At 71.5% G+C, this 44,077-nt stretch carries 43 protein-coding genes; 33 read left to right on the forward strand and 10 right to left on the reverse strand.

All coding sequences use genetic code 11. From position 1 onward, the window contains the following. Positions 1-113 precede the first annotated feature (113 nt). From PV341_RS13540 to PV341_RS13555, 4 genes are all read left to right on the forward strand, one after another. Positions 114-569, forward strand: coding sequence for an Lrp/AsnC family transcriptional regulator (locus PV341_RS13540; protein ID WP_499513321.1), 456 nt, complete (start codon positions 114-116; stop codon positions 567-569). Between the two features lie 47 nt (positions 570-616). Then, positions 617-1,780 carry an aminofutalosine synthase MqnE gene (gene mqnE / locus PV341_RS13545; RefSeq protein WP_499516908.1) on the forward strand — a complete coding sequence of 388 codons (1,164 nt, stop codon included), beginning with the start codon at positions 617-619 and terminating at the stop codon, positions 1,778-1,780. Positions 1,781-1,939: 159 nt separating this feature from the next. After that, positions 1,940-2,458, forward strand: a complete 519-nt coding sequence (locus PV341_RS13550; protein WP_500329487.1) for a GNAT family N-acetyltransferase — start codon at positions 1,940-1,942, stop codon at positions 2,456-2,458. 76 nt (positions 2,459-2,534) lie between these two features. Continuing rightward, complete coding sequence (locus tag PV341_RS13555) at positions 2,535-2,867, forward strand: DUF4229 domain-containing protein (protein WP_499513323.1); 333 nt, start codon at positions 2,535-2,537, stop codon at positions 2,865-2,867. A 155-nt stretch (positions 2,868-3,022) separates the two neighbouring features. Here the strand turns inward: PV341_RS13555 and PV341_RS13560 are convergent, their stop codons facing one another. Together PV341_RS13560 and PV341_RS13565 are read right to left on the reverse strand one after the other, a co-directional pair. Next, the gene (locus tag PV341_RS13560; protein WP_500357898.1) at positions 3,023-3,874 is read right to left on the reverse strand and encodes a MaoC/PaaZ C-terminal domain-containing protein; all 852 of its coding nucleotides are present in this window, start codon (positions 3,872-3,874) and stop codon (positions 3,023-3,025) included. A 549-nt stretch (positions 3,875-4,423) separates the two neighbouring features. After that, complete coding sequence (locus PV341_RS13565) at positions 4,424-4,627, reverse strand: cold-shock protein (RefSeq protein ID WP_354796699.1); 204 nt, start codon at positions 4,625-4,627, stop codon at positions 4,424-4,426. Positions 4,628-4,933: 306 nt separating this feature from the next. Between PV341_RS13565 and PV341_RS13570 the strand changes: the two genes are divergently transcribed. From PV341_RS13570 to PV341_RS13610, 9 genes are all read left to right on the forward strand, one after another. Next, complete coding sequence (locus PV341_RS13570) at positions 4,934-5,806, forward strand: menaquinone biosynthetic enzyme MqnA/MqnD family protein (protein WP_500329490.1); 873 nt, start codon at positions 4,934-4,936, stop codon at positions 5,804-5,806. Positions 5,807-5,949: 143 nt separating this feature from the next. After that, on the forward strand, positions 5,950-7,626 hold the full coding sequence (locus tag PV341_RS13575) for a serine/threonine-protein kinase (RefSeq protein ID WP_500357900.1): 1,677 nt from the start codon (positions 5,950-5,952) through the stop codon (positions 7,624-7,626). Between the two features lie 53 nt (positions 7,627-7,679). Continuing rightward, positions 7,680-8,879 (forward strand): cyclic dehypoxanthinyl futalosine synthase, encoded by a 1,200-nt coding sequence (gene mqnC, locus PV341_RS13580; RefSeq protein WP_500329493.1) that lies wholly within the window; start codon positions 7,680-7,682, stop codon positions 8,877-8,879. Positions 8,880-8,887: 8 nt separating this feature from the next. Further along, positions 8,888-9,292, forward strand: coding sequence for an imidazolonepropionase-like domain-containing protein (locus PV341_RS13585; RefSeq protein WP_500329495.1), 405 nt, complete (start codon positions 8,888-8,890; stop codon positions 9,290-9,292). An 82-nt stretch (positions 9,293-9,374) separates the two neighbouring features. Further along, the gene (locus tag PV341_RS13590) at positions 9,375-10,064 is read left to right on the forward strand and encodes a class I SAM-dependent methyltransferase (protein WP_499513330.1); all 690 of its coding nucleotides are present in this window, start codon (positions 9,375-9,377) and stop codon (positions 10,062-10,064) included. A gap of 134 nt (positions 10,065-10,198) precedes the next feature. Beyond that, the gene (locus tag PV341_RS13595) at positions 10,199-11,488 is read left to right on the forward strand and encodes a geranylgeranyl reductase family protein (RefSeq protein ID WP_499513331.1); all 1,290 of its coding nucleotides are present in this window, start codon (positions 10,199-10,201) and stop codon (positions 11,486-11,488) included. 129 nt (positions 11,489-11,617) lie between these two features. Then, entirely contained in the window at positions 11,618-12,082 is a 465-nt protein-coding gene (locus PV341_RS13600) for a helix-turn-helix domain-containing protein (RefSeq protein ID WP_500357902.1), read from the forward strand. Then, positions 12,075-12,434, forward strand: coding sequence for a DUF4180 domain-containing protein (locus PV341_RS13605; protein WP_500329499.1), 360 nt, complete (start codon positions 12,075-12,077; stop codon positions 12,432-12,434). The genes PV341_RS13600 and PV341_RS13605 overlap by 8 nt, the downstream gene beginning before the upstream one ends. Before the next feature lie 303 nt (positions 12,435-12,737). After that, entirely contained in the window at positions 12,738-13,136 is a 399-nt protein-coding gene (locus PV341_RS13610) for a hypothetical protein (protein WP_500357904.1), read from the forward strand. A gap of 319 nt (positions 13,137-13,455) precedes the next feature. Here the strand turns inward: PV341_RS13610 and PV341_RS13615 are convergent, their stop codons facing one another. Beyond that, positions 13,456-14,238, reverse strand: coding sequence for a C40 family peptidase (locus tag PV341_RS13615; RefSeq protein ID WP_500329501.1), 783 nt, complete (start codon positions 14,236-14,238; stop codon positions 13,456-13,458). A 555-nt stretch (positions 14,239-14,793) separates the two neighbouring features. On the opposite strand from PV341_RS13615, the gene PV341_RS13620 reads away from it, so the two are divergent. From PV341_RS13620 to PV341_RS13705, 18 genes are all read left to right on the forward strand, one after another. After that, entirely contained in the window at positions 14,794-15,153 is a 360-nt protein-coding gene (locus PV341_RS13620; RefSeq protein WP_089226370.1) for an NADH-quinone oxidoreductase subunit A, read from the forward strand. A gap of 15 nt (positions 15,154-15,168) precedes the next feature. After that, on the forward strand, positions 15,169-15,723 hold the full coding sequence (locus PV341_RS13625) for a NuoB/complex I 20 kDa subunit family protein (protein WP_018558792.1): 555 nt from the start codon (positions 15,169-15,171) through the stop codon (positions 15,721-15,723). After that, on the forward strand, positions 15,720-16,457 hold the full coding sequence (locus PV341_RS13630; RefSeq protein WP_500329503.1) for an NADH-quinone oxidoreductase subunit C: 738 nt from the start codon (positions 15,720-15,722) through the stop codon (positions 16,455-16,457). The genes PV341_RS13625 and PV341_RS13630 overlap by 4 nt, the downstream gene beginning before the upstream one ends. Further along, positions 16,454-17,788, forward strand: coding sequence for an NADH-quinone oxidoreductase subunit D (locus PV341_RS13635; protein WP_500329505.1), 1,335 nt, complete (start codon positions 16,454-16,456; stop codon positions 17,786-17,788). Before PV341_RS13630 ends, PV341_RS13635 begins: the two co-directional genes overlap by 4 nt. Before the next feature lie 26 nt (positions 17,789-17,814). Beyond that, a complete protein-coding gene (gene nuoE / locus PV341_RS13640; protein WP_500329541.1) occupies positions 17,815-18,642 on the forward strand; it encodes an NADH-quinone oxidoreductase subunit NuoE in 828 nt (275 codons plus the stop codon). Positions 18,643-18,644: 2 nt separating this feature from the next. After that, the gene (gene nuoF, locus PV341_RS13645) at positions 18,645-19,976 is read left to right on the forward strand and encodes an NADH-quinone oxidoreductase subunit NuoF (RefSeq protein ID WP_500329543.1); all 1,332 of its coding nucleotides are present in this window, start codon (positions 18,645-18,647) and stop codon (positions 19,974-19,976) included. Further along, positions 19,973-22,474, forward strand: coding sequence for an NADH-quinone oxidoreductase subunit G (locus PV341_RS13650; RefSeq protein ID WP_500329506.1), 2,502 nt, complete (start codon positions 19,973-19,975; stop codon positions 22,472-22,474). The genes nuoF and PV341_RS13650 overlap by 4 nt, the downstream gene beginning before the upstream one ends. 35 nt (positions 22,475-22,509) lie before the next feature. Beyond that, entirely contained in the window at positions 22,510-23,808 is a 1,299-nt protein-coding gene (gene nuoH / locus PV341_RS13655) for an NADH-quinone oxidoreductase subunit NuoH (RefSeq protein ID WP_500329544.1), read from the forward strand. After that, on the forward strand, positions 23,801-24,457 hold the full coding sequence (gene nuoI, locus PV341_RS13660; RefSeq protein ID WP_500329508.1) for an NADH-quinone oxidoreductase subunit NuoI: 657 nt from the start codon (positions 23,801-23,803) through the stop codon (positions 24,455-24,457). The genes nuoH and nuoI overlap by 8 nt, the downstream gene beginning before the upstream one ends. Beyond that, positions 24,454-25,260, forward strand: coding sequence for an NADH-quinone oxidoreductase subunit J (locus tag PV341_RS13665; protein ID WP_500357905.1), 807 nt, complete (start codon positions 24,454-24,456; stop codon positions 25,258-25,260). Before nuoI ends, PV341_RS13665 begins: the two co-directional genes overlap by 4 nt. Further along, positions 25,257-25,556 (forward strand): NADH-quinone/ubiquinone oxidoreductase subunit 4L family protein, encoded by a 300-nt coding sequence (gene nuoK, locus PV341_RS13670; RefSeq protein ID WP_499513341.1) that lies wholly within the window; start codon positions 25,257-25,259, stop codon positions 25,554-25,556. Before PV341_RS13665 ends, nuoK begins: the two co-directional genes overlap by 4 nt. Positions 25,557-25,568: 12 nt before the next feature. Next, the gene (nuoL, locus tag PV341_RS13675; protein WP_500329510.1) at positions 25,569-27,467 is read left to right on the forward strand and encodes an NADH-quinone oxidoreductase subunit L; all 1,899 of its coding nucleotides are present in this window, start codon (positions 25,569-25,571) and stop codon (positions 27,465-27,467) included. Further along, entirely contained in the window at positions 27,467-29,062 is a 1,596-nt protein-coding gene (locus tag PV341_RS13680) for an NADH-quinone oxidoreductase subunit M (protein WP_500329512.1), read from the forward strand. Before nuoL ends, PV341_RS13680 begins: the two co-directional genes overlap by 1 nt. Next, entirely contained in the window at positions 29,059-30,711 is a 1,653-nt protein-coding gene (nuoN, locus tag PV341_RS13685; RefSeq protein WP_500329514.1) for an NADH-quinone oxidoreductase subunit NuoN, read from the forward strand. The genes PV341_RS13680 and nuoN overlap by 4 nt, the downstream gene beginning before the upstream one ends. A gap of 389 nt (positions 30,712-31,100) precedes the next feature. Next, positions 31,101-32,087, forward strand: a complete 987-nt coding sequence (locus PV341_RS13690) for a polyprenyl synthetase family protein (RefSeq protein ID WP_500329545.1) — start codon at positions 31,101-31,103, stop codon at positions 32,085-32,087. 264 nt (positions 32,088-32,351) lie between these two features. Then, positions 32,352-33,647, forward strand: a complete 1,296-nt coding sequence (locus PV341_RS13695; RefSeq protein WP_500357907.1) for a LolA family protein — start codon at positions 32,352-32,354, stop codon at positions 33,645-33,647. Positions 33,648-33,687: 40 nt separating this feature from the next. After that, complete coding sequence (locus PV341_RS13700; RefSeq protein WP_499513346.1) at positions 33,688-34,653, forward strand: ABC transporter ATP-binding protein; 966 nt, start codon at positions 33,688-33,690, stop codon at positions 34,651-34,653. After that, complete coding sequence (locus PV341_RS13705; protein WP_500329517.1) at positions 34,640-35,512, forward strand: ABC transporter permease; 873 nt, start codon at positions 34,640-34,642, stop codon at positions 35,510-35,512. Before PV341_RS13700 ends, PV341_RS13705 begins: the two co-directional genes overlap by 14 nt. Before the next feature lie 10 nt (positions 35,513-35,522). On the opposite strand, the gene PV341_RS13710 is transcribed toward PV341_RS13705, so the two are convergent. Both PV341_RS13710 and PV341_RS13715 read right to left on the reverse strand, forming a co-directional pair. Then, the gene (locus tag PV341_RS13710; RefSeq protein WP_500329519.1) at positions 35,523-36,080 is read right to left on the reverse strand and encodes a flavodoxin family protein; all 558 of its coding nucleotides are present in this window, start codon (positions 36,078-36,080) and stop codon (positions 35,523-35,525) included. A 105-nt stretch (positions 36,081-36,185) separates the two neighbouring features. Continuing rightward, positions 36,186-36,635 carry a VOC family protein gene (locus tag PV341_RS13715; RefSeq protein ID WP_500357909.1) on the reverse strand — a complete coding sequence of 150 codons (450 nt, stop codon included), beginning with the start codon at positions 36,633-36,635 and terminating at the stop codon, positions 36,186-36,188. A gap of 65 nt (positions 36,636-36,700) precedes the next feature. On the opposite strand from PV341_RS13715, the gene PV341_RS13720 reads away from it, so the two are divergent. After that, positions 36,701-37,315 carry a CGNR zinc finger domain-containing protein gene (locus PV341_RS13720; RefSeq protein ID WP_500329522.1) on the forward strand — a complete coding sequence of 205 codons (615 nt, stop codon included), beginning with the start codon at positions 36,701-36,703 and terminating at the stop codon, positions 37,313-37,315. Between the two features lie 61 nt (positions 37,316-37,376). Here the strand turns inward: PV341_RS13720 and rarD are convergent, their stop codons facing one another. After that, the gene (gene rarD, locus PV341_RS13725; protein WP_500329524.1) at positions 37,377-38,372 is read right to left on the reverse strand and encodes an EamA family transporter RarD; all 996 of its coding nucleotides are present in this window, start codon (positions 38,370-38,372) and stop codon (positions 37,377-37,379) included. A 146-nt stretch (positions 38,373-38,518) separates the two neighbouring features. Next, positions 38,519-39,376, reverse strand: a complete 858-nt coding sequence (locus PV341_RS13730) for an SDR family oxidoreductase (protein WP_500329526.1) — start codon at positions 39,374-39,376, stop codon at positions 38,519-38,521. Positions 39,377-39,481: 105 nt separating this feature from the next. On the opposite strand from PV341_RS13730, the gene PV341_RS13735 reads away from it, so the two are divergent. Continuing rightward, positions 39,482-39,877 carry a winged helix-turn-helix transcriptional regulator gene (locus tag PV341_RS13735; protein ID WP_499513353.1) on the forward strand — a complete coding sequence of 132 codons (396 nt, stop codon included), beginning with the start codon at positions 39,482-39,484 and terminating at the stop codon, positions 39,875-39,877. Between the two features lie 64 nt (positions 39,878-39,941). Here the strand turns inward: PV341_RS13735 and PV341_RS13740 are convergent, their stop codons facing one another. From PV341_RS13740 to PV341_RS13750, 3 genes are all read right to left on the reverse strand, one after another. Next, on the reverse strand, positions 39,942-41,027 hold the full coding sequence (locus PV341_RS13740; protein ID WP_500329528.1) for a 2-oxoacid:ferredoxin oxidoreductase subunit beta: 1,086 nt from the start codon (positions 41,025-41,027) through the stop codon (positions 39,942-39,944). Beyond that, positions 41,020-42,945, reverse strand: coding sequence for a 2-oxoacid:acceptor oxidoreductase subunit alpha (locus tag PV341_RS13745; protein ID WP_500357911.1), 1,926 nt, complete (start codon positions 42,943-42,945; stop codon positions 41,020-41,022). Before PV341_RS13745 ends, PV341_RS13740 begins: the two co-directional genes overlap by 8 nt. 258 nt (positions 42,946-43,203) lie before the next feature. Beyond that, positions 43,204-43,863 carry a response regulator gene (locus PV341_RS13750; RefSeq protein ID WP_500329546.1) on the reverse strand — a complete coding sequence of 220 codons (660 nt, stop codon included), beginning with the start codon at positions 43,861-43,863 and terminating at the stop codon, positions 43,204-43,206. Between the last annotated feature and the right edge of the window lie 214 nt (positions 43,864-44,077).

Raw genomic sequence — 44,077 nt, forward strand, 5'->3', positions numbered from 1 at the left:
GGGCCGGGGTCGACGGGGCTGCTGCGGATTGATGCGCAGGGCACATCCCCGTTCATGCCTTAGATTCTTGTCCTGACAGCGCAGTCGCGGCACGAATGAAGGGGTCCAGTCTGATGGACGCGGTGGACAGGCAGCTCATCCAGGCCCTCCGTGAGAACGGCCGGGCCTCGTACGCCGAGCTGGGCCGGCTGGTGGGCCTGTCCGGACCGAGCGTCACCGACCGGATCAACCGGCTGGAGCAGGCCGGTGTCATCACCGGCTACCGCGCCACGATCCGCCCCGCGGCACTGGGCCTCGGGGTCACCGCGCTGGTGGGCCTGCAGCTCAGCGACGCCGCCGACCACGAGGACGTGGCAACCCGGCTGCGCGACCTGGACGAGATCGAGGACTGCTGGTTCATCGCCGGCGACGACTCGTACATGCTCAAGGTGCGCGTCCCCGACGTGGACGGCCTGGAGCACACCATCCGCCGGCTGTCCGGCACCAAGGGCGTCGCCCGGACCCGCACCACCATCGTGCTCTCCACGAAGTGGGAGAACCGGGTCGGGGAACTTCCCGAGAGCATCTAGGCGTAAGGTCGGACGGTCGACTACGGATGGTGAAGGCGAGGCGGGCGATGGACGCGGGGCTCAAGCGCGAGCTGGAGGAGAAGGTCTACGCGGGTGAGCGGCTGACCCGCGAGGACGGCATCGCCCTCTACGAGTCCGACGATCTGGCCTGGCTGGGCGGCCTCGCCCACCACGTGCGGACGCGGAAGAACGGTGACGTCGTCCACTTCAACGTCAACCGTCACCTCAACATGACCAACGTCTGCACCGCCTCCTGCGCGTACTGCTCCTTCCAGCGCAAGCCGGGGGAGAAGGACGCCTACACGATGCGCATCGAGGAGGCCGTCCGGCTGGCGAAGGAGATGGAGGGCGAGAACCTCACCGAGCTCCACATCGTCAACGGCCTCCACCCGACGCTGCCGTGGCGCTACTACCCGCGCTCGCTGAAGGCGCTCAAGGAGGCGCTGCCGGACGTCTCCCTGAAGGCCTTCACCGCCACCGAGATCCACCACTTCGAGACGATCTCCGGGATGAGCGCGAGCGAGATCCTGGACGAGCTCATCGAGGCGGGCCTGGAGTCGCTGACCGGCGGCGGCGCCGAGATCTTCGACTGGGAGGTGCGGCAGCACATCGTCGACCACCGCACCCACTGGGAGGACTGGTCGCGCATCCACCGGCTGGCGCACGAGAAGGGCCTCAAGACCCCGTGCACCATGCTGTACGGGCACATCGAGGAGCCCCGGCACCGGGTGGACCACGTGCTGCGGCTGCGCGAGCTGCAGGACGAGACCGGCGGCTTCCAGGTCTTCATCCCGCTGCGCTACCAGCACGACTTCGTGGACCTGAAGGACGGCAAGGTCCGCAACACCCTCCAGGCGCGCACCACGATGGCCAGCGGCGCCGAGGCGCTGAAGACCTTCGCGGTCTCCCGGCTGCTGTTCGACAACGTGCCGCACGTGAAGGTGTTCTGGGTCATGCACGGTGTGCAGACCGCCCAGCTCGCGCTGCAGCACGGCGCGGACGACATGGACGGCTCGGTCGTCGAGTACAAGATCACGCACGACGCCGACAACTACGGCACGCCCAACAAGCTCACCCGTGACGACCTGCTGGAGCTCATCCAGGACGCCGGCTTCCGTCCGGTGGAGCGCAACACCCGCTACGAGATCATCCGTGAGTACCCGGGTCCCGACGCGGCGCGCCGCGAGTCGCCGCAGCCGATGCGCCTGTGAGCCCAGGCGTGCGCCGTCGCGCGACGGCGCACGCCCAGCGCACATTTCCCGGCCCCCGGAACGCACGCGGGGGCTTCGAGGGCTCCCCTTCACCCCGATGTCGTCCGGCGGCCGGACGCCCGTCGATCGGTGTCAGCCCCGATGCCTAGGGTGTGCGCCATGGCACTGCGCTTCACCCTCGACCCCGAACTCACCCCCGAACTGCGGGAACAGCTCGTCTCCCTGTGGACCGACGTCTCCAACGCGGGCGGCGCCGTCGGCTTCGTCGCGCCCGTGTCCCGGGCCGACGTGGCCCTCGAGGCGGAACGGCACTACGCGGCACTGTCCGGGGGCAGGGCGCGCATGATCGCCGGTTTCGACGGCGACCGGCTGGCCGCCTCGGCCTTCCTCACCTTCAACACCCACCGCCTGATGAGGCACTGGGCCTGGCTGTACACCGTGATGGTCGACCCGTCCCTGCAGGGCCGCGGGAACGGCGCGGAGTTGCTGCAGGCGGCGGAGCGGTCCGCCCGCGACCTCGGACTGGAGGGGCTGAAGCTCACCTGCCGCGGCGGCATGGGTCTGGAGCGCTTCTACGCCTCGGCCGGCTACAAGGAGGTCGGGCGTGTCCCCGCGGCGATACGTGTCGCCGTAGGTGACGACCGTGACGACATCACGATGTGGCTCCCGCTGACCTGACCCTTCCGGGCCCGTGCTTCACTGATACGGGTACGTCCGGTACCTCCCGCAGGCCGGAACGAGGGAAACGAAGGAAGTGGCTACGACCGTGAGCTGGAAGCCGAGCCCCATGCTGCGCTACTCCCTGATGCGTCTCGGCCTGTTCGCGGCCTGCTTCCTGGCCATCTGGGGCCTGGTCTACGTCCACGTGTTGCCCGCCGGGCTCGGCGACTCCAACCTGCTGTGGGTGATGCTGCTCGCGCTGGTGATCAGCGCGCCGCTCAGCTTCGTCGTGCTGCGCGGGGTGCGCGAGGAGGCCTCCGTGCAGGTCGCCGCGCGCGTGGAGCGCACGAAGGCCAACCTCGCCGCCAGCGCCTCCCAGGAGGACGAGGCGGACGACGCCTCACGCGCGGCGGCGCAGCGCGGCTGACACACCCGGGGGCCGGGACGCACACCGCCGGCCACCGAGCCGCTGGGCCGTCCCCTATTGTCAGGCGCGCACCACCGGCGAGCCCTTCGCGGCCGAGGTGGACGCCCCGCGCGAAGCTGCCGCCCCGCTCACCCGCGCCCGCGCTCGCCCGGACCCTAGGGTCCGACGGTCCCGGTGAGATGGATCCGGTCCCCGGAGCGGACGGCGAAGGTCCTTCCCTTGCCCGGACGGGAGGGGTCCGGGGCCGAAGCCGCGTAGGTGACGGTGGCGGGCAGCAGGACGGGGGCCTTGAACTCGGCCCGCAGGGTGACCGTTTCGGCGTCCTCGGGCACGGCCTCGGCGGCGCAGCGCGCGACCGTCCACATCCCGTGGGCGATGGCGCGGGGGAAGCCGAGCGGCCGCGCGGTCAGCGGATGGACGTGGATCGGGTTCCAGTCGCCCGACACGGCGGCGTGCCGGCGCCCGAGGCCGGCAGGGAGGTGCCACTGCGCCACGGCCGGCAGTTCCGCCCCCTCGGCGGCCGTGGTGCCGCCGCCCGGGGCCCCGCCTCCCGTACCGCCCGCGCGGGTCCGTGCGAGGTAGCCGCTGCGGTCGCGCCAGACGACCTCCCCGCCGACGGACGCCCCGGTGACGAGCACGACCTCCACGCCCCGCCGGTGGGCGCGCAACTCCTCGGCGTGCACGGTGATGTCGGGGCGGTCGCCGGGCAGCAGCGGGCGCCGCTGGACGATCTCGATCCACGTGTGCACGAGGCCGAGCAACGGCAGCGGGAAGCTCCGCCGGGCCATCAGCCGGGCGGCGAGCGGGAAGCCGAGGACGTGCGGGTAGGTCAGCGGGAGCCGTTCCGCAGGGGGGAAGCCGCACACCTCGGCGTACGCGGCGAGCCGCCGGGGGTCCACCCGGACGCCCGGCGCGGTCACGTGACCGGCGGGCAGCGGCGCGTCGGCGGCCGGGTGCTTGCCGAGGCCGGTCAGTACGCCTCGGGCGAGGGTGAGGAGCAGGGGCATCGTGGGTTCCCGCGCGGGTCGGTGGGCGGTCGGTCGGCGGTCGGGGGCGGACGGACGGCGGGTCAGGCGCCCGGCGGACGACCGGTGCCCGTGCCCGCGGAACGCGACCGGTGATCGGCCCTCGGCCTTCCCCTGACGCGGAGGTGGATTTACCTGCACGTAAGGTTACCGGAAGTAACAGCCATGACGGCCCCGACTGGGGCACCGAGAGCGGATGCGCCGCAGGGCCGGAGCCCGCCCGGGCGCCCTGGTCTCCGACGTCGAACTGCCGGCCGGCCTCCAGCCGGCCGTGGACGCTACGCATTCCACCGTTCACCGCGCCGAGTTCCTGCGCCGTTACGCCGTGCTCCGCGCCGAATTCACGGAGCGGTCGGACCGTCCCACCGCGTCCATGGAACTGCGCCGTGCGGTCGTCGTCCCCGAATTCGCACAGGAGATCGAGGTGCTTTACGCCGCGTCCCGACCGGGACCCCGCATAGGCAGGAGCCCCGCACGACGGTGCGGGGCTCCTTGGGTACTGCTCGTTGGGTACTACGTGTCAGTCCGCGATCAGGCGGGGGAGACGTTCTCGGCCTGCGGGCCCTTCGGACCCTGCGTGACGTCGAAGGTCACCGCCTGGTTCTCCTCCAGCGAACGGAAGCCGGAGGCGTTGATCGCCGAGTAGTGGACGAAGACATCGGGGCCGCCGCCGTCCTGGGCGATGAAGCCGAAGCCCTTCTCGGCGTTGAACCACTTGACGGTTCCGGTAGCCATAAGCCCTCCTTGGGCCAAAGGGTTGCCCTGCTCCAGAACCTGCCCTGCGCACTGCAAGAAGTCTGAAAACTACAAAAGCCCGCGGTCACATGCTCCGCAGGCTCTGTACTGCAAGGGAAACCAAACTGCAACTTGCGACGACAGTAGCACGGAGCATCTGCGGCGGGGAAGAGCGACAAGATCGGTTTTCAGCCGTGCCGCGGGACGCGCGAACGCGGCGTGGACGCGCTGCCGGAATCCGATGGCCCGGCGCGGGAGGACGGTACCCGCCGCAAGATCCCGGGGGCGGGGGTCTAGCCTCCTGATGTGGACAAATCTGCGCCTCATCCCTCCGCCGGTGGTGTGCGCCGGGCCCGGCCCCGCGTCGGGCACATCCAGTTCCTGAACTGCGTGCCCCTTTACTGGGGGCTCGCCCGAACGGGTGCCCTGCTCGACCTGGAGCTGACCAAGGACACGCCCGAGAAGCTCAGCGCCCAGCTCGTCTCCGGCGACCTGGACGTCGGCCCGATCACCCTCATGGAGTACCTCCGGAACGCCGACGAGCTGATCGCGCTCCCGGACATCGCCGTCGGCTGCGACGGGCCGGTGATGTCCTGCGTGATCGTGAGCCAGGTGCCGCTGGGCGCGCTGGACGGCTCCCGGGTCGCCCTCGGCTCCACCAGCCGCACCTCGGTCCGCCTGGCCCAGTTGCTGCTCGCCGAGCAGTACGGGGTCGAACCCGAGTACTACACGTGCCCGCCCGACCTCTCGCTGATGATGCAGGAGGCCGAGGCGGCCGTCCTGATCGGGGACGCGGCGCTGCGCGCCTCGCTGCACGACGCGCCGCGGCTCGGCCTGGAGGTCCACGACCTCGGGCTGATGTGGAAGGAGTGGACCGGACTGCCCTTCGTCTTCGCCGTCTGGGCCGCCCGCCGCGACTACCTGGAGGCGCTCCCCGCCGTGGTGCACGAGGTGCACCAGGCCTTCCTGGCCTCCCGCGACCTGAGCATGGAGGAGGTGGAGAAGGTCGCCGAACAGGCCGCCCGCTGGGAGGCCTTCGACGCCGGCACCCTCCAGCGCTACTTCACCACCCTGGATTTCTCGCTCGGCCCCGAGCAGCTCACCGGCATCGCCGAGTTCGCCCGCCGGGTGGGCTTCCCGGCGCAGGCGCGGGTCGAACTGCTGCGCCCCGGGGGCTGATCCGCACGGCCGGCGGCAGCCCGCCGCCGGCCCGGGCCCGGCGCCCGCGGGCGCACTACGATCGGCGACGGCCCCGGCTGGGGTGACCACGACTGCCACGGGTACAACTCCACTGACCTTCCGCACCGGCGAGAGGCGCGCAGATGCAGCCCCTGCAAGCGAACGACCCCCCGGCGATCGGCCCGTACCGCCTCCTCGGCCGGCTGGGGGCCGGCGGGATGGGCAGGGTCTACCTGGGGCGCAGCCCCGGCGGCCGGACGGTGGCCGTGAAGGTGGTGCGCTCGGAGCTCGCGGACGACCTGGAGTTCCGCACCCGGTTCCAGCGCGAGGTCGACGCGGCGCGCCGGGTCGGCGGTGCGTGGAGCGCGCCGGTGCTCGACGCCGACACCGACTCGCCGGTGCCGTGGGTGGCCACCCGCTACGTCGCCGGTCCCGCCCTGTCCGAGGCGGTCGCCACCTTCGGGCCGCTGGCGCCGCAGGGCGTACGGGCGCTGGGCGCCGGACTCGCCGAGGCGCTGGAGGCCGTGCACGAACGGGGGCTGGTGCACCGCGACATCAAACCGTCCAACGTGCTGCTCTCGCTCGACGGTCCCGTGCTGATCGACTTCGGCATCGCCCGCGCCATGGACGCCACGGCCGCGCTGACCAGCAAGGGGGTCGTCGTCGGCTCGCCCGGCTACATGGCCCCCGAGCAGGTCACCGGCAGACCCACCGGCCCCGCAGCCGACATCTTCGCCCTCGGCGCGGTGCTGGCCTTCGCCGCGACCGGCCGCGGCCCCTTCACCGGGGACAGCGCGGCCGTCCTGCTCTACAAGGTCGCCCACGAGGAGCCCGAACTCGACGGCGTGCCCGATGAGTTGCGCCGGATCGCGGAGTCCTGCCTCGCCAAGGACCCCTCGGTGCGCCCGACGCCCCGCCGGCTCGCCGAACTGCTGACGGCCGGCGGCGACGCCGCCTCGCTGGTGCGGGCCGGCTGGCTGCCGTCCCCGCTGACGGAGCGCCTGGGGCGGCAGGCCGTCGAGCTGCTCGACCTCGAACCGACCCCGCCCCCGGGTACGAACGGCCCGGTCGGCGGCGCCCCTGCCGCGGCCGCCGGGGGACCGGGCGGCGGTTACGGCTCGTACGGTTCGCACCCCTCGTACGGGTCGTTCGGGCCGCCGCCCTCGCTGACCGAGCCCCAGGACGCGCCGCCGTTCGCCGCCACGCCCCCGCCCGCCGCCGGCCCGGGCCGGCGGCGCGGCCGCGCCGCCGCGCTGGCCGCGACGGCGATCCTGCTGGCCGCGGCCGCCGTGACCCTGGCACTCGTGCTGCCGGGGCTCGGCGACGACGCGGACCAGGCCAAGGGCGGTGAGCGCACCCCCTCGCGGAGCGCGGGCTCCGGGTCCCCGACGGCGTCCCCGGCCACGTCCTCGGCCACGTCCCCGTCCTCGCCCCCGTCCTCGGAACCGCGGCTGGACGCACTCCCCAAGGCCTTCGTCGGCACGTGGAAGGGCGACACCGTCACCGCCCACGGCGTGCCGGGGACGATGGAGATCACCCTCCGCGAGGGCAAGGTCGGCGCGGTCGTCGGGCGCGACAAGAGCGTGCTGGACCTGCTCGGCCAGTCCTACGACTGCAGCGGCGACTGGAAGCTCGCCGAGGCCACGCGCAAGAGCGTCGTGCTCGACACCAGCGGCGGCACCAACCCGCATCCCGGGGTCTGCTCGGACGGCTCGGCGGACGAGCGGTTCACGCTCAACGCGGACGGCTCGCTGCACTACCGCTCGGGCGACTCCCTGGCCGGTCAGCCGGAAGGGGACCTCAGGAAGCAGGGCGGCTGACCCCCTGGCGTAGGCTGGGCGAGTCCGTCACGACCCTCGGAAGGGATGCCCCGGTGAGCGAGAACGCCGACCTGCAGTCCGTCCTCGACCGTGCGGCCGACGGCGGCCGCATCACGCCCGAGGAGGCGCTCGACCTCTACCGTTCCGCGCCCCTGCACGCCCTCGGCGCCGCCGCCGACGCCGTACGCCGCCGCCGCTACGCCGGCACCGAGCACATCGCGACGTACATCATCGAGCGCAACATCAACTACACCAACGTCTGCGTGACGGCGTGCAAGTTCTGCGCCTTCTACGCCCCGCCCAAGGACACCGCCAAGGGCTGGACGCGCGACCTCGACGACATCCTGCGCCGCTGCGCGGAGACCGTCGAACTCGGCGGCACCCAGATCATGTTCCAGGGCGGCCACCACCCCGACTACGGCGTCGAGTACTACGAGAAGCACTTCAGCGCCATCAAGCAGGCCTTCCCGCAGCTGGTCATCCACTCCCTCGGCGCCTCCGAGGTCGAGCACATGGCCCGCATCTCCAAGGTGCCGGTGGAGGAGGCCATCACCCGCATCCACGCCGCGGGCCTGGACTCCTTCGCGGGCGCCGGCGCCGAACTGCTGCCGGCCCGGCCGCGCAAGGCGATCGCCCCGCTGAAGGAGAGCGGCGAGCGCTGGCTGGAGATCATGGAGGCCGCGCACAACCTCGGCGTCGAGTCGACCTCCACGATGCTCATGGGCACCGGCGAGACCAACGCCGAGCGCATCGAGCACCTGCGCATGATCCGTGACGTCCAGGACCGTACGGGCGGCTTCCGCGCCTTCATCCCGTACACCTACCAGCCGGAGAACAACCACCTGAAGGGCCGCACGCAGGCCACGCTCTTCGAGTACCTGCGGATGATCGCCATCGCGCGGATCTTCCTGGACAACGTCGCCCACATCCAGGGCTCCTGGCTCACCACCGGCAAGGAGGTCGGCCAGCTGTCGCTGCACTACGGAGCCGACGACCTCGGCTCGGTGATGCTGGAGGAGAACGTGGTCTCCTCGGCCGGCGCCAAGCACCGCTCCAACCGCATGGAGCTGATCCACCTGATCCGCGCCGCCGGCCGGGTCCCCGCCCAGCGTGCCACCACCTACGAGCACCTCGTCGTCCACGACGACCCCGCGAACGACCCGGTCGACGACCACGTGGTCTCCCACCTGTCGTCGACCGCCATCGAGGGCGGCACGGCGCACCCGGAGCTGAAGCTGCTCAGCACCTCCTGACGCCGCCGATGCTGACGATCCATTCCGGGACCGACGGCACGGCCCTGCTGGTGGACGGCGGCCTCGTCGCTGCCGTCGGCCCGCTCGACGCGCTACGGGCGGCCCACCCGGGCGCCCGTGTCCGGAGCTGGCCGGGAGCGCTGCGTCCGGGCCTGACCCACGAGGGCGGGCTCCCGCAGGCGCCCACCCCGCGCGAACGCGTGCACGCACTGCTGCTGCGCGGGGTCACCGCCGTCGCCACCGCCCCGGCCGACCCCGCGCTGCGCTCCGCCCTGGACCGCAGCGGGCTGCTGCCGGCCCGCCAGGCCCCGCCCCTGGAACCGGGCGTCCGGGCGGACTTCGCCGTCTTCGACGGGCGGGGCGCCTGCCTCGCCACCGTCGTCGGCGGCCGGCTCCTGCACCGCAGGGCCTGACCGGCCCGCGCGCCCGGCCTCCCGTGGCGGTAGCCAGGGCCCCTGCGCGGGACCCGGGGCCACCGGGTGAACAATGGGGGGCGTGACCCGAGCCTCCCTGGACAAGCAGCCGCACGAAGTCGCCGCGATGTTCGACGACGTCGCGGCCAACTACGACCTGACCAACGACGTGCTGTCGCTCGGCCAGGACCGCCGCTGGCGCAAGGTCGTCGCACAGGCCCTCGCCGTCCGTCCCGGCGAGCGCGTGCTGGACCTGGGCGCCGGCACGGGCACCTCCTCCCTGCCCTTCGCCGAGGCGGGCGCCCACGTGGTGCCCTGCGACTTCTCCCTGGGCATGCTGCGGGAGGGCAAGCGCCGCCACCCCTTCCTCCCGCTCACCGCGGGCGACGCGACCAGGCTGCCGTTCGCCGACGGGGTCTTCGACGCCGTCACCATCTCCTTCGCGCTGCGCAACGTCCACGACACCGACGCCGCGCTGCGCGAGATGCTGCGGGTCACCCGCCCCGGCGGCCGGGTCGTCATCTGCGAGTTCAGCCACCCCACCTGGGCGCCGTTCCGCACGGTCTACACCGAGTACCTGATGCGGGCGCTGCCGCCGGTCGCCCGCGCGGTCAGCAGCAACCCCGACGCGTACGTCTACCTCGCCGAGTCCATCAGGGCCTGGCCCGACCAGCCCGGCCTCGCCGCGCGACTGCAGAAGGCCGGCTGGTCGAAGGTCGCGTGGCGCAACCTGTCGGGCGGCATCGTGGCACTGCACCGCGCGGTGCGTTGAGAGGCCGCGCGGCCTCCAAGCCGGGGGCGCCCGGCCCGCGCGCGAAAGCGGCCACATAGACTGCACGGGTCCGGTCCGGCCGCCGCCGGCTGGTCGCAGACAGGCCGCATCGGCCCAGAGCAGCGAGGAGCACCGTGACCGAGACCGCCGCTTCGGAACGCAGCGCCGATGTGATCGTCGTGGGTGCCGGGCCCGCCGGTTCGACGACGGCCTACTACCTGGCGAAGGCGGGACTCGACGTCCTGCTGCTGGAGAAGACCGCCTTCCCGCGCGAGAAGGTGTGCGGCGACGGCCTGACGCCCCGGGCGACCAAGCAACTGGTCGCGATGGGCATCGACATCTCCGAGGAGGCCGGCTGGCTGCGCAACAAGGGCCTGCGCATCATCGGCGGCGGGGTCCGGCTGCAGCTGGACTGGCCGGACCTGGCCTCGTTCCCGGACTATGGGCTCGTGCGCAAGCGCGAGGACTTCGACGAACTCCTCGCCGGCCAGGCGCAGAAGGCCGGCGCCCGGCTGTACGAGCGCTGCAACGTGGGCGCCCCGATCCGGGACGAGCGCACCGGCCGGATCACGGGCGTCGAGGCCAAGCTGGGCGAGGAGAAGACCCCGGTCACCTTCCACGCGCCGCTGGTGGTCGCCGCCGACGGCAACTCCACCCGGCTCTCCCTCCAGATGGGCCTCCACCGCCGTGAGGACCGCCCGATGGGCGTGGCCGTCCGCACGTACTTCACCTCGCCGCGGCACGACGACGACTACCTGGAGTCCTGGCTGGAGCTGTGGGACCGGCGCGTCCCGGGCGACCCGCGGCTGCTGCCCGGCTACGGCTGGATCTTCGGCATGGGCGACGGCACCTCCAACGTGGGCCTGGGCGTCCTCAACACCTCCGCCTCCTTCAAGGAGCTGGACTGGCGCGAGGTGCTGAAGGCCTGGTGCGCCTCGATGCCCGAGGAGTGGGGCTACACCGAGGAGAACATGACCGGGCCGATCCGCGGCGCGGCGCTCCCGATGGCCTTCAACCGCCAGCCGCACTACACCAAGGGCCTGCTGCTGGTCGGCGACGCGGGCGGCCTGGTCAACCCGTTCAACGGCGAGGGCATCGCCTACGCGATGGAGTCCGGCCAGATCGCCGCCGACGTCATCGTCCAGGCGCACGCGCGCGGCACCGCGGCCCAGCGGGAGCTGGCGCTCCAGTCGTACCCGCGGATCCTCAAGGACACCTACGGCGGCTACTACACGCTCGGCCGGGCCTTCGTGAAGCTGATCGGCAACCCGAAGGTCATGAAGCTGGCGACCCAGCGCGGCCTGACGCACCCGATGCTGATGCGCTTCACGCTGAAGCTGCTGGCGAACCTCACCGACCCGTCGGGTGGCGACGCGATGGACCGTGTGATCAACGGGCTGTCGAAGGTGGCGCCGCGCTCCTGACGCCCCGGCATCCGCTCGCCGCGCCGGCCCGTGCTGTACGGGCCGGCGCGGCTTTTTGCTGCCGTCACATCGTGAGAGGGGATAGGCAAACATCCCTATCGTTCCCTTCACAGGGTAGGATGCGTACTTATGGAGAGGGAGTGGTTGTCCGTCGAGCAGGTCGCGGACCGGCTCGGCCTGCACGTGCGCACGGTCCGCGGCTACATCCGCGACGGCCGGCTGAAGGCCGTGCGCATCGGCAAGCAGTACCGCGTCGCCCGGGCCGACCTGGACGCCCTCACCGGTGCGCCGGCCGCAGCCGCCCGGCACCGGGTGGAGGTCTCGGCCATCGTCGAGGTCGACGGCATCGGGGCGGCCGCAGCGGACCGTCTGAGCACCCTGCTCGTGGCCGGTGCCCAGATGGCGCGGGAACCCCACGAGTTGGCCCGGGTCCGGACGGCGTACGACGACGAGCGCTCGCGGCTGAAGGTCGTGGTGCTCGGCGGCGCCGCGGCGACGGCGGACGTCCTGCGCACCGTCGACGGCGTCCTGGGAGGGGAGAACGACATGTTCCCGGAGGAGCGCACCGAGGACCCGGAGGCGGGCCGTGGCTGACGTGGTGACCGAGCGAGGGGGCGTGCCCGTCCTCGTCTGCGGCGAGGAGGGCGCGAGGATCTCCGGCGTCCAGGACGCGCTCGACGTGATCGGATCCGCCTTCTCCCGGGCGGAGGTGGTGGCCGTGCCCGTCGGCCGGTTCGACGAGCGGTTCTTCGCCCTGCGCACCGGGCTGGCGGGGGAGCTCCTGCAGAAGTTCGTCAACTACCGCATCCGGCTCGCCATCGTGGGTGACGTCTCCGCGTACACCGCGGCCAGTACGGCCTTTCGCGACCTGGTCCGCGAGTGCAACCGCGGCGACCGCACCTGGTTCGTCGACGACCTCGAGGCGCTCGACGCCCGCCTCGGCTGACCGGGCACCGGCCCGCCCCCGGGGGCGAACTCCCCGCGTCAGGACGCCCGTCGTCCCGGCCGGCGCCGCGGCCCGCCGGGCGGGACCGGCGAACTCCGCCGTCGCCGGGCCCGGTTGACGCCGGCCGGCGGGAAGGGGCGTGGGCCGGGCAGGTCGCCGATCCTTTGACATCGATGTCGTTGACATCGATGTCAGATGGGTCTGCCCCGGAGTCAGCTCGCGCCCGAAATGCGGGATTTGAGGCGTTGTGCTCATACTTTTGATCACTGCTCGGGGATCCGTGATCAAGAGAAGGGTGCAGTCATGAGCACGCGCATACACCAGGTCCTGGCCGCCGCGGCCGCATCGGTCCTGCTCGCCGGAGGGGGCGTGCTCGCCGCCGGCCCGGCCTCGGCGGCCCCCACGGACCACCGCCCGGGCGACCGCCAGGGCGATGACCGCCGGGGCGATGACCGCCGGGGCGATGACCGCCGGGGTGACGACCGCCGCGACGACGACCGCCGGGGCGACGGCCGGCGCGACGACGACCGGCGGGGCGACCGGCAGGGGCAGTGCTCGATCGGGCAGGGTTCCTGGAAGCTGGAGTACCGTCCCGGACGCCTGGTGCGGGTGTCCAGCCACGGCCGCGTCAAGTGGGTCCGCACGCCGGGCCAATGGGTCAGGGTCTGGCACAGCGGGGGCCGTGACTGCCACCGTCGATGAACCCGGCGTCCGGAGCCCGGTCCGCCGCCACGGCGGAGCCGGGCTCCGGCCCGTGAGCCCCGTCCGGGGCTCCCCGGTCGTCCGGCCCCGTGTGCGGTACGTCTCCTTGCGGCGGGGCCGGACTTTCGTTTGCGGCCGCCCGCCGCCGGGCGCGGTGCGGCGGCTCCCCCTCGCGGCGGCGGGGGAGGAGGGCGCCGGGTGGTCCGGCGCACAGGTGCGTGGGTCCTGTCCGGGGCGCGGAGGACCGCACGGGGGCGGGAACGGAGGAGGCCGCCGGCCCGGTGCGGGCCGGCGGCCTCCGTGGGGACGGGGCGCGTGATCAGAGCACGCGTACGGCGGACGTCGGCATGTAGTTGGACATCTGCTGGATGACGACGCCCTTGCTCGGGTTCGCCGCGTCCAGGTACTGCCCGCCGCCGATGTAGACGGCCACGTGGTAGGCGGAGCCGACTCCGCCCCAGAAGACGAGGTCGCCCGGCTGGACCGCGCTCACGGAGATCTGGGTGCCGAAGGTCGACTGCGCCTGCGAGGTGCGCGGGAGATCGACGCCGATGGTGCGGAAGGCGGCCTGGGTGAGACCGGAGCAGTCGTACGCGCTGGGGCCCGTGGCGCCGTAGACGTACGGCTTGCCGACCTGGGCCTTCAGGAAGCCTATGACGGAGGCGACGCTGCCCGTCGCGCTGGAGGAGGAGGCCAGCGCGGTGCGTCCCGCGGAGCGCGACGCGGTCGCGGTCTCGCGCGCCTTGGCGGCCTTGGCCGCGGCGCGGTCGCGCGCGTCGGCGGCGGCCTTCTTCTTCTGGGCGGCCTTCATGGCCTCGGTGCGGGCCTCCGCACGGGCGGCGTCCAGCTGCTGCTCGACGACGGTCTCGTCGATGGCGTCAGCGGCCTCCGCGGCGGTGGCGGTGGTGGAGAGGGCGGGGATGACGGGGATGCTCCCCGTGGTCGCCGGGTCGGCGGCCGAGGGCTCGGCGTTCGCCGAAGACGACATTCCGGTCAGGGCGAGCGTTCCGATGACGCCGCCGGCGACTCCTGCGCGGCGCACCCAGTTGGGGCTCTGCGCGGCGCGTCGCCGGCGGCGTATATGCGAGGTCTGAAGGGACATGAAGACTTGGGTATCAGGCCCGGTCGGTTCCGTTCAACAAAAGTGTGATGCGCCACAGTTGGCTGTCGAGCAGTGGTATTGTCCCTTTTTCGATCTTCCTTATTCGGGACGTTCTGGACATTCAACTCCATATCCTCGTGCGCGCGTTCACGTGCCTCCGGCCGCCGTCAGCGGGGTGTTTCGCGGCTCACCCGCAGGAGGGGCAGGGCGCTATCACGTCCCCCGGTCCAGCTCCAATTTGCCTTCGATCGTCGGCGCCTGATAGTGCGGCACCCCTGTTTACCAGCGGAAACGCAGGAAAATGTGACTTCTGGTGATCGTTTGGGATTACTGAGTGAGAAGATCACCGCTCATCCCCGTTCATGATCGTTCGACTGGTGTCGGAGATCACAAAGGTCAGAGTGAACCCCGTGTCGCAGATCACAGACCAGGAGGCATAGGATGCGGGCAGTCTGGGCTTGTGAACTGCCTCACATGGAGACGATCTAGGTGGCGCGGGGTGCACGTCCGGGCACGGTCCGTCATCAGTCATCGTCGACTGGAAGGAGCGGGGACGTGAATGCCTACGCGCCCATCCTCGTGCTGGGCGGCCTCGGGGCCGGCTTCGCGATCTTCTCCGTGGTCATGGCCTCCATCATCGGCCCGAAACGGTACAACCGGGCCAAGTTGGAGGCGTATGAGTGCGGCATCGAGCCGACTCCGCAGCCAGCCGGGGGCGGCCGTTTCCCGATCAAGTACTACCTGACGGCGATGCTCTTCATCGTCTTCGACATCGAGATCGTCTTCCTTTACCCCTGGGCCGTCACGTTCGACGCCCTCGGGGTCTTCGGGCTCGTCGAGATGCTCCTCTTCGTGCTCACCGTCTTCGTCGCCTACGCCTACGTCTGGCGTCGCGGCGGCCTGGAATGGGACTAGGGGCGGAGAATAGCCATGGGTATTGAAGAGAAGTTGCCGAGCGGCTTCCTGCTCACCTCCGTCGAGGCGGCGGCCGGCTGGGTCCGGAAGGCCTCGGTCTTCCCGGCCACGTTCGGCCTCGCGTGCTGCGCCATCGAGATGATGACGACCGGGGCCGGGCGGTACGACCTGGCCCGTTTCGGCATGGAGGTCTTCCGCGGGTCCCCGCGCCAGGCGGACCTGATGATCGTGGCCGGCCGGGTGAGCCAGAAGATGGCCCCCGTCCTGCGCCAGGTCTACGACCAGATGCCGAATCCCAAGTGGGTGATCTCGATGGGGGTCTGCGCATCGAGCGGCGGGATGTTCAACAACTACGCCATTGTGCAGGGTGTTGACCATGTGGTGCCTGTTGACATTTATCTCCCTGGATGTCCGCCCCGTCCCGAAATGCTGATGGACGCGATTCTCAAGCTCCACCAGAAGATCCAGCACAGCAAGCTCGGCGTGAACCGCGAAGAGGCCGCGCGCGAGGCGGAGGAAGCGGCGCTGAAGGCGCTGCCGACGATTGAGATGAAGGGGCTCCTCCGATGACGGATTCCCCGGACACCCCGAACCCGGACAAGGACGTCAACGCGGCCGGGCTGCCCGGCCAGCGCGGCGACCACGGGGAGGCGATCCGCGTCCAGCGCGGCATGTTCGGTGCCCGCAACGGCGGCGACACCTCCGGGTACGGCGGCCTGGTGCGCACCGTGCGACTGCCCGGGGCGGCGAGCCGGCCGTACGGCGGCTGGTTCGACGACGTCGCCGACGAGCTCGAGGGCGCCCTCGAGGAGCAGGGGCTCGTCCCGGACAACGCGATCGAGAAGGTCGTCGTGGACCGCGGCGAGATCACCTTCCACGTCGCGCGCGAGCACCTCCCGCTGGTGGCCAGGACCCTGCGCGACGACCCCGCGCTGCGCTTCGAGCTCTGCACGGGCGTGAGCGGCGTCCACTTCCCCGAGGACAAGGGCCGCGAGCTGCACGCCGTGTACCACCTGCGCTCGATCACCCACAACCGGCTGATCCGGGTGGAGGTGAGCGTCTCCGACGCGGACCGGCACGTCCCGTCGCTCGTCGGGGTCTACCCGACCAACGACTGGCACGAGCGCGAGACCTACGACTTCTTCGGGATCGTCTTCGACGGCCACCCCGCGCTGATGCGGATCATGATGCCGGACGACTGGCAGGGCCACCCGCAGCGCAAGGACTACCCCCTCGGCGGCATCCCCGTCGAGTACAAGGGCGCCCAGATCCCTGCTCCGGACCAGCGGAGGTCGTACTCGTGAGCACTCACCACGCACCCCGGCAGGCATCGGAGCGGGAGACCACCGAGGGCCGGGTCTTCACGGTCACCGGCGGCGACTGGGACGAGCTGTCCGAGACCGTCGGCAAGGCCGACGACGAGCGCATCGTCGTCAACATGGGCCCGCAGCACCCGTCGACCCACGGCGTGCTCCGGCTGATCCTCGAGATCGACGGCGAGACGGTCACCGAGGCCCGCTGCGGCATCGGCTACCTCCACACCGGCATCGAGAAGAACATGGAGTTCCGGACCTGGACCCAGGGGTCCACGTTCGTGACGCGCATGGACTACCTCACGCCGTTCTTCAACGAGACGGCGTACTGCCTGGCGGTGGAGAAGCTGCTCGGCATCACCGACGCGGTCCCGGACCGCGCCTCGGTCATCCGCGTGATGCTGATGGAGCTCAACCGCATCTCCTCGCACCTGGTGGCCATCGCCACCGGCGGCATGGAGCTCGGCGCCACCACGATCATGATCTACGGGTTCCGTGACCGCGAGATGATCCTGGACGTCTTCGAGCTGATCACCGGCCTGCGGATGAACCACGCGTACATCCGCCCCGGCGGCCTCGCCCAGGACCTGCCGCCCGGCGCCGTGGACCAGGTCCGCGAGTTCGTGAAGAAGTTCCGCAAGAACCTCCCCGAGTACGACAAGCTCGCCACCGGCAACCCGATCTTCAAGGCCCGCATGCAGGACGTGGGTTACCTGGACCTGGCCGGCTGCATGGCGCTCGGCGCCACCGGCCCGATCCTGCGCTCCACGGGCCTGCCGCACGACCTGCGCAAGTCCCAGCCGTACTGCGGTTACGAGACCTACGAGTTCGAGGTCCCGACCGTCGACACCTGCGACTCCTACGGGCGGTTCCTGCTCCGCCTGGAGGAGATGCGGCAGTCGCTGGACATCGTCGAGCAGTGCCTGGACCGGCTGCAGCCCGGCCCGGTCATGGTCGCCGACAAGAAGATCGCCTGGCCCGCGCAGCTCGCGCTCGGCCCGGACGGGCTCGGCAACTCGCTCGACCACATCAAGAAGATCATGGGCACCTCCATGGAGGCCCTGATCCACCACTTCAAGCTGGTGACCGAGGGCTTCCGGGTCCCGGCCGGCCAGGCGTACGTCGCCGTCGAGTCGTCCAAGGGCGAACTCGGCGTCCACGTGGTCAGCGACGGGGGCACCCGCCCCTTCCGCGTCCACTTCCGCGACCCGTCCTTCACCAACCTGCAGACCATGGCCGCGATGTGCGAGGGCGGCCAGGTCGCCGACGTCATCGTCGCGGTGGCGTCCATCGACCCCGTGATGGGAGGCGTCGACCGGTGACTGAGGTATCACTCGGCATCCCCGCGATGCCCGCGCCGGACTACCCGGCCGACGTACGGCAACAACTGGACGCGGACGCGGCGGAGGTCATCGCGCGCTACCCCGGCAGCCGCAGCGCCCTGCTGCCGCTGCTGCACCTGGTGCAGGCGGAGGAGGGCTACGTCTCCCGCACCGGGGTGCGCTTCTGCGCCGAACAGCTGGGGCTGACCACGGCCGAGGTCACCGCGGTGGCCACCTTCTACTCGATGTACCGGCGGGGGCCCTCCGGCGAGTACCAGGTCGGGGTCTGCACCAACACCCTGTGCGCGGTCATGGGCGGCGACGCGATCTTCGACGAGCTCAAGCAGCACCTCGGCGTCGGGAACGGCGAGACCACCGACGACGGCAAGATCACGCTGGAGCACATCGAGTGCAACGCGGCGTGTGACTTCGCCCCCGTGGTGATGGTCAACTGGGAGTTCTTCGACAACCAGGACCCCGCGTCGGCCAAGCGGCTCGTCGACGACCTCCGCGCCGGCCGCACCGTCGAACCCACCCGCGGCGCTCCGCTGTGCACGTACAAGGAGACGTCGCGGATCCTCGCCGGGTTCCCCGACGAGCGCCCCGGCGCCGTCGAGGCGAGCGGCGGCGCCGGCCCCGCCTCGCTGGCGGGCCTGCGGCTCGCCCGCGGCGAGTCGCTGCCGGGCTCCGGGGCCGGCGTGCCCCGGCAGACCTCCGCCCCGCCGCAGGACGAGACGCCCCCGGCCCACCCCAGCTCCCACGACGCTCCGTTGGACTCCGCGGTCTCCGACCCGGAGCACCCGGCGGGACCGGTCACGCAGGAGCGCCCGACGGAAGGTGAGGAGGACCGGTGACCATGGTCGACTCGGCGGAGAAGGTGCTGGCACCCGTTCTCTCGGCCTTCTGGGACGATCCGCAGTCCTGGACCCTCGACACGTACCGCCGTCACGAGGGCTACGAGGGCCTGCGCAAGGCGCTGGCCCTGCCCCCGGACGACGTGATCGCCCTCGTCAAGGAGTCCGGCCTGCGCGGCCGCGGCGGCGCGGGCTTCCCCACCGGGATGAAGTGGCAGTTCATCCCGCAGGGCGACGGCAAGCCGCACTACCTCGTCGTCAACGCGGACGAGTCGGAGCCCGGCACCTGCAAGGACATCCCGCTGCTCTTCGCCAACCCGCACTCGCTCATCGAGGGCATGGTGATCGCCTGCCACGCGATCCGCTCGAACCACGCCTTCATCTACCTGCGCGGCGAGGTCGTCCCCGTGCTGCGGCGGCTGCACCACGCGGTGGCCGAGGCGTACGAGGCCGGACTGCTCGGCAAGGACATCCTCGGCAGCGGCTTCGACCTGGAGCTGACCGTGCACGCCGGCGCCGGCGCGTACATCTGCGGTGAGGAGACCGCGCTGCTGGACTCCCTGGAGGGACGCCGCGGCCAGCCCCGGCTGCGCCCGCCCTTCCCGGCGGTCGAGGGCCTGTACGCCTGCCCGACGGTGGTCAACAACGTCGAGTCCATCGCCTCGGTGCCGTCGATCCTGCTCAAGGGCAAGGACTGGTTCCGCTCGATGGGCAGCGAGAAGTCCCCGGGCTTCACGCTGTACTCGCTCAGTGGCCATGTCGCCAACCCCGGCCAGTACGAGGCCCCGCTGGGCGTCACGCTGCGCCAGCTGCTGAACCTCAGCGGCGGCATGCGGCCCGGCCACCGGCTGAAGTTCTGGACCCCGGGCGGCTCCTCGACGCCGATGTTCACCGACGAGCACCTCGACGTCCCGCTGGACTACGAGGGCGTCGGCGCCGCGGGCTCCATGCTCGGCACCAAGGCGCTGCAGTGCTTCGACGAGACGACCTGCGTGGTGCGGGCCGTCACGCGCTGGACCGAGTTCTACGCCCACGAGTCCTGCGGCAAGTGCACCCCCTGCCGCGAGGGCACCTACTGGCTCGTCCAGTTGCTGCGGGACATCGAAAGCGGGGCCGGCACGTTGGCGGACCTCGACAAGCTCGCCGACATCGCCGACAACATCAACGGCAAGTCCTTCTGCGCCCTCGGCGACGGAGCGGCCAGCCCGATCTTCTCCTCCCTCCAGTACTTCCGCGACGAGTACGTGGAGCACCTGGAGGGCCGCGGCTGCCCCTTCGACCCGTCCAAGTCCACGGTCTGGGCCGACAAGTCTCACCTGGAGGTGAACGCGTGACCGTCACGACCAACGCCGCCTCCGGTGAGGCGGCGGTGCCGCCCGAGGACCTGGTGTCCGTCAGCATCGACGGGGTCGAGATCTCCGTGCCCAAGGGCACCTTGGTGATCCGTGCCGCCGAACTGATCGGCATCGAGATCCCGCGCTTCTGCGACCACCCCCTCCTCGACCCCGCGGGCGCCTGCCGCCAGTGCATCGTCGAGGTCGAGGGCCAGCGCAAGCCGATGGCGTCCTGCACCATCACCTGCACCGACGGGATGGTCGTCAGGACCCAGCTCACCTCCGACGTCGCGGACAAGGCCCAGCGCGGGGTGATGGAGCTGCTGCTCATCAACCACCCGCTGGACTGCCCCGTCTGCGACAAGGGCGGCGAGTGCCCGCTGCAGAACCAGGCGATGTCCGCCGGGCAGGTCGACACCCGCTTCGAGGGCCGCAAGCGGACCTACGAGAAGCCGGTCCCGATCTCCACCCAGGTGCTGCTGGACCGCGAGCGCTGCGTGCTGTGCGCGCGCTGCACCCGCTTCTCGCAGCAGATCGCCGGCGACCCGATGATCGAGCTGGTGGAGCGCGGCGCGCTGCAGCAGGTCGGCATCGGTGAGGGCGACCCCTTCCAGTCGTACTTCTCCGGCAACACCATCCAGATCTGCCCGGTCGGCGCCCTGACCTCGGCGGCCTACCGCTTCCGCTCCCGGCCCTTCGACCTGGTCTCCTCGCCGAGCGTGTGCGAGCACTGCGCGGGCGGCTGCGCCACCCGCACCGACCACCGGCGCGGCAAGGTCATGCGCCGGCTTGCGCAGGACGACCCCGAGGTCAACGAGGAGTGGATCTGCGACAAGGGCCGCTTCGGGTTCCGCTACGCGCAGCGCCCCGAGCGGCTCACCACCCCGCTGGTCCGCAACGCCGACAGCGGTGAACTGGAGCCCGCGAGCTGGCCCGAGGCCCTGGAGGCCGCGGCCCGCGGACTCGCGGCGGCCCGCGGCCGCACCGGCGTGCTGACCGGTGGCCGGCTCACCGTCGAGGACGCGTACGCCTACGCCAAGTTCGCCCGCGTCGCCCTCGACACCAACGACGTCGACTTCCGGGCCCGCGCCCACTCCGCGGAGGAGGCCGACTTCCTGGCGGCCGTCGTGGCGGGCCGCGGCCGGGACCTGTCCGGCGACGGCGTCACCTACACCCTGCTGGAGAAGGCCCCCGCCGTCCTGCTGGCCGGACTGGAGGCCGAGGAGGAGGCGCCCGGCGTCTTCCTGCGGCTGCGCAAGGCCTGGCGCAAGCACAAGCAGCGCACCTTCGCGCTGGCGCCGTTCGCCACGCGCGGGCTGGAGAAGGCGGGCGGCACCCTGCTGCCCGCCGCGCCCGGTACCGAGACCGAGTGGCTGGACGCCCTGGCCAGTGGCGTCGGCCTGGACGGCAACGGCCTGACCGCCCACGAGGCGCTGCGCGCCGAGGGCGCGGTCGTCCTGGTCGGCGAGCGGCTGGCGGCCGTCCCCGGCGCGCTGACCGCGGTCGTGCGGTTCGCCCAGGCGTCCGGCGCGCGGCTGGCGTGGATCCCGCGCCGCGCGGGCGAGCGCGGTGCCGTCGAGGCGGGTGCCCTGCCCGGGCTGCTGCCCGGCGGCCGTCCGGTCACCGACCCGCGGGCCCGCGACGAGGTCGCCGGGGTCTGGGGCGTGACCACGCTCCCGTCCCGCCACGGCCGCGACACCGGCCGGATCCTGGAGGCGGCGGCGAGCGGCGAGCTCGGTGCACTGCTGGTCGGCGGCGTCGAGCCGGCCGACCTGCCCGACCCGGCCCGGGCCCGCGCGGCCCTGGACGCGGCGGGCTTCGTGGTCAGCCTGGAGCAGCGACCCGGCGAGGTCACCGACCGCGCCGACGTCGTCCTGCCGGTCGCCGCGGTCGCCGAGAAGGCCGGAACCTTCCTCAACTGGGAAGGCCGGGTACGGCTCTTCGAGGCCGCGATCAAGCCGGCCCAGCAGGTCCAGCGCCACCAGTACCCGGACGCCCGGGTGCTGACCATGCTGGCCGACGCGATGGACGTCTCCCTGGGCCTCGCCGACGTCCGCTCGGCCCGCGCCGAGCTGTCCCGGCTCGCCCCGTACGAGGGCCCGCGCGCCGAGGCGCCGCAGGAGACCGGCCGGCCGCTGCCGAAGCCCGGCAGTGGCGAGGCGGTCCTCGCGGGCCACCGGCTGCTGCTCGACCGGGGCCTGCTGCAACAGGGTGACGAGGCCCTCGCCGGCACCCGCCACCCGGCGGTCGCCCGCCTCTCGGCGACGACCGCTCAGGAGATCGGCGTCGCCGAGGGCGAGCTGATGGAGGTGACCGGCCCGCTGGGCTCGGTCCGGCTGCCGCTGCAGGTGACGGCGATGGCCGACCGGGTCGTGTGGGTGCCCCTCAACTCGGCCGGCGGGGGAGTCGTCTCGGACACCGGCGCCCTGCCGGGCCAGGTCGTCCGGATCGCCCCGGCCGCCGTGGACGCCGCTGCCGCACCGGAGGTGACCCCGTGACGGGACTGACGACCCTCGCCGCCGAGGACCTGTCCATGTTCGGGCGGGACCCGTGGTGGCTGATCGCCATCAAGGCGGTCTTCTGCTTCGCGTTCCTGATGGTGACCGTGCTCTTCTCCATCGTGTGGGAGCGCAAGGTCGTCGCGTGGATGCAGCTGCGCATCGGCCCCAACCGGCACGGCCCCTGGGGCATGCTCCAGTCGCTCGCCGACGGCATCAAGCTGATGCTCAAGGAAGACCTCGTCGTCAAGAAGGCCGACAAGGTCGTCTACGTGCTGGCCCCGATCGTGGCGGCCATCCCGGCCTTCATGGCGGTCGCGGTGATCCCCTTCGGCCCGGCGGGCAACGAGATCTCGATCTTCGGTCACCGTACGCCGATGCAGCTCACCGACCTGCCGATCGGTGTCCTCTACATCCTGGCCACCGCCTCCGTCGGCATCTACGGCATCGTGCTGGCCGGCTGGTCGTCCGGCTCGACGTACCCGCTGCTCGGGGGTTTGCGCTCCTGCGCGCAGATGATCTCGTACGAGATCGCGATGGGCGTCGCCTTCGCGTCGGTCTTCCTCTACTCCGGCTCGATGTCGACCTCGCAGATCGTCGCCCAGCAGGAGGACCGCTGGTACGTCCTGCTGCTGCCGGTCTCCTTCATCATCTACATCGGCACGATGGTCGGCGAGACCAACCGTGCCCCCTTCGACATGCCCGAGTCCGAGGGCGACCTGGTCGGCGGCTTCAACACCGAGTACTCGTCGATCAAGTTCGCGCTCTTCATGCTCGCCGAGTACGTGAACATGGTGACCGTCTCGGCGGTGGCGACCACCCTCTTCCTGGGGGGCTGGCGGGCCCCGTGGCCCATCAGCACCTTCTGGGAGGGCGCCAACCACGGCTGGTGGCCGCTGCTGTGGTTCGTGGTGAAGGTGCAGCTGCTGCTCTTCTTCTTCATCTGGCTGCGCGGCACGCTGCCCCGCGTCCGCTACGACCAGCTGATGAAGCTGGGCTGGAAGGTCCTGATCCCGGTCTCGATGGTGTGGCTGATGCTGGTCGCCACCGTCCGGGCACTGCGCAACGAGAACTACGACTTCCAGTCGATCGTGCTCTACGTCGGCGGAGGAATCGTCCTGCTGCTCCTGGTCTCGCTGGTCTTCGACGTCTTCCGCGACCGCGGCGAGAAGGCGAAGGAGGCGGCCGAACAGGCCGGGCCGCAGGAGCCGTTCGATCCCATGGCGGGCGGGTACCCCGTGCCGCCGCTGCCCGGCCAGGAGCTGCCGCCCGTCCCGCGGCGGCCGTCCCGCGCGGAGCGTCAACTCGTAGGCAAGGAGGCCGACGATGCCTGAGTTCCTGGGCCCGGTGGCGGGCTTCGGCGTGACCTTCAAGGCCATGTTCAAGAAGCGGCTGACCGAGCAGTACCCCGAGGAGAAGAAGCCGACCGCGCCGCGGTTCCACGGCCGCCACCAGCTCAACCGTCACCCGGACGGGCTGGAGAAGTGCGTGGGCTGCGAGTTGTGCGCCTGGGCCTGCCCGGCGGACGCGATCTACGTCGAGGGCGCCGACAACACCGACGAGGAGCGCTACTCGCCGGGTGAGCGCTACGGCCGCGTCTACCAGATCAACTACGCCCGCTGCATCCTGTGCGGGCTGTGCATCGAGGCCTGCCCGACGCGCGCGCTGACCATGACCAACGAGTACGAGCTCGCCGACAGCAGCCGCGAGTCGCTGATCTTCACCAAGGAGCAGCTGCTCGCGGGCCTGGAGGAGGGCATGGTCGACAGCCCCCACGCGATCTTCCCCGGCATGGACGAGGGCGACTACTACCGCGGCGCGGTGACGCACGCGGCCCCCGGGACCGAGCGTCAGGTCGCGGTCTCCAAGGGTGAGAAGCCGGACGAGACGGTGGAGGGCGAGCGGGACGGCGACGGCACGGCGGGCACCCAGGTCCCCGCGACGGGCGGCGCCGCTCCGGCCGGGACGGGAGGCGAGGCATGAACGACGTGACCACGCTGACGACGCTGGCCGCGTACACCACCTCCACCGGGGAGGCGGTCCAGTTCTGGGTGCTCGGCACCGTCGCGGTGCTCGGCGCGCTCTCGACCGTGCTGATGAAGAAGGCCGTGCACAGCGCACTGTCGCTGGCCGGGACGATGATCGTCCTGGCGGTCTTCTACCTGGCCCAGGGCGCGTACTTCCTCGGCGTCGTCCAGATCGTCGTCTACACCGGCGCGATCATGATGCTCTTCCTCTTCGTCGTCATGCTGGTCGGCATCACCGCCGCCGACTCGCTCAAGGAGACGCTGAAGGGGCAGCGCTGGCTGGCCGCCGGAGCCGGCATCGGCTTCGGCGTGCTGCTGATCGCCGGCATCGCCAACGCCTCGATCAAGAACTTCCAGGGGCTCGGCCAGGCCAACGCCGGCGGCAACGTCGAGGGACTCGCCTCGCTGATCTTCACCAAGTACGTGTGGGCCTTCGAGATCACCGGCGCGCTGCTCATCACCGCCGCGATCGGCGCGATGGTCCTCACCCACCGCGAGCGCACCGAGGCCCGTGCCACCCAGCGCGAACTCGCCGAGCGGCGCGTGCGCGAGGGCAAGCAGATCACCCCGCTCCCCGCGCCCGGCGTCTACGCCCGCAACAACGCGGTCGACGTCCCCGGCCTGCTGCCGGACGGCACGGTCTCGGAGCTCAGCGTCAGCCCGACGCTGCGCGGCCGCGGCCAGTACCGGGACGTGTCCGCGGAGGCGGTCGACAGGGTCGCCGAGCTGGAACAGCGCTCCGAGGAGGCGTCGAAGTGAATCCGGTCAACTACCTGTACCTGTCGGCGCTGCTGTTCACCATCGGCGCGGCCGGGGTGCTGATCCGGCGCAACGCGATCGTCGTCTTCATGTGCGTCGAGCTGATGCTGAACGCCGCCAACCTGGCGTTCGTCACCTTCTCCCGCATGCACGGCAACCTCGACGGCCAGATCATCGCCTTCTTCACGATGGTCGTCGCCGCCGCCGAGGTGGTCGTGGGCCTGGCGATCATCGTGACGATCTTCCGCTCCCGCCACTCGGCCTCGGTCGACGACGCCAGCCTGATGAAGCTCTAAGGGGTAGCGAAAGTGGACTACTTGATCGGATGGCTCGTCCTCCTGCCGCTGCTGGGCGCCGGCGTGCTGCTCACCGGCGGACGGAGGCTGGACCGCACGGGCCACTGGATCGGCACCACGCTCGCGGGGGCGTCCTTCGTCGGCGCGGCGGTGCTCTTCTTCGACATGCTGGGCCGCGGCGGCGAGGACCGCGCGCTGCACTCGACCGCCTTCACCTGGATCTCCGTCGGCGGCTTCCACGCGGACGTGGCCTTCCAGCTCGACCAGCTGTCGATGACCTTCGCCCTGCTGATCACCGGTGTGGGCACGCTCATCCACATCTACTCGATCGGCTATATGGAGCACGACGAGCGGCGCCGCCGCTTCTTCGGCTACCTCAACCTCTTCCTCGCGGCGATGCTCCTGCTGGTCCTCGCCGACAACTACCTGCTCCTGTACGTCGGCTGGGAGGGCGTGGGCCTGGCCTCGTACCTGCTGATCGGCTTCTGGCAGCACAAGCCCAGCGCGGCGACCGCGGCCAAGAAGGCCTTCATCGTCAACCGCGTCGGTGACGTCGGCCTGTCGATCGCGATCATGCTGCTGTTCACCACCTTCGGCACCTTCACCTTCGAGCCGCTCTTCGGCCAGGTGGACAAGGCGGGCGAGGGCGTTCTGACCGGCATCGGCCTGATGCTGCTGCTCGCCGCCTGCGGCAAGTCGGCCCAGGTCCCGCTGCAGTCCTGGCTCGGCGACGCGATGGAGGGCCCGACCCCGGTCTCGGCCCTGATCCACGCGGCGACGATGGTGACCGCCGGCGTCTACCTGATCACCCGCTCCGGCGTGATCTTCAACGCCGCGCCCACGGCGCAGGTGGCCGTGGTGACGGTCGGCGCGGTCACGCTGCTCTTCGGTGCGATCGTCGGTTGCGCCAAGGACGACATCAAGAAGGCGCTGGCCGGCTCCACGATGTCGCAGATCGGCTACATGGTGATGGCCGCCGGCCTCGGCCCGATCGGCTACGTCTTCGCGATCATGCACCTGGTCACCCACGGCTTCTTCAAGGCCGGGCTCTTCCTCGGCGCCGGATCGGTCATGCACGGCATGAACGACGAGGTGGACATGCGGAAGTACGGGGCCCTGCGGAAGTACATGCCGGTCACCTTCGTCACCTTCGGCCTCGGCTACCTGGCGATCATCGGCTTCCCGGGACTGTCCGGCTTCTTCTCCAAGGACAAGATCATCGAGGCCGCCTTCGCCAAGGGCGGCACCGAGGGCTGGATCCTCGGCGGCGCGGCCCTGCTGGGCGCGGCGATCACCGCGTTCTACATGACCCGCGTGATGCTGATGACCTTCTTCGGCGAGAAGCGCTGGCAGCCCGACGCGGACGGTCACGAGCCGCACCCGCACGAGTCGCCGAAGTCGATGACGATCCCCATGGTCGTCCTGGCCTTCGGCTCGGTCTTCGCGGGCTTCCTGTTCAGCTGGAACGAGGCCTTCGTGAAGTGGCTGGAGCCGGTCACCGGTCACGAGGAGGGTCACCCGCCGATCGGCGCGGCCGCCGTCACCGGCGCCACGATGGTGGTGATGGTGCTCGGCGTCGCCTTGGCCTGGGCCGTGTACGGACGCCGCCCGGTGCCGTCCGTCGCCCCGCGCGGCAGCTGGCTCACCCGCGCCGCCCGGCGCGACCTGCTCCAGGACGACTTCAACCACGTCGCCCTGGTGCTGCCCGGCGAGTACCTCACCCGCGGTCTGGTCTACGTGGACCACAAGGGTGTGGACGGCGTCGTCAACGGCACCGCGGCCGCCGTCGGCGGCCTCTCCGGCCGGATGCGCCGCCTCCAGAACGGTTATGTGCGCAGCTACGCCGTGTCGATGCTGGCGGGCACCGCGGTGCTGGTCGCCGCGACGCTGCTGATGAGGGGTGTTGCCTGATGTCCTTCCCCCTGCTCACCCTGACCGCCGGCCTGCCGGCGCTCGGCGCGATCGCCACCGCCGCCGTGCCGGCGGCGCGGCGCGAGGCCGCCAAGTGGCTGGCGCTGGCCGTCTCACTGGCGACGCTCGTGCTGGCCGCGATCGTGTTCGTCCGCTTCGACCCGGGCGGGGCCCGGTACCAGCTCGGCGAGTCCCACGCGTGGATCGCCGACTTCGGGGTCCGCTACGAACTCGGCGTGGACGGCATCGCCGTCGCGCTCATCGGGCTGACCGCGCTGCTCGTCCCGTTCGTCATCGCCGCGGGCTGGCACGACGCCGACCCGCTGGAGGAGAAGAACCCCAACCGCCGCTGGCGGCCCACCCAGGGCTTCTTCGCGCTGATCCTGCTGGTCGAGGCGATGGTGATCATCTCCTTCGAGGCCACGGACGTCTTCCTCTTCTACATCTTCTTCGAGGCCATGCTCATCCCGATGTACTTCCTCATCGGCGGCTTCGGGGACCGTGCCCACGAGCACGGTGAGGAGGAGGCGGCCCGGCAGCGCTCCTACGCGGCGGTGAAGTTCCTGCTCTACAACCTGGCCGGCGGGCTCATCATGCTGGCCGCGGTCATCGGGCTCTACGCCGTCACCGCCGACCAGCTCGGCCAGGGCACCTTCTCCCTCCAGGAGATCCTGCAGGCCCGGGCGGCCGGCAAGCTCGACATGTCCACCACCGCGGAACGCGCCCTGTTCCTCGGCTTCTTCTTCGCGTTCGCGGTCAAGGCCCCGCTGTTCCCGCTGCACACCTGGCTGCCCAACGCCATGGGCGAGGCCACGGCGCCGGTCGCGGTGCTCATCACCGCGGTCGTCGACAAGGTCGGCACCTTCGCGATGCTCCGCTTCTGCCTCCAGCTCTTCCCCGAGGCCAGCAAGTGGGCGACGCCGGTGATCCTGGTGCTGGCGCTGATCAGCATCGTCTACGGCGCCCTGGTCGCCGTCGGCCAGCGCGACATCAAGCGGCTGGTCGCGTACGCGTCGATCTCCCACTTCGGCTTCATCATCCTGGGCATCTTCGCGATGACCTCCCAGGGCCAGGGCGGGGCGACGCTGTACATGGTCAACCACGGCATCTCCACCGCCGCGCTGATGCTGGTCGCGGGCTTCCTGATCTCCCGTCGCGGCTCCCGTCTCATCGCGTCCTACGGCGGGGTGCAGAAGGTGGCCCCGGTGCTGGCCGGCACCTTCCTGATCGGCGGTCTGGCCACCCTGTCGCTGCCGGGGCTCGCGCCCTTCGTCAGCGAGTTCCTCGTCCTCGTCGGGACGTTCAGCCGCTACCCGGCCGTCGGGATCGTCGCCACCACCGGCATCGTCCTCGCCGCGCTGTACGTCCTCGTCCTGTACCAGCGGACGATGACCGGCCCGGTGAAGGCCGAGGTGCAGGGGATGCCCGACCTGAAGGTCCGGGAACTCGCCGTCGTGGCGCCGCTGATCGCGCTGCTGATCGTGCTCGGCGTGTACCCGAAGCCGCTGACCGACGTCGTCAACCCGGCGGTGCAGCAGACGCTCTCCGACGTGCACAAGACCGACCCCAAGCCGGCGCTGGAGGCATCCAAGTGAGCAGCACAGTTGCTGTCCACAGCCTGTGGACAACGGCGGCACCGCTCGCCGCCGACAAGATCAACGCGCCGAAGATCGAGTACGCCCAGCTGGCTCCGGTCCTGATCGTCTTCGGTGTGGCCGTCCTCGGCATCCTCATCGAGGCGTTCCTGCCGCGGCGCCTGCGCTACACCGGGCAGGTCGGCCTCGCGGTCGTCGGCATGGCCGCCGCCTTCGCCGCGGTCGTGGCGCTCGCGGCGGGCGGCTACGCCACGACGAAGGCCCACATCGCCGCCATGGGCGCGGTCGCCGTCGACGGCCCGGCCCTCTTCCTGCAGGGCACGATCCTGCTGGTGGGCCTGGTCGGGGTGTTCACCTTCGCCGAGCGCCGGCTCGACCCCAAGGCGCACGGCCGGCACGTCGACTCCTTCGCCGCGCAGGGCTCCGCGGTGCCGGGCAGCGACCAGGAGAAGAACGCCGTCAAGGCCGGTTTCACCACCACCGAGGTCTTCCCGCTGCTGATGTTCGCCGTCGGCGGCATGCTGATCTTCCCGGCGGCCAACGACCTGCTGACGCTCTTCGTGGCCCTGGAGGTCTTCTCCCTCCCGCTCTACCTGCTCTGCGCCCTCGCCCGGCGGCGGCGCGCGATGTCGCAGGAGGCGGCGGTCAAGTACTTCCTGCTGGGCGCCTTCTCCTCCGCCTTCCTGCTGTTCGGCATCGCCCTGCTGTACGGCTACGCGGGCACCGTCTCCTACTCCGGCATCGCGTCGGTCGTGGACGGCACCGCCAAGCTCAACCCGGCGCTGGCCGACTCCGCGGGCAACGACGCGCTGCTGCTGATCGGCGCCGCGCTGGTCGGCATGGGCCTGCTGTTCAAGGTGGGCGCCGTGCCGTTCCACATGTGGACGCCGGACGTCTACGAGGGTGCTCCGACCCCGGTCACCGGCTTCATGGCCGCGGCCACCAAGGTCGCCGCCTTCGGCGCGCTGCTGCGACTGCTCTACGTGGTCCTGCCGGAGCTGCGCTGGGACTGGCGGCCGGTGCTGTGGGGCGTCGCGATCCTCACGATGCTGGTCGGCGCGATCGTCGCGGTCACCCAGACCGACGTGAAGCGCCTGCTCGCCTACTCCTCGATCGCGCACGCCGGCTTCATCCTGGCCGGTGTCATCGCGGCCACGCCGGAGGGCATCTCCTCGGTGCTCTTCTACCTGGCGGCGTACTCCTTCGTGACGCTGGGCGCCTTCGCCGTCGTCACGCTGGTGCGCGACGCCGGCGGGGAGGCCACACACCTGTCGCGCTGGGCGGGCCTGGGACGGCGTTCGCCACTGGTGGCCGCGGTCTTCGCGGTCTTCCTGCTCGCCTTCGCCGGCATCCCGCTGACGTCCGGCTTCGCCGGGAAGTTCGCGGTCTTCAGCGCCGCCGCGCAGGGCGGGGCGGTGCCGCTGGTGATCGTGGGTGTGATCTCGTCCGCCATCGCGGCGTTCTTCTACATCCGGGTCATCGTGCTCATGTTCTTCAGCGAGCCCAAGGCCGACGGCCCCACGGTCGCCGTGCCCTCGCCGCTGACGTCCACGGCCATCGCACTGGGCGTGGCGGTCACCCTCGTGCTGGGTGTCGCGCCCCAGTACTTCCTGGACCTCGCGAACCAGGCGGGCGTCTTCGTCCGCTGACCCCACCGCACGGCCCGGCCCGTGCGGCCATCCACGGCGCGGCTCCCCGCACTTGGCGGGGGCCGCGCCGTTCGGCATGGCGGGCGGCTCGCGGGGAAGGCGGAACAGCGGCGCAGACTCCTCGCGCAGCCCGCTCCGGGTGCCGTCCGGGGGGTGTGCGGGGCGGCGGTGAGGCCCCACGGCCGGGCGCGGCACCGGAAAGGACCGGCCGTACACGCGGGCAAAACCGGGCGTAGTGGCCCGCGGGGGCCATGCCCTCGCAGTGATCGAGAGGCGACCGGTTACTCTGCCAGGTGTAGTGCAGCGCCACGCCGCAAGCCGCAGAAGTGATCTCAGCGACAGGAGAATCCCAGGTGACGACCGTCGTCGGGCCCTTCGGGCTGAGCGTAATGGACGAGGACCTCGAGTCCGCCGTCCGGGCCGGGCTGTCCGCCGTCGAGGCAGGCCTCATGGAGGCCACCAAGAGCGATGTGCCGTTCATCACGGAGGCGGCCCGCCACCTCGTGCACGCGGGCGGGAAACGGTTCCGTCCGCTGCTGTCGCTGCTGGCTGCCCAGTTCGGCGACCCGCACGCGCCCGGCATCGTGCCGTCGGCCGTGGTGGTGGAACTGACGCACCTGGCGACGCTGTACCACGACGACGTCATGGACGAGGCCGCGGTGCGGCGCGGCGTGCCGAGCGCCAACGCCCGCTGGGACAACTCGGTCGCCGTGCTGACCGGCGACTTCCTGTTCTCCAAGGCCTCGCACATACTGGCCGACCTCGGGCCGGAGGCCGTACGCATCCAGGCCGAGGCCTTCGAGCGGCTGGTCACCGGACAGATCCTGGAGACCGTCGGCCCGCGCGACGGACGCGACCCGATCGACCACTACCTGGAAGTGATCGCCGGCAAGACGAGTTCGCTGATCGCCGTCTCGTGCCGCTTCGGCGCCATGATGTCCGGCGCGGACGAGAGCGTCGTCGACATCCTCACCCAGTACGGGGAGCGCGTCGGCACGGCCTTCCAGCTCGCCGACGACGTGCTGGACATCGCCAGCGACTCGCACGAGTCCGGTAAGACCCCGGGCACGGACCTGCGCGAGGGCGTGCCGACCCTGCCGGTGCTGCACCTGCGTTCGGCCGTGGCCAAGGCCAACGCTTTCGCCTCGGCGGACGACCTGCGGCTGTGCGAACTGCTGGACGGCGATCTGACGGACGACCGGCGGCACGCCGAGGCGCTGGAGCTGATGCGTGCCCATCCGGCGCTGGAGCAGGCCCGGCGCGACACCGTGCGCTACGCGGACGAGGCGCGGGTGCTGCTGGCGCCGCTCCCCGACTGTGCCGCCAAGCAGGCCCTGGAGGGGCTCTGCGAGGCCGTGGTGCACCGCGCGGGCTAGGTCGGCCCGGAGGTGACCCGGACGGCCGTCCTCCCGGCGCCCGTGCGGTCACCGGGGGCGAGGGGTGCCTTCCGCCCTGAACCGTTGTCAGGGATCGTCATCCCAGAGGTGTACGCCGAGTTGATCCCGGCGGGCGATGCGCCCGAGCGGCCTGATTGATGGGATAAGAGGCACCACCACACGGCGGATCGGGTGACAATGGCCCGAGGTGGACGAGTGCGACGATGACGGGAACCCGCCGTTGACGACGGAGGTAGGGACGTAATGGCACCCATCCAGCCCATGGACGACGACCGGGAACCCCGGCGCCGGACCAAGGCGATACGTTACGCGGTCCCGGTGGCGGCGGCGGGAGTCGCCGCGGCGACCATCGGGCTCGTACCGGCGCTCGCGAACGCGGGCAGCCCGGATCTGCCCGGGATCACGGCCGAGGAGCTGATCGCGAAGGTCGCGGCCTCGGACACCCAGACGATCTCCGGCTCGGTCCGCATCAGCACGGACTTCGGCCTGCCGGCCCTGCTGACCGGCGCCACGGGCGCCGGTGGGCCGTTCGGCGGTGGCGGTGGCGGCCGCGGGGATTCCTCGGCCGACCCGAAGGAGCAGCTGACCCAGCTGCTGGCCGGCTCCCACACCCTGCGCGTCGCGGCCGACGGCCCGCAGAAGCAGAAGGTGTCGATCGTCCGGAACGCCGCGGAGTACAGCCTCATCCACAACGGTGACGAGGTCTGGGCCTACGACAGCGGCAGCAACCAGGCCTACCACCTCACCGGTCTCCCGCGGGAGGCACAGGGTGAGGACCGGGCCAAGGGCGACCGCGAACTGCCCGAGGGCTGGCCGGCCACCCCGCAGGAAGCCGCGAAGAAGATCCTCGACGCGGCGGACGACAGCTCCACCGTCACGGTGGACGGCACCGCGCGCATCGCCGGGCGGGACGCCTACCAGCTGGTGGTCAGGCCCAAGGCCACCGACTCCACGGTCGGGTCGATCAGGATCGGCGTGGACGCCGGCACCGGTGTGCCGCTGAAGTTCACCCTCGCCCCGAGGGGCGGCGGCAAGGCCATCGTCGACGTCGCCTTCACCAAGGTCGACTTCTCCCGGCCCGCCGCCTCGGTCTTCGACTTCACCCCGCCGAAGGGCGCGAAGGTGACGACGGAGAAGGCCGGCGAGAAGGCGGACGGGAAGGCGGACGGGAAGGCCGGGCAGGACGCCCGCGGGGCGCACGAGGAGTTCGGTGACCTCGGCGGCCTGGACGGCCTGGACGGCCTGGACGGCCTGGAGGGCCTCGGCGTCCTCGGCAAGGGCTGGGACTCGATCGCCGAGCTGAAGCTGCCTCAGGAGGCGCTGAACGCCGGCCCGTCCGAGGGCGGGGCCAAGGCCCCCGGCCTCGGCGGACAGGGGCTGCTCGGCACCTTCGGCAAGGAGGTCAAGGGCGAGTTCGGCACGGGCACGGTGGTCGGCACCCGCCTGGTGAACGCCCTGATCACCGACAGCGGCAAGGTCTACGTGGGCACCGTGACCCAGGGCGCCCTGATCAAGGCCGCCGACGCGGCCGCCGAGTAGGGCACGGAGCAAGGCACCGGCACAGAGCGAAGGAGCGCCGATGGGGGAGCCGTCCGCCGAGACCGGTGAGCACGCGATCTCCACGAGCGGACTCACCAAGAGGTACCGCGGCGGACAGCTCGCCGTCGACGGCCTCGACCTGGCCGTCCCCCGGGGCAGCGTCTTCGGCTTCCTGGGGCCCAACGGCTCCGGGAAGACGACGACGATCCGCATGCTCATGGGGCTCATCGCCCCGACCTCCGGCACGGCGCGGGTCCTTGGCGAGCCCATGCCGCGCGCGGTGCGCAGCGTCCTGCCGCGCGTGGGCGCGCTGATCGAGGGCCCCGCCCTGTACGGCTTCCTCTCCGGCCGTGACAACCTGCTGCGCTTCGACGCGGCCGATCCGACCGCCGGTCCCCGCACCCGCGGGGACCGGGTCGACGCGGCCCTGGAGAGGGTCGGCCTGGCCGCCGCCGCGGGCAAGAAGGCGCGTGCCTACTCCCTCGGCATGAAGCAGCGGCTCGGCCTGGCCGCCGCCCTGCTGCGGCCCCGCGACCTGCTGGTGCTGGACGAGCCCACCAACGGCCTGGACCCGCAGGGCATGCGGGAGATCCGCTCGCTCGTCCGCGAGCTGGCGGCGGACGGCACCACGGTCTTCCTCTCCTCCCACCTCCTCGACGAGATCGAACAGGTCTGCACCCACGCCGCCGTGATGTCCCGCGGCCGGCTGATCACCCAGGGCCCGGTGGAGGCGCTCTCCTCCGCCGGACGCCTGGTGGTCACCACCCCCGACCCCGCCGAGGCGGTGCGGGTGCTGAAGGAGCAGGGGGTCACCGGCCTGGCCGCCGACGGCGACCGGGTCACCGGGGAACTGCCGCAGGACCCCGCGGCACTTCCCGAACTGGCCGACCTCAACGCCGCACTGGTCGCCGCCGGGGTCCGCGTCCGCGGCTTCGGCGTCGAACGGGCGTCACTGGAGGACGCGTTCGTCGCGCTGACCGGAGAGGGATTCGATGTCGCAGGCTGACACCCTGACCAGGTCGGTGTGGCCGATCCGCTCGCTCGGGCTGTTCCGCAGCGAACTGGTGACCGTGCTGCGCCGCTGGCGCACCCTGGCGCTGCTGGCCGTCCTGGCCGGGGTCCCGGTGCTCATCGGGATCGCGGTGCGGATCGAGACCGGTGACGGCGGCTCGGCCGGCGGCGGGGGCGGTGACGGCCCGGCCTTCGTCGCGCTGATCACCAACAACGGTCTCTTCCTGGTCTTCGCCTCGCTCGCCGCGACGCTGCCCTTCTTCCTCCCCATGGCGATCGGTGTCGTGGCCGGTGACGCCGTCGCCGGCGAGGCCAACGCGGGAACCCTGCGCTATCTGCTGGTGGCCCCGGCCGGGCGCACCCGTCTGCTGGTCTCCAAATACGCCTCCGTCCTGGCCTTCTGCCTGATCGGCGCCCTCGTCGTGGCCGTCTCGGCACTGGTGACCGGCGCCTTGCTCTTCCCGCTCGGCGACGTCACCCTGCTGTCGGGCACGACGGTCCCCTTCTCCGAGGGGCTGTGGCGCGCCCTGCTGGTCGCCCTGGTCGTGGCCGCCTCGCTCACCGGCATCGCCGCGCTGGGCCTGTTCATCTCCACGCTCACCGACAGCGGCATCGCCGCCATGGCCACCACCGTGGGCCTGCTGATCACCGTGCAGATCGTCGACACCATCCCCCAACTGCACGCCGTGCAGCCCTACCTCTTCCCCCACTACTGGCTGAGCTTCGCCGACCTGGTCCGCGACCCCGTCTACTGGGACGAGATGCGCAGCAACTTCCAGCTCCAGGCGCTCTACGTGGCCGTGTTCGGCTCCGCGGCCTGGGCCCGCTTCACCACCCGCGACATCACGGCCTGACCGCCGCCGGTCAGCTGAAGAAGGTCTTGGCCCGGCCCAGGGCCGCCGTGTCCCTCAGCACGTCGCCCGGCCGGGTGCCGTAGCCCAGCAGCGCCCCGCCCCAGCGCATCCCGGCGTAGTCGGCCGTGTGGCGCAGCGTCCCCACCAGCGGGGCGGCCGTCGCCGGGTCCTGGCCTCCGTGCACGGTCACCGACCACAGGGTCTTGCCGCGCATCCGCTCCAGGAAGTCCAGCCCCGGCACCCGCATCCAGCCCGACCAGTGGTCCAGGTAGAGCTTGGTGCTGGTCGAGACGCTGTACCAGTACAGGGGGGAGACCACCACGATGTCGGTGGCCGCCAAGGTGGCCTCCAGGAGCGTCGCGGCGTGCCCCGACGGTGCGGGATAGCGGCCGTCGCCGTCGTGCCGGAGGTCCTCGAAGAGCGGCAGCGGCAGGTCCTTCAGCCGCAGCCAGCGCCGGTCCACCACGGGCGGAAGCTGCTCGGCGGCGTGCCGCGCCAACGCCTCGGTGTTGCCGTCGGCGCGGCTGCTTCCCACCAGGAACAGGAAGGACCGCTCTGAGTCCGACACCCCGTCATCTCCTTGCGTATGCATTAGTTGCGTACGCATGGAGATGTTGTCACCGCGCCGCCCCCGCCGTCAAGGCGAGTGCCGGAGGCCCAGAGGGCCGGCGGGCTACTCGACGTCGAACTCGTTCCCCTCCGGGTCGGCCATGGTGACCCAGGTGCCGGAGGGCTCCGCTATCCGCCGCAGCACCATCGCGCCGAGCCCTTCCAGCCGGGCCACTTCCGCCTCCAGCCGTCCGGTGCCCGGGTGGAGGTCGATGTGCAGCCGGTTCTTCACCGTCTTGGTCTCGGGCACCCGCTGGAAGAGGATGCGCCGCCCCAGGCCCGAGCCCTTCTCGTCGTCGTAGGGGTCGTCGGGGTGGCGCACGGCGGCCAGGTCCCGCCAGGCCTTGCGGCCGGCCGCCTCCGTCAGGACGTCCTGCGTCACGGCGCCGAACCCCAGCAGCTTCTCGATCAGCACGCTGTGGTCCTCGAGCGTGTACTCCAGGGCCTCCGCCCAGAAGGCGGCCTGCCGGTGCGGATCCGCCGCGTCGACCACGAGCTTCCAGTGAACTGCCATGCCGTGCCCCCTCGTTCGCGTCTCCTCCGGCCTTTGGCCAGCCTGTAACCAGTTATATTGGTTACATGACGGAGCCCGCAATCGGTCTGGTCCTCCATTCATCCGAAGGAGTCGCCTACCGCTTCGATCCGGGCGCGCTCGCCCTTGAGTTGCTGCCGACGGGCGGCCCCGGCGCCTACGCGCGCCACGAGGTCCTCCACGAGCCCGCCGACCTGGTCCGCTGGGCGGTGGCGTCCCGGCTGCGCCCCGACCCGGGCGGCCTCGCCGTCTCCCCGGAGGACGTCGCCGCGGCCCGCTACCTGCGCGACGCGCTCTGGCACATCGCCGTCGCCCGCGTCCACGGGGAACCCCTCCCCGCCCCGGACCTCGTCGTCCTGAACGAGGCCGCCGCCTGGCGTCCCCCCACCCTGCGTCTCGCCCCCGACGGGGGCAGCTCCTGGCGTACCCCGGTCACCGGCACCCAGGTGCTGGCGGCCGTCGCACGGGACGCGGTGGAGCTCTTCTCCGGCCCCCACGCCGACCGCGTCCGCGAATGCTCCGCCCACGACTGCCGACTGGTCTTCGTGGACACCTCGCGCCCCGGCCGGCGTCGCTGGTGCGCCATGGAGCACTGCGGCAACCGCCACAAGGTCCGTGCCCACCGCTCCCGCAGGGAGGCGTACGAGGCGCCGGAAGGCTAGTGCCCGTGCGTGTGCCCGTGCGTCCGTGCGCCCGTGTGCGCGTGCGTGTGGACGCCGCCGCTCAGCCGGTGACGGCCCCGCGCGGCGCCGCCTCGTCGGGCACCACCGCGGCGTCGCGCACCGCGATCCGGCCGCGCCGTGCGGTCCGCAGCGCGTCCCAGGTCAGCAGGGCCAGGGCGAGCCAGACGAGGGCGAAGCCGGCCCAGCGCTCGGCCGGCATCTCCTCGTGGAACCAGAGCAGTCCGAGCCCGAACTGGAAGACCGGCGCGAGGTACTGCAGCAGCCCCAGCATGCTCAGCGGGATGCGGATGGCCGCCGCGCCGAAGCAGATCAGCGGCACGGCGGTGACGACGCCGCACGCGGCGAGCAGGGCGGCGTGGCCGGCCCCGTGCGAGGCGAAGGTGGTGTCGCCGCGGGTGCCGAGGAAGGCCAGGTAGCCGAGCGCCGGCAGGAACTGGAGGGCCGTCTCGGCCGCCAGCGACTCCAGGCCGCCCATGCCGACCTTCTTCTTGATGAAGCCGTAGGTGGCGAAGGAGCAGGCCAGGGTCAGTGCGATCCAGGGCAGCCGCCCGTAGCCCAGGGTCAGCACCAGGACGGCGGCGGCGCCGACGCCCACGGCGGCCCACTGCGCGGGGCGCAGCCGCTCGTGCAGGACGAGGACGCCGAGGCCGATGGTGACGAGCGGGTTGATGAAGTAGCCCAGCGAGGTCTCGACGACGTGGCCGCTGTTGACGCCCCAGATGTACAGGCCCCAGTTCACGGATATGACGGCCGCCGCCACGGCCAGCAGCGCCAGCCGCCGCGGCTGGCGCAGGAGTTCGGGGACCCACGCCCAGCGGCGCATCACCAGCAGCACGAGGGAGACGACGACCAGCGACCAGACCATGCGGTGGGCGAGGATCTCGCCCGCGCCGGACGGTTCGAGGAGCGGCCAGTAGAGGGGGAAGAGCCCCCAGAGCCCGTAGGCGGCGAATCCGTACAGCAGACCGGCACGCTGCTCGTTCACTCGTTCCTCCCGGGGCGCTGGCCGACCGCTCGAAGGTAGCGTGCGGGGCATTCTCCCGTCATCTGCGTATCGCATGACGGTCATGACACCCTCGCCGCGGACCGGGAACGCACCGGGACCGGACGGACACGGGGCGGGGCCCCCGCGGCCGGAGGGGATCCGCCGCGGGGGCCCCGCCGTCCGGCGGGCGGCCGGGGTCAGCCCTTGAGCGCCGCCGCGATCGTGTCCGCGAGCGGGGTGGTGGGACGTCCGATCAGCCGGGCGAGGTCGCCGCTGCCGCCCTGGAGGAGCCCGCGGGAGACGCCGGCGACGTCCACGTCGACGTAGATCCCGGCCACCGCCTCGGGCAGCCCGGCGCCGGTCAGGACCGCCAGGAAGGCCTCGGCGGGCAGGTCGGCGTAGGCGACCGGGCGGCCGGACTGCCGGGCCAGCTCGGCGGCGTACTCGGCCAGCGTCCAGGCCTCGTCCCCGCTGAGCTCGTACACCGCGTCCTCGTGCCCCTCGCCGGTCAGCACGGCGGCCGCGGCCGCCGCGTAGTCCTCGCGGGTGGCGGAGCCGATGCGGCCCTCGCCCGCGCTGCCCGCGACGCCGTGCTCCAGCTGGACGGCGATCTGCGCGGTGTAGTTCTCGGTGTACCAGCCGTTGCGCAGCAGCGTGTAGGTCAGCCCGGAGTCCAGCAGGGCCTGCTCGGTGGCCTGGTGCTCGGCGGCGAGCCGGAAGTCGGCGGCCGGCCCGCCGAGGACGCTGGTGTACGCGAGCCGGGCGACCCCCGCCTCCTTGGCGGCCTCGATCACGGCGGTGTGCTGCGCGACGCGCTGCCCGACCTCGCTGCCCGAGATCAGCAGCACCACGTCGCCCGCGCGGAAGGCGTCCTTGAGGGTCGCGGGCGCGTCGTAGTCGGCCACCCGGAGCTCCACGCCCCGGGCGGCGAGGTCCGCGGCCTTGTCCGCGTCCCGTACGACGGCCACGACCTGCTCGGCCGGGAGGTCGGCCAGCAGCCGCTCCACGACCAGCCGGCCCAGCTGTCCGGTGGCTCCGGTGACGACGATGCTCATGACGGGTTCACTCCAGTCCCTGGTGTCCTTGTGCGTGATGACGGGACTAACCCTAGGGCCAGTACTAACTTCCAGAAAGTACCCACTTCAAAGTAAGCTAGTGGTATGGACGTAAGGGAAGAGCTCACCGCCGTGCTGCAGGCGCCCCCGGACGTGAACGCGCGCAACTGCCCCTCGCGGGTGATCCTCGAACACGTCACCAGCCGCTGGGGCGTGCTGGTACTCGCCGCACTGACCGACGGCACCCTGCGCTTCAGCGAGCTGCGCCGCACGGTCGGCGGGGTCAGCGAGAAGATGCTCGCCCAGACCCTGCAGACCCTGGAGCGCGACGGCTTCGTGCACCGCGAGGCGCACCCCGTCATCCCGCCGCGCGTGGAGTACTCCCTCACCCCGCTCGGCAAGGAGGCCGCGGACCAGGTCTGGGCCCTGGCCCGCTGGACCGAGGGCCGCACGGAGCAGGTGATGGCGGCCCGCCGGGCGTACGACGAGGCCCGGACCTGATCGTCAGGCCCGGGCCCCGTACGGCCGCTGCGGTGGGTGCGGTCGGCGTGAAGGACGCGGTGGGTCAGCCCACGACCGTCCACGTGTCGTTGCCGGCCAGCAGTGCGGCGATGTCGCCCTTGCCGTGCTGCTCGACGGCCTGCTCCAGCTGCTCGGACATCAGCACGTCGTAGACCGGCCGTTCGGCGCTGCGGAACACGCCGATCGGCGTGTGGTGCAGCGTGTCGGGGTCGGCGAGCCTGGACAGGGCGAAGGCCGTCGTGGGCGACGCGGCGTGCGCGTCGTGCACCAGGACCTCGTCCTCGTTCGAGGCGTCGACGTCGACGACCTTCAGGTCGCCGGTGGCCCGGTCGCGTACGACCCCCTTGGCGTTGTCCGCGCCGAAGCGGATCTGCTCCCCGTGCTCCAGCCGGATCACCGCGTTCTCGGCGGAGGCCCGGTCCTTCAGCACCTCGAAGGCGTTGTCGTTGAAGATGTTGCAGTTCTGGTAGATCTCCACGAAGGCCGTGCCCGGGTGCGCGGCGGCCGCCCGCAGCACGCCCGTCAGGTGCTTGCGGTCGGAGTCGACGGTGCGCGCCACGAAGGAGGCCTCCGCGCCCAGCGCCAGCGAGACCGGGTTGAAGGGCGCGTCCAGCGAGCCCATAGGCGTCGACTTGGTGATCTTGCCGAGTTCGGAGGTCGGGCTGTACTGCCCCTTCGTCAGGCCGTAGATCCGGTTGTTGAAGAGCAGGATCTTGAGGTTCACGTTGCGCCGCAGCGCGTGGATCAGGTGGTTGCCGCCGATGGACAGCGCGTCGCCGTCACCCGTGACGACCCACACCGACAGGTCGCGCCGCGAGGCGGCGAGCCCGGTCGCGATGGCCGGGGCACGGCCGTGGATGGAGTGCATCCCGTAGGTGTTCATGTAGTACGGGAAGCGGGAGGAGCAGCCGATCCCGGAGACGAAGACGATGTTTTCCCGGGCCAGGCCCAGTTCGGGCATGAAGCCCTGCACGGCGGCGAGGATCGCGTAGTCACCGCAGCCGGGGCACCAGCGCACTTCCTGGTCCGACTTGAAGTCCTTCATGGACTGTTTGGCTTCGGCCTTGGGGACCAGGGACAGCGCCGGCAGCCCCGGCGTGCGGTGTTCGACGGCAGGCGCCTCAGACATCTGCGCTCTCCTCCTGGATGGCGGCAGCGAGTTGCTCGGCCTTGAAGGGCAGGCCGGTGACCTGGGTGTGCGAGCGGGCGTCGACCAGGTACTTCGCCCGCAACAGGTGGGCGAGCTGGCCGAGGTTCATCTCCGGGACCACTACCTTCTGGTAACGCCCGAGGACCTCCCCGAGATTCCTCGGGAAGGGGTTCAGATGGCGCAGATGGGCCTGCGCGACCGCGCCCCCTGCGCCCCTGATGCGCCGTACGGCCGCCGTGATCGGCCCGTACGTCGAGCCCCAGCCGATCACCAGCGTCCGCGCCTGGCCGTCCGGGTCGTCGACGACGACGTCGGGCACCTCGATGCCGTCGATCTTGGCCTGCCGGGTGCGCACCATCAGGTCGTGGTTGGCCGGGTCGTACGAGATGTGCCCCGTGCCGTCCTGCTTCTCGATGCCGCCGATCCGGTGCTCCAGACCGGGGGTGCCCGGCACCGCCCAGGGGCGCGCCAGGGTCTCGGGGTCGCGCAGGTACGGCCAGAACTCCTCGGTGCCGTCCTCCGCGACGTGGTTGGGCGTCGTCGCGAACTGGACCCGCAGGTCCGGCAGCTCGTCCAGCTCGGGGACCCGCCACGGCTCGGAGCCGTTGGCCAGGTAGCCGTCGGAGAGCAGGAGGACCGGGGTGCGGTAGGTCAGCGCGATGCGGGCCGCCTCCAGCGCCGCGCCGAAGCAGTCGCCGGGGGTGCTTGGCGCCACGATCGGGACCGGCGCCTCACCGTTGCGCCCGTACATCGCCTGCAGCAGGTCGGCCTGCTCGGTCTTGGTCGGCAGGCCCGTCGAGGGCCCGCCGCGCTGGATGTCGACGACCAGCAGCGGCAGCTCGAGCGAGACCGCGAGGCCGATGGTCTCCGACTTCAGCGCGACACCCGGGCCGGAGGTGGTCGTGACGGCCAGCGAGCCGCCGAAGGCCGCGCCCAGAGCGGCGCCGATGCCGGCGATCTCGTCCTCGGCCTGGAAGGTGCGCACGCCGAAGTTCTTGTGCTTGCTCAGCTCGTGCAGGATGTCCGAGGCCGGGGTGATCGGGTACGAGCCCAGGAAGAGCGGCAGGTCCGCCTGGCGGCTCGCGGTGACCAGGCCGTACGACAGCGCCAGGTTCCCCGAGATGTTGCGGTAGGTGCCCGCGGGGAAGGCCGCCTCGGCCGGGGCCACCTCGTAGCTGACTGCGAAGTCCTCGGTCGTCTCGCCGAAGTTCCAGCCCGCGCGGAAGGCCGCGACGTTCGCCTCGGCCAGCTCGGGCTTCTTCGCGAACTTCTTGCGCAGGAAGTCCTCGGTGCCCGCGGTGGGCCGGTGGTACATCCACGACAGCAGCCCGAGCGCGAACATGTTCTTGCTGCGCTCGGCCTCCTTGCGGGTCAGCGGGAAGTCCTTGAGCGCCTCGACCGTCAGGGTGGTCAGCGGCACCGGGTGCACCGCGTAGGCCGACAGCGAGCCGTCCTCCAGCGGCGAGGCCGCGTAGCCGACCTTGGCCATCGCGCGGGTGGTGAACTCGTCCGTGTTGACGATGACCTCCGCGCCGCGCGGCAGGTCCCCGATGTTCGCCTTCAGTGCCGCCGGGTTCATCGCGACCAGGACGTTCGGGGCGTCACCCGGGGTGAGGATGTCGTGGTCGGCGAAGTGCAGCTGGAAGCTCGACACGCCCGGCAGGGTGCCTGCCGGAGCCCGGATCTCGGCCGGGAAGTTCGGCAGGGTGGACAGATCGTTGCCGAACGACGCCGTTTCCGAGGTGAACCGATCTCCCGTGAGCTGCATGCCGTCGCCGGAGTCCCCGGCGAAACGGATCACCACCCGATCGAGCTTCCTGGTCTCCTTGGCCGGTTTCCGCTGCTCTCCCAGAACGGGATGATCGGGGGTTGTCGGGCTGCTGACCTGGCTGGTCACTGAATCGGACCTCCTTCGAGGCGGCGGCTCACGACCGGGGCCGTGACCTTGTGTCCCACGCGCCATCGTACGTGGGTAAGGGTCGCCTTCCCGGGTCTTCCCGCATCGTGAACGCCGCGCTGGGCTCCCTTTGTGCCCTGATGGGTCACGGTCACCGCCCCCCGGAGCCCGTGCTGCCTGCTTCCTCCATATGGGACGCCTTCCGGCGCCGCTCCGGTTCTACGCCTCCGCGGGATCCTCTGACGATACGTCAGAGGATCAGGAATTGAGGTACGTGAGCACGGCCAGGACACGCCGGTGGTCGCCCTCGCTGGGGGCCAGCCCCAGTTTGAGGAAGATGTTGCTGACGTGCTTCTCCACCGCGCCGTCGCTCACCACCAGCTGCTTGGCGATCGCGGAGTTCGTCCGTCCCTCCGCCATCAGCCCCAGCACCTCGCGCTCCCGCGGGGTGAGGCCGGCCAGTACGTCCTGCTTGCGGCTGCGTCCCAGCAGCTGCGCGACCACCTCCGGGTCCAGGGCGGTACCGCCGCCGGCCACCCGTACGACCGCGTCGACGAACTCCCGGACATCGGCTACCCGGTCCTTGAGCAGATACCCGACCCCGCGGGAACTGGCGGCCAGCAGCTCGGTGGCGTACCGCTCCTCCACGTACTGCGACAGCACGAGCACACCCAGCCGCGGGTGGTCGCGGCGCAGCCGCACCGCGGCGCGCACGCCCTCGTCGGTGTGGGTCGGCGGCATCCGCACGTCGGCCACGACCACGTCGGGCACCGCGCCCTCCGCGGCGAGCTCGCCGATCACCTTCAGCAGGGCCTCGCCGTCGCCGACCCCGGCGACGACCTCGTGCCCGCGGTCGGTCAGCAGGCGGGTCAGTCCCTCCCTCAGCAGCACCGAATCCTCGGCGATGACCACCCGCACCCTGTCCTCCACCGCTACCGGCTCCCCCGTGTCGACGTCGACACGGGGGAGCCGGTAGCGGTGGAGGACAGGGTGGTCGTACACACGGCCTTGTCGCGGGAAGTAGGAATGCTGGGACGGTGCAGCACGCCGACGTCGAAACGTGGAAGCCGGTAGCGGTGGCGGACTGGTCATTTATACAACACTGCAGTCAGCGGAGAATACACCTTCGTCA

Origin of the sequence: Streptomyces sp. PA03-1a (genome assembly GCF_033792805.1) — a bacterium.
Lineage (GTDB): Bacteria > Actinomycetota > Actinomycetes > Streptomycetales > Streptomycetaceae > Actinacidiphila.

Coding starts and splice junctions, on each gene's coding strand:
- PV341_RS13540 (WP_499513321.1), top strand. CDS start 114: ATGGACGCGGTGGACAGGCAGCTCATCCAGGCCCTCCGTGAGAACGGC.
- mqnE (WP_499516908.1), top strand. CDS start 617: ATGGACGCGGGGCTCAAGCGCGAGCTGGAGGAGAAGGTCTACGCGGGT.
- PV341_RS13550 (WP_500329487.1), top strand. CDS start 1,940: ATGGCACTGCGCTTCACCCTCGACCCCGAACTCACCCCCGAACTGCGG.
- PV341_RS13560 (WP_500357898.1), bottom strand. CDS start 3,874: ATGCCCCTGCTCCTCACCCTCGCCCGAGGCGTACTGACCGGCCTCGGC.
- PV341_RS13565 (WP_354796699.1), bottom strand. CDS start 4,627: ATGGCTACCGGAACCGTCAAGTGGTTCAACGCCGAGAAGGGCTTCGGC.
- PV341_RS13575 (WP_500357900.1), top strand. CDS start 5,950: ATGCAGCCCCTGCAAGCGAACGACCCCCCGGCGATCGGCCCGTACCGC.
- PV341_RS13585 (WP_500329495.1), top strand. CDS start 8,888: ATGCTGACGATCCATTCCGGGACCGACGGCACGGCCCTGCTGGTGGAC.
- PV341_RS13600 (WP_500357902.1), top strand. CDS start 11,618: ATGGAGAGGGAGTGGTTGTCCGTCGAGCAGGTCGCGGACCGGCTCGGC.
- PV341_RS13610 (WP_500357904.1), top strand. CDS start 12,738: ATGAGCACGCGCATACACCAGGTCCTGGCCGCCGCGGCCGCATCGGTC.
- PV341_RS13615 (WP_500329501.1), bottom strand. CDS start 14,238: ATGTCCCTTCAGACCTCGCATATACGCCGCCGGCGACGCGCCGCGCAG.
- PV341_RS13625 (WP_018558792.1), top strand. CDS start 15,169: ATGGGTATTGAAGAGAAGTTGCCGAGCGGCTTCCTGCTCACCTCCGTC.
- PV341_RS13630 (WP_500329503.1), top strand. CDS start 15,720: ATGACGGATTCCCCGGACACCCCGAACCCGGACAAGGACGTCAACGCG.
- nuoE (WP_500329541.1), top strand. CDS start 17,815: ATGCCCGCGCCGGACTACCCGGCCGACGTACGGCAACAACTGGACGCG.
- nuoF (WP_500329543.1), top strand. CDS start 18,645: ATGGTCGACTCGGCGGAGAAGGTGCTGGCACCCGTTCTCTCGGCCTTC.
- nuoH (WP_500329544.1), top strand. CDS start 22,510: ATGTTCGGGCGGGACCCGTGGTGGCTGATCGCCATCAAGGCGGTCTTC.
- nuoI (WP_500329508.1), top strand. CDS start 23,801: ATGCCTGAGTTCCTGGGCCCGGTGGCGGGCTTCGGCGTGACCTTCAAG.
- PV341_RS13665 (WP_500357905.1), top strand. CDS start 24,454: ATGAACGACGTGACCACGCTGACGACGCTGGCCGCGTACACCACCTCC.
- PV341_RS13680 (WP_500329512.1), top strand. CDS start 27,467: ATGTCCTTCCCCCTGCTCACCCTGACCGCCGGCCTGCCGGCGCTCGGC.
- PV341_RS13690 (WP_500329545.1), top strand. CDS start 31,101: ATGGACGAGGACCTCGAGTCCGCCGTCCGGGCCGGGCTGTCCGCCGTC.
- PV341_RS13695 (WP_500357907.1), top strand. CDS start 32,352: ATGGCACCCATCCAGCCCATGGACGACGACCGGGAACCCCGGCGCCGG.
- PV341_RS13700 (WP_499513346.1), top strand. CDS start 33,688: ATGGGGGAGCCGTCCGCCGAGACCGGTGAGCACGCGATCTCCACGAGC.
- PV341_RS13705 (WP_500329517.1), top strand. CDS start 34,640: ATGTCGCAGGCTGACACCCTGACCAGGTCGGTGTGGCCGATCCGCTCG.
- PV341_RS13715 (WP_500357909.1), bottom strand. CDS start 36,635: ATGGCAGTTCACTGGAAGCTCGTGGTCGACGCGGCGGATCCGCACCGG.
- PV341_RS13720 (WP_500329522.1), top strand. CDS start 36,701: ATGACGGAGCCCGCAATCGGTCTGGTCCTCCATTCATCCGAAGGAGTC.
- rarD (WP_500329524.1), bottom strand. CDS start 38,372: ATGCCCCGCACGCTACCTTCGAGCGGTCGGCCAGCGCCCCGGGAGGAA.
- PV341_RS13730 (WP_500329526.1), bottom strand. CDS start 39,376: ATGAGCATCGTCGTCACCGGAGCCACCGGACAGCTGGGCCGGCTGGTC.
- PV341_RS13735 (WP_499513353.1), top strand. CDS start 39,482: ATGGACGTAAGGGAAGAGCTCACCGCCGTGCTGCAGGCGCCCCCGGAC.
- PV341_RS13740 (WP_500329528.1), bottom strand. CDS start 41,027: ATGTCTGAGGCGCCTGCCGTCGAACACCGCACGCCGGGGCTGCCGGCG.